Below are 57,671 nucleotides of genomic sequence, written 5' to 3'. Positions count from 1 at the left end.
TGGATATGGTCTGCCCATTCACCTGGACCGCCAAGCCGCGCCTGCTGCTGGAGATGATAGCGGCCCGTGGCAGCACGCTGGCGTTCCTCCCTAATTTCGCTTTCAACCATTTGGCCTTGACCGTGGAACCCCAGCCGTCTCTGGACCTTGGCCGTGTGAGGGCTCTGATCAACTGTTCCGAAGTGTGCCGCGCGGAATCCCATGACCGTTTCGTGACGCACTTCAAGGGCTGGGGGATTGGACATGAGCAACTCCTGACCTGCTATGCGATGGCGGAGGCGGTGTTCGCGGTGACGGTGTCGGGGCACGTTGTCCGGCGGATGTCGGTGGATGGCGACAGGCTGGCGACCGACGGTTCTGTCGTTGAGGCGGCATCGGGCGGACGACAGCAAGTTCTCCTCTCCGTGGGGCGTCCATTGCCGGGAGTGCGGATCAAGATTGCCGACGGCCAGGGGAAACCGTTGCCGGAGGATCGAGTTGGTCAGATCATGATCGCCGGTCCTTGCGTGTTCGATGGGTATCTGCAAAAGGCCGGCTCCGCGCCCGGAGCGCTGGACGACGGCTGGTTCGCGACCGGAGATTGCGGTTTTCTATCGGACGGCGAGCTGTTCGTCACCGGTCGGCTCAAGGACGTCATCATCGTCAATGGACGGAATGTCTACGCTCACGATATAGAGGCGATCGCCCTGCAGGTGCGCGGGATCAAACCGGGGCGGGCTGTCGCCCTTCCCCTGTACAACCGCACATCGGGATCGGAGGACATCCTGATTCTTGCGGAGCTTCTGGAACCGGATGATGCGGCCACGCGGTCTGACAGGCGTGAGGTCGCGCGCGAACTTCGCTCGGCGGTCGTGAAACGTACCGGCCTCAACCCCCGGGTGGATTTCGTTTCTCCCGGCTGGCTGGTCAAGACCAGCAGCGGGAAGCTGGCCCGTGACGAAAACCTGAAGCGTTACCAGGACCTGATGACGGTCCGAACGGAAGCGAGTACCCAGAATGCAGACAGATGACGACCGGATGGCCGTGATCCGGCAGGTGGAGGCCGCAATCCGCACGGCTCTGTTCGACCCCGACATCCTGGTCGATGAGCAGACGACGGCGGCCGACGTGGATGGCTGGGACTCCCTGTCCCATGTCCGCATCATCCTTGAGATCGAAAAACGCCTGGGAATATCCATTGATGGAAGCGAAGCATCGTATGTGAAGACCGTAGGCGAGCTGGTCGATCTCATCGGCCGGATTTTGTCGAGAAGCGGAAAGGTGATCCAACGATGACCTCGCGGTCGGATGACAGGCGAAAGCTGTTTGTGCTGATTGGAACCTGCATCAGCTTCGGCCTTCAGTATTTGCTTCTGCGGAATCCGGACTTCCGCCGGGCCTACCGGTTCAAGGCATATCGCACCGACCGCCATCAGCAGTTCATGGCCGATCTGTGCATCCCGGACGAGGAGTTGGCAGAGGCGGAAGTCGTCGCCTTCCACCCGCCCGGTTGGGCCGATTGGGGAAACGAGGAAGCCTACCGGTCGTTGCTGCGGTCGATTCCGAAGCATGTCCAGCGCATCTCCTATCCTTATCCGGTCTTTCCCGCCCTATGGCCATTTCATTGCTATGACACGCGCAACGAGTGCGCCACCAATGAGCCGACGCCGGAACTGATTCCTCCTCAATATCCATATGGCGATGCCTGGGTCTTGTCCAAAATACGCAAAGGAATTCCTGCCGGGAAAATTCTTGAGGAATACATGAATCTTGACATCCCATCGGTTACCGATGTGGATGGATTGTTGAGAAAAAGTATTGAAATTCAGAAAGATAAGGAGAGAGACACAAAAATAAAAGTTCTTGATTATGTTATGGATAATTTTCGTAAGGAAAAAACTTTCATAACAATGAATCATGTGGGAAATTACACGATTTTTCATATGGCAAATCAGATATTCGATATGCTAGGCATAAAAAAGCTCGACGAGAAAATACTACGCCAATTGGGAGAGCTTATAAGCTTCGAGATTCCAATCCACCCAAGCGTCATTCGCCACTTCGATCTGCAGCATGTGAATCGGGATACCCGGTACGCAATCGATCTCTTCAAGCGCCAGACCTTTGAAGAGTATATGGAGGATTATATTCATTTCCGATGACCGCAGGCGATGAGCTGCCTTGCGGAACACCGAAGTGCAGCTTTTGCCGTCCGGCCCCGTAAGCAAAGGTGGTGCCGTTCCCCTGTTATTTAGGTTCGACATATGGTTTAACGGAAAGTGGAAAAGGGCTTTGCGCCACCCCCCCGTTTCGTGGGTGTCTCTGGCGGAAATTGCCTGCCACCGTCGTACAGTCGAACCGGGATCGCAGTGATGAGCGAGGGCAGTGTCTATAGCGCCGCCAAGGTATTCCGCCACCCGGACCAGGTTGCATCCTGGTTGGCGGAGATGCCTTCGGCCCCTCTTCACATCCGCATCAAGCCGATCAACCGCTGCAACCATTCCTGCTGGTACTGCGCCTATCGTGCCGACGGGTTGCAGTTGGGCGACGAGATGGACGAGGAGGCTCGTCTGCCTGTCGGAACCCTGCGCCGCATCGCCACGGATCTGGTGAGCATGGGGGTCAAGGCCGTCACCTTTTCTGGGGGAGGGGAGCCGCTGCTCTACCGGGAACTGCCCGAGATCATCGGGATCCTGGGGGGCGGTGGGGTCAAGGTGGCGACCCTGACCAACGGCGCTAACCTGAAAGGCCGCATGGCCGACGCTTTCGCCGCCCACGGTGCCTGGGTGCGCGTCTCCGTCGACGCGGTGACCGACGATTCCTACGCCCGCGCCCGGGGCGTCCGTCCGGGAGCGTTCACCAAGCTTCTGGAGAACATGGCCGATTTCACCGCCCGCAAATCATCCTGCGTGCTGGGCGTCAATCTGGTGATCGGTGCGGAGAATGCCGGCAAAGTGGCGGAGGCCTGCGCTATCTTCAGGTCGGTCGGGGTTGCCCATGTGAAGCTGTCGGGTGTGGTCGTCGCCAACAGCGGGGCGGAGAACGCAGCCTATCATCTCGCCATTCAGGATACCGTCGCCGCCCAGATCGTCGAGGCGCGCCGGCTGGAAACCGACAGCTTCCGCATCGTCGATCATTACCACGCATTGCCGGAGCGTTTCACCAAACTCTATCAGTCCTGTTCGATGCTGCGGTTTCTTACCGTCATCGGCGCCGACGGCTGCGTCTATACCTGCCAGGACAAGGCTTATACCGACGCCGGGCGCATCGGTGAACTGGATGAGGGACGGTTCAGGGATTTCTGGTTCTCGGAGCGGGTCCAGGCGTTTCTGAGCGGCTTCAACCCCAGTGTTTCCTGTGCCCATCACTGCGTGTCTCATACCAAGAACATGCTGCTGGACGAAGTGGCGCGGCTGAATCCGGAGCATGCCGACTTCGTGTGACGGCATCCTCCGCCACGCGGTCTCGCCTCAATCGAAGGGCGGCGGCATCACCACGTCAAAATGGCCGTATGCCAGGAGGCGTTCGATCACCGTTTCGGCAAACACCGGGGTGTGGGCGATCAGGACGCGCGATCCCGGCGGAACCTGGGTCGGGTGGAAAACCGACCGGCCGTGATAAGTCGAACCGACGCGGGCATCGTCCTCATCGACAAAAAATGCCGTTTCCGCTGAAACCTCGCCAAACAGCCAGGAGGCTGCGATGGAGGTCCCGAAGAGGCCGATCGGCTGCGTCGAGGCAGCTTGGCGGGCTGTCTCCACCAGCCTGTCCAGCCAGTCCAGGTGGCTTTCCACCAATGCCAGCGTCATCGCGGAATCCGCGCCGGCTTCGGTTGCGCCGACCTCCGCGCGCCGCGCGACGACACTCAGTTCCCTGGGGGTCCAGTCGGCCGTCAGGGCCAGGGGCGCCAGCCCGGCTTTGGCCAGGCACTGGCGCATCACGGCCGGAGTGAAATGGGTGGCGTGGTCGGCGATGAGCAGGTCGAAGGGGTTGTTCAGCAAATCCGGGGTCTGGATCATCAGCAGCCCGCCCGCCGCCAGCTTGCCGGCCAGCATGGCGGCAATGGTTGCGGGCTGTTCGAAATGCTCTAGGACATGGACCGTGGTGACCAAGTCGAAGCGCGTCGGGATCGCCGCTATGTTTCCGGCATAGAATTCCCGCACCCCGTCGATCGCCTCGATCTCCGGCCGGCGCGATTCGTTGATTTCGGCGCCGGCCCGCCACCAGCCCGGCAGCACGGCGGCGGCATTGCGCAGCAGGCTACCGTCGCCGCAGCCGAAATCCAGATGCCATCCCGTCTCCGGCAGGCGATGTTCGTCGATCAGCCGCCGCAGGATGACCCGCGAACGGGCTTCGCCGGCCCCCGATGACGCAAACACCACCTGTTCGCTGCCGTCCCCCTGGGGATAGACGTCGTAGCTGGCGTATATGGCGTGGCAATCTTGGCGCCATGCCTCCGTCGCCATCTTCTGGGCCGCGCCGCAGGCCGAGCAGACCGCCAGCCGCCCGTCGGAGGGCCAGGGCCGGAAATCCGACGTGATGCGCCGAAATCGGCGGAACGCCTCGACCTCGATCAAGGCGTCCTGTCCGCAAAGGTGGCACGCAGCGACTTTCATATCCCGGCTCTCGATACAAGGCGCCGGTCACGGTGACGGCGGTTATCCAACATGTTTGCGACCGGAACCGCCAGGGACCCCATGGCAAACGCGATGAAACGATGGAATGTAGCAGGAATCCATTCTGGATCGGATCGCCTAAAATCGGGCGAGAGCGTCGTGTATTTCCTGTCAAACGCATGACTTTCTAAACCGAGCCGCCCGGATCGAAGCGGACGATCCTCAACGCCAAGCCCTCGCTGCTCCTGCCGTCGTCGGGCAGATAGGAGGCGTTCAATGCATCGCTGATGTTCAGGCTCCGGAGCACCCCCTCGATCTCCTCGACGAACTGCGAAGCGACGATGACGGCATCGTCCGCCTGGCGGCACTGCGCGTATTCGGCAACGGGCAACACCCGGTATCCGTCGAGATCGTCATGGCGGTTCTGGGAATCGAGAAATCCCGTCATCGTGATCCTTGCCGCGCGCAGCCGGGCAGACAGGCGGCGCCCTGCCTGCCCACAGCCGTAGATCCACACCTGTCCGGCCCCACGCAAAGATTCCAGGGTGCGCAGGGGCCGCAGATACGGAATGTAGCGGGCCGCCTCATCGGCCAGAGGGCCGACGATCCCCGCCGCCTCGGCGCACAAGTTTTCGACCTCCTCGTCCGTCGCTCGACCGTCACGGAAAACCAGCGGGTGGCGGACGAAATCGCAATGGATCGGCTGCAGTGCCGACATGGCCCACTGACGAAAACGGGAGGGATCGAACGGCGCGAGGTCCGACAGCAAGCCGGCGCCGTAATCACGGCGGCTGACTTCCAGAACGCAGATCTTGCGGGAATCGCCACAGACATGGCGGCGGCCGGCACCGTGACCGATGCCTTGCAGATAATCGCCATCGACCGTGGTCGCGAAATGCGCGCTTCGCGAGCCGGGCCGGGTCATCAGGGGGTGGAGATGCCAGCTATGGACCAGCATCAACCCGTCGCCGCCCCGCCAAAGAAACTGTGACGGCCAGCGGTTGTTGAAGCGCTCGCTCCCCCATTCCATGCTCGCGATCATCGGGTGCAGGTGGCGAATGCCCTGGCGCACCATGTCGTCGGACGACAAGGAGAAGGATTCCGCCGGCTTGGTTTCCAGCCAACCCAGCATCTCTTCCATCGTGGTCCGGAGGCCGGTGACCAGCACGGTGTCGGCACCATCCATCGCCTGCGCTTCGACTTCGGCCAACGTCCCGTCCGACATCAAGGCGTCCGGCGCCCAGATGATGAGATAGGCCCTGGCCGCCGCCGCCTGGACGACGGCATGGCGATGGAACGCCGCCAGCACATTGTGGACGTCCCCTCCGTACAAGTGATGGACGTCCTCCGGATCGACGACGAAATATTCAACCTCGATGTAGGTCGCCAGTCTCCGCACGGCTTCGGAGCGGCGCAGCCTGTCGATGTCGGCGAGTGTCGTGTAGATGATGTATTTGGAACTGCGGTTATGCCGCAGGCCGGCGATGTTCCCCGGAGAAAGCTGGCAGGGAAGCGCAAAACGCAGGAAGAAATCGATAAATGCGTCGCCCCAAACCACCATGACATGGTGAAAGCACAAGCTGGTTTCTTCTGCGTCAGGCACCTGCTTCATCGTAACTTTCCAATATCATCGTAGGAGGATGATGGGGTAGAAAAATCAGAAATTCGCCAGATCAATGTCGAAGCGAACGCGCGGATCGTGAACGGCAGGGTGCCGGAGGACGGCGCGAAAGTCGTCATGGTCGGGGTGGCCGGGGAGATGGACGGCTCTCTCAAGATAGTCCCGAATGGAAAATACAATATTCTCCAGCTTTTCGAAATTAACGTAATCGCAACCCAACGAAAAGCACCAGGATATGAAATCCGGAATTTCACGGAAATTATCGACTTGGTAGGTAAAGGACGTATCGAATTCCCTGATCTTGCCGTCACGGCGCAGTTTCGCGATGAAATCCATATTGGCTCGGAAAACATTCCACCGAGCGCCACGCCGCAGCTTCTCGAAGTTCTTTTGCGTTGCCGCGTCGGTCGAAACCCGGACATAGCCGATCATCGGCTGGACGTCCGGGAAAGAGGCCCACTGCCGCTCATCGAACAGCGTGCCGTTGGTGATGATGTTCACCTCAAGATGGGGGAAATCTTTCGGGTTCAGCCGGGACAACAGTCTGCGCGCGACCTTGCTGACGAACAGTTCCCCGGCGGTATCCAGTTGCAAGCGCGAGGCCTTGGACAGCAAAGGCAGAATGACCTCGTCGACGGCACGCAGCTTGCGCTCCCGCTCTTCCCGCCCTTCGACCTGAACCGTCGTTCGGCATGACGGGCAAGACAGATTGCAGCTCTGGTCAATGGCGAACACCATGCTGTGGACCCGGTCGACCGTGACGCGGCCGGTCGCCATCGCGGCCAGGACCTCGGGGTCGACCACCTCGTCGCGCTTCTCCAGGGTTCCCGAGGCGATCGCCCCGCATTTGACCGCATCACAGTATTTGAAGCTGCCATCCAGCATGGACCGGCGAATGTCCTGCACGACAGGGGAATTCAAGACGCTGTCGGCTTCCTGGGCCAACACATTGCCAATCGCGGTCGGCAGCCAATGACCGCAGCAGACCAGGACTGCGCCATCGGCCTGGATGTCGAAGCGTTGAAAAGGAAGCAGGCACATGCGGCGGGAGAAATAGCCGTTGTCGTCGCCGACCAAGCGGGCCAGCTGCGGCGGAACGGGTTCGCCCGCGCGGGCGAGCCCGATGGCGTGCTGCGTGTTGCGCAGCCAGTGATGCATGCCGGAAGGGCAGGAATGGGATACCCGCACGGCCTCCAGCCGGCGCTCCGCCAGATCGAAGCGGCCGGCTTTGGCATCGTGGCGCGCCAAGGCCAAAGCGGCGGCATAAGCCAGCAGATTGGCGTTGGCCGGAGCCGCGGCGACGAGGCCGGCCAGTTCCTCCGCCTTGCCGGCCGCCCCGGCCGCGGGGGCTGGCGATGCCGGGGCGTCCGTTACGTTCACCACCCATGGCGGGTCCGGATCGTCGAGCGCCAAATCTTCGAGTGAGGGTGGTGGCTCAGGCCGCAACCGCAGCGCTGCGCCGTCGTCTTCCAGCCACCGGTAGAAGGCGTCGGCGGCGTGGTACAGATCACCGTTCCGAGCCTGCCTCAGCCCATCCAGAAGCGGATGCCCGGCAGGGGGCTCCGGCGCGGAACAGTCTTGCCGAATGTCGATGGGAGCGCTCTCGCGCCGCCATCCCGCCTTGCGGCCCTGCAGATGCACAATGAGCGGATGGGCGTTATGGACCTTGGCGAAACGGAAGACCGGCAGGGATTCGGCGATGTCCGCCCAGAACTGGCTGGCTAGGACCAGATGCATGCCCGGCCGATCCGCCGTCGCCAGATGCCCGGGCGGAAACACCGGATAGCCGGCGACCGGCCCCCGTGGATTGCCGTCGATGAAGCCGAGGATGCGGACGGGAAGGTGGGCCAGTTCTCCGGCAACCAGCCGTCCACCTTCCCCGGCACCATAGATGAACAACTCGGCCCCGGCAGGCAGGGTGGCTGCATCGTAGGCGCCGAAATATCGGGCCACCTGTTCCTGCGCATGTCTCATGCGATCCGTCCAGTCAGCTTTGACCGCCGCATCATTGCCAGATACTGCTGTCCCCTGCCGAACAGGGTACGGAACGACCCGAAATCCGCATCGTCCTTCCCGGCCAGCATCGCCTGCATGCCGGCATGGTAATCGTCGAGCGACTGCCGCGTCGCCGTGCAAACGTCGGGCAGCATGTCACGCAAACCCCGAAGCTCGGTCAGGAAAGCGGGAATTCCCGCCAGCCCGTCCCCTTCCAGCAGATCGACGTGCAGTTCCCACAAGGACTGACAGCGTGCTTCGATGGCCCTGCCCAATGCCGGGGATGTCAGCACAGGGTCGCACCGGTAATCGAGGAAGCTGACGGCGAACCGGTCGATCTGATCGAGGGCGTACCGGTTCCGGCTCTGGGTCGATTCCGGTATCGATTTGTACCAACGCCAGTCGGTGAGGAAGGCCGGTGACGTTCCAAGGACGTCGAACTCGTCGTCCAGGGCCGCGATGGCGCTGGACAGGGAAAAGAAGCCGGTCTTCGTGCAGGGATGAATGATCTGGTCCAGAACCCAATCGGTGTGGAGCCGGCTCATTCCAGGCAGGGAATGCAGATCTGGCGCGAAGAACTCAGCCAGCCTGCGCACCAGATCGTCCAGGGCGGCGGCAGGTTTCCGGAACACCGGCAGCATGACGCGGCGGCAGGTTTCCGCAAGCAGGGATGTGCAATTCGTCGTGGTAACGACGACCACCCCGTCATCGTCGCAATGGGATGCGACCATGCGCAGAAAGCCTGTTTGATCGTTCTGGGCCGGCAACAGCCCTTCACACAGCACGACGTCGAAGCGCCGGGGATCGGTCCATTCCGTCAGGTCGGAGTGGATCACCTCCAGGTCGGGCGGCAACAGCCCCTCGGCCTGCTTGACCTTGAGCGCAGCGACCGATTGCGGGTGCCCGTCCATCAGAGCGTAGGATGACGGCCCAAGCGCGGCGGTATAAAGGGCGTTGTCGCCGGTCCCCGGGCCGATTTCCAGCACCCGCCGCCCACGGATCATGGCCGGCCACAATCCGATCTGCCGGTACAGCGCTTCGCGGCGCCGGTAATGGGCGTGCATGTCGCTGAGGTTCTGATGCACCGGGATGATGCCGTGCTTCCCATAGAAGTCGAGATAGGGGCGTGTGCTCATGACGGACTCCTGGGCGGCGGAAGCGGGGCTGGCATATCGGAAACCGGCAGGACCGCCAAGCCGTCGCCGACCATGATGGCCTGGCGGTCCTGCCCGGCATCATAGGGTCGCAGCAGCAGGCCGGTCAGCCGGTCGACGAGGGCCGCCGGCGCAAGGCCTTCGAAACCGGCGAGCCAGGAATCGGGCGGCAGCAGAAATGTCGCTGCCTTGGGAAGCATCGATCTCCGCAAGGCCGCCGCGTCGCGCAGCACCCGTCCCAGCAGCCGGGCGGCCACGACACGGCCGTCGTCGCGCAGCCAGCCGTGCAGGCCGTGCAGGCGCACCGTGGCATCGACCGCGGCATGCACGCGGGCCGTATGGCGCTCCATCCGTTTCCAGCGCCGCTCCGGAACGGGTTCGGCCTGGATACGGATGGCCCGGCCGAAGCAGGCCCGCTGATAGGCGCTGGTGTTGGCCGAGGCCCAGGTGGCGACGAGAGGCAGGGTGAGCGGATGGGGATTGGGATCGATGACGTGGAACTGGGTGCTGACCTCCAGCACGAAGAATTCATTGGTGTCCGTAATGAAATCGAGCGTGTCGGGGTCGGGAAAGGCGCGGTCGATATAGTGCATGTCCACCGAACGCTCCGCCTCCACGGAATCCTGCCCCGGTGCCACGGTGAAGGGCTGGTGGAAGAAGGCGCGCCGCAGCAAGGCCTGCGGGCCGACGCGCCAGCTGATGTGGTGAGGCCAGATCGTCGCCGTTTCCGGTCCCCACACCCGCGCCATGTCATGGACATGCATGTGTTCGAGAGCGATGCGGACCAGTGCCGGCGGCGACACCGTGATGCAGCCCTCCGCCACCCGCCGGAACGGCTCCAGCGCCGGCATGACCCGTTCCGCCACCGTCCGAATGGCCGGAAACACGCAGCAGCGCGCACCCGCCTCCGAGCGCCGGGCCAGATGGACCAGGGCGCCATCGGCCCAGACGTGATCAGGCTGGTCGAACAGCCATATCGCGCCATGGGTGCGGCAATCCCGCAGGATGCGGTTGTGGATGGTGTTCATGCGACGGATCACGGCGCCATAGCCGGTTGCTCCGCCATTGTCGATGTCTTCAAAGCGAGTGGGCACCACCCGGGCCAACCGGCCGTAGGCGGGATGCGCCGCGATGACGGCCGCGTCGGCGCGCGTGGTGTAGATCACATGTTCGATATCGTGGGCGGCGGCGACCGCCGGCAGATTGCCCTCCGCCAGCAGTGACGGCAGATTGTAATCCAGCATGGTGCGAACATAGGTCTCGCCCCACACGCATTTGGCCAGCATGAATTTCACGGTGTCCCTTCCCCCGCCAGCATTTCGGCCAGGACCCGCCGCCAAGCGTAGCTGAACACCGTTCCCCGTCGCCATTCGTTTGTGTCCACGGGCAGTTCGGCGCTCTTGGCCTTGAAGTGCTTCAGGCTGGGCGGCAGGTCCGACAGGAACAGCGTGTCGCGAAGATGGACGGTCAAATCTGCCCGGCGATCCTGCCGCAGTTGGATGACACCCAGGTTGATGGTGGCGTTGCGCTGCGTCGGGTCGATCGTCAGGGCACGGGAAAAGGCGGCGTCGGCGTCGGCAAGCTCATCGAGACTGGCGCACAGGTGCCCCATATCGTTCCAGGCTTCCGCCGTTCCGTCGCCGGCAATGACGGTCGCCAGATGATCGCGGGCCTGCGCAGCCAGGGAAGCCGCCGCTCCGGCCGGATCGAGGCCGTCCGGCGAGGCCGCCCGCCGACTTCCGCGCGCCATGAACCTTGCCAGCCGGCCGCGGATGGTGGCATCGCGTGCCATCATGGTCAGGGCATAGCCGGCGATGGAATGGGCCACGCCATGGGCGGCCGCCCACCGGCGATCGTCCAATTCCAGTACCGAGCGGGCCAGGTCCAATGCCTTCACGACTTTGTCGTCGTTCAACGCGATGGTCGCGGCGACTAGCCGCGACGGGGTGGGGTCGGCAAGCTCGTCGGGCAGCGCGGACCATACGGCGGCGATGTCGCCGACCCGCCCGGCACGCAGGCAGGCTCCGGCGAAGTCGTAAGCCGTCATGAGGTCGTCGGGTGCCGCCGCCGCCGCCCGGCGCAGGCAGGCACGGGCGGCGGCGGCGTATCCCCGCGCCGCCGTGACCCGCCAGCCCAGCCGCCAGTAAAGGCCGGGGGCCAAGCAGCCGGATGGTTGGGCGCCGGCCACGATGTCCTCCACGACGCTTTCCGCGCTTCCATCCAGAAGGGCCCGGATGAGCGGATCGGCCGCCGCAGGGGTCCCCGCCCATATCCTGTCCAGGGGGACATCGACCGGGTGCGTGGCCGCCAGTCCCAGCCAGGCGGCGCTGCAACCGGGATCGGCCGCCACGAAGGATTGGAACAGTTCGGCAGCGCGATCCGTTGCCCCCATCTCCAGCCACGTCGCCGCGAGCGGTAGAACGGCTTCCGCCGCCCCTCCGCCGGTGCGGCTGGCGATGGCATTCAGCAGGGCGGCGGCAGCCGCGGCCCATCCGTGCCGGGTCAGCGCGCATGCCGCGCGCAAGGCCGCCGGGACGTCCTGTACCGCCGGGCTTGCCCGCCATACCGCCAAAGCCTCATCGCAACGTCCTGCGTGGAACAGGACTTGCGCGCGCGGGGGCAAGCGGCCCGCAGGCATGTGCCCCGCATCTTCCCCGATGCTTTCAGCCATCAGCCAGTCTCACTGCAGGTCGTGCGCTTCGCCCACCGTTCCATGTCATGATCGACCGGAGCAGGACAGGGGCGGCAGCTTGATGGAGTGGCGCTGTCGCGCCCGGGTCAGGCGCCACTCCCATCGAAAGCCGTCCGTTTCGTACAGCCGATCGCGAGCAAGTAATGCGCCATCGGGAAGAATCCCGTATGGACGACTTCATCGTTCATCGAGAACATGAACACATTGTGAAAATGGCGCAGCATCGTCGTCCGCAGACCTTCCCCGGTCTTGCAGTTGACATGGCCCGCTTTGCTTTGAGGGGAGGCGTAGGCCTGCGATTCCAGGGACGGCATGCCGATGATCGCGACGCCATGCTCGGTCAGGGAGGCCGTGATGTTGGCAAGAACGCGGTCCTCCATGTCGGCCTCGATGTGCTCCAGAACGTCGAGCGCATAGGCGGCGTCGAACAGGCCGTCCAGGGGGCCGGCGATGATGTCGTGCTCCCGCGCTTCGAAGGCCCAGGGAGGCTCCATCCGCGCCTTGGCGTCGGCGATGAAGGCCGCGTCGAAATCGGTGACGGTCAGGTCGTCGACTTCCTGCCGGACAAGGCGTGAACAGAAGGCGTCACCGCAGCCGTATTCCACGACCTTGGAGCGTCCGGCGAGCATCTTGGCGACGAACTTGTAGCGCGCCAGCGTGAAAACCAGCCGCTTTGGGTCGTGATGCCAGACATGATTGTTCATGATCCCGAAGCGGGCCAAGCCGCTGCGGTCGGCAAGCTCGAACAATTCCTGGTTCACCGGGTCGCGGGCGACCGTCTTGTCCGAACCGGAAATCCTGTTCTGTCCGTTCGTCACGTCGTTACACTCCGCGTTCCAGCCCGCGTCCGATCACGGCAGCGATGTCGATCATGGCGGCAGCGTTCACTGCCAGAAGATGGGACCGCAGCCGTCGCGCGCCTGCGGCCAGAGCGGTATGGTCGGCGTTGCGGATCGTGTCAATCACCGTGCCGGATTCCAGCCGTTCGATGACCAGCCCCGCCCCATACTCCCGCGTCAGATCGCCCATGGCACCCCAGCTTGCGTCAAGGAGCACCGGCAGTCCCGCGCTCAGATACCCGGTCCATCGGTTGCAGATCCCGACCTGCCGGTCGGGATGCACGGTCCGTTGGTCGTTGCACAGCCAGCCGAAGCGATAGCTTCCCAGGATGTCCATCAGTTCGGAATAGCTCAGGCGACGGTGATAAGCCAGGGGCGGCTTTTCGTAATCGCGCAGATAATCGGCAAAAATGGCGTCACCTTCGGCGCCGTTGTGGGCGGCATTGAAGATATCGGCGGTCAAGCCTCCATCGCGGCAAACATCTTCCAGAAGCGGCATGAAATTGTAGCCGACGGGGAAGCTGCGCAGGAAGGAGCGGGACGGCAGAAAGCCGGCATAGACCAGATCAGCGCGCGGCGGCCCCGGACGGTCTGGCGGCCCCTCCACCATCTGTGGGAAGACCAGCCGGTAGGGCGCCCGGCAGCGGTCCTGAACACGGTGCCATTGCGCGCCGCCGCGCTTGGAAATCACGAGGTCGAGTGTCTGGCCGGCGATCAGTTCTGCCCGCCGCAGCCAATCCATGGACACGGCGTTCAGACCGAACAGGTTGGCCAGATCCGCGTCAGGCCACAGGGTCGCATAGTCGTAGAATTCCTGGACGACCGTCGTCCGAGGCAGCCACCGCTTGATCAGCATGCCCAGATAATTCTTGAACAGCATGCTGCGCACATAGACGACCCGCGGTCTCCTGCGCAGCAGGGCCGCCCGCAACGCGTCGAGCGATTCACGCAGATCGACGGTCTCATAAAGCCCGTTGCGGTCGAGTTCGTTTGCCGACCGTCCCATGAACAGCTGAATGGTTCGGTCTGGAGGCAGCCAGTCGGCCAGTTGCCGGTCATGGATGATCGGCGAGTTGCAGTTCACGATCGCCGCATCGCCGGAGTGGCGGCAGGCCTCTTCAACCAACCGTTCCACCGTCGGAGCGATAAAGGCGCGGTAGCGTGGGTCGGCGTGGAGCGCAACGATCCGGTCGGCCGCGAAACCGACTTTAACCAGGGTGGCGGCCATCTCCATTTCATAGGCGTTGTGGGCGAGCAGCACGTAATCATGCTGGCGGTCCAGCGCCTCGGCGGCCGACAGGACGGGAAACCCGCAGAAGGTCGCGATGTCGCCAGCCCGGCGGTCGATGATGCCGGCCACCCTGATGCCGTCGGGCAAATGGCCGAGCAACGCCTGCGTCAAGGTACCGGCTCCGTAGAGCAGCACTCGGCCGGCGGGGAGTTCGCGGCAGAACAGCCCCAGCAACTCCGGAATACGCGGCGCTCCATGCCAGCGGAGGAACTGGCCTGCCAGTTCCCCGGCCCCGGCCATGACCGCTTCGGTACTCGGCAGCCCCGCCGCCGTCCAGGCGTCCATGATCGGGTCGGAGGAGGCATTCGGATTCGGCATCGGAATTCTCAGGTCATCAGGGGAGCGAGGCAGGCATCGAGTGCCGCGAAGGGATCGACCGGCTTGATGCCCAACTCCCGAAACGCGCGGCTTCCGTCCAGGATCGTATGCGGCGGCGGCTGTTCCTTGAGAAAGCCGGCCGCCACGCTGTCGACCGCCCGCACCAGCCTGGCCGGAGCCCCGACCCGCCGGGCGACATGCAGGGCGGCGTCGACATAGGAGATCTCGCGGGCGGCAGCCAGCTGGACGATCCCAGGCAGCCGGTGCGCGGCCATCGCGCGCATGGCATCGACCACCTGGGCCACCGGCAGAGGAGCCAGCGCCATGTCCCGGGCGGCAGAGATCTCCTGCCCGGACCGCAGCCGGCCGACCCACGAGGCGAACAGCGCCATCCCCGGCTCGACCACCTTCGATAGCCTCAGAACGCCGGGGGCAACAGCTTGGGGGTCGTCGGCGAGCGCGAGGATGCGACGCTCCGCGGCCGCCTTGGTGACGCCATAGACGTTGGCCGGCGTGGTGGGATCATCGGGATGCGGCGCGGCCCGCCGGCCGTCGAACACCTGATTGGTCGACAGCAGCAGGACGTAGCAACCCCGCGCCGCCAGATCGGCCGCCAGCCTGGCGGTCTGGATGGCGTTGACGCGCATGGCGCGATCGGGATCGGCGTAGCAGTCGTCGAGCCGGGCCATCGCCGCGCACAGATAGGCCGACGCGAAGGGGCGGGTCGGCAGATCGCCCCATTCCCCGGCCTCCAGATCGGCGTAGAGCCGCCGCCCTTCCACATCGGCACGGCGGCGGGTGGTCGCGAAGGGCGTTTCCCCGGCGGCATCAAGCGCGGCGATCAGCGCGCGTCCGATCATGCTGTCGCCGCCCACCACCAGTGAGGGGGCGGCCCGTGAAGGATCGGCCGGCTGGACGAGGCGCGAGCCCGTCGCGTCACTCGAAGAAGATGAAGCCATGATCGCCCGTGTATCCCGCCTGACTGGCGATCCACGCCCAGCTTTCCGGTCCGTGGAACGACAGGCATGTCAATTGCCAGTACAGCAGATTGGCCTTTTCGCGTTCATCGCGGAAGCTCTCGACCATGAAGTATTTCCGGTCACCGGGACAGACCCGCTGCATCTCGCCGAGCGCTGCGAAGACTCCCTCGACCGGCAGGTTGTGGAGGGTGCCGAGGGAGATCACGACATCGAAGGCCCCGTCGCCATAGGGCAGATCACGGCAGTCCCCTGCCTGCAGGAAGGGGCGGACCTCCTCCTTGGCATGGTCGATGGCATATTCCGAGGTGTCCAGGCCGGCGACGATCAGGCCAGGCACCACCTGGGTGAGTTCGTACAGGAGATAGCCCTTGCCGCAGCCGACGTCGAGCAGCCGGTCGCCGGTCCGCAAGCCGTAGTGGGCGGCGATCTTTTCGGCGACGGGACGCCAGCGGCCGTCATAGCGGTACCCGCCATAGCCGTAGCGGCGATCGCCATCCCAGTAATCGGCGCCGAAACGCCGGGCGACCTCGGCGCATTCGGCCTTGTCGTTCTCGACGACCCGCTGGACATAGTTGCGTTTGGTGGAGGCGTGCAGCGATTGGATGAAGTCGATCCTGGCCATGGGTGCCGCCTTATGGATGGGACGCGCGGTGGATGATCGTCTGGACACCCCAGATTTCCTCCAACCGCCGGATGTCGGCTTCGCGGACCAGCGACAGGCCTTCGACGGCGAAATGGAGGCTTGCCTCGGCGTCGAGCACGCGGCGGTACACGGCGTGCCGGCGGTCGGCACGGCGCGGGAGCATGAACAGGCTGTAAGCGATGATCCCTTCCAGGACCGGCAACTCGTCCAGCACCTGCTCCAGCATCATGTGGCAGCCGGGCATCGCATATTCGGTCGCGCTGAGCTTGTAGTGGAGCCCGGCGCGCGCCGCATAGTCGCGGATGACCAGATTCTGCACATGCTGCGGCGCCCGGCTGCCGAAGATCGGGCGGGAGGCGACATAGCCGCGATGGCCTTCGCGCCTACTCATCGAAACCTCCGGGCAATTCATAGTCCATGCCGATCCGGCTCGCGGCGCGCAGGGTGATCGGTTCGAAGAACTCACCCAGCTTCTTATCGGCGTAAGGGGTGAAGACTCCCTTGAAGCGGCAGTTCATCGACCAGCGGGTTTCCGGCTCGGCGTTGTTGCGGTTCCCGTGCGGCAGGTTCTGGTTGAACAGCATGTACTGACCGTAATCGAGCTCCATCCAGAGCAGATCGGGTTCGGCCAGCCGGAAGATTTCCTCGGCGCTCTTGCCCGCGATGGCGTGGAAACGGTCATGCAGGGCCGCCGCGGGGCCGGGCGGCAGCAGGAACATGCTCTTGGTCCGGCGAACGTCGACCAGGGGAATCCAGAGGACCACTTCGAACGGGCTGTCCCCCGACCAGACGTCGGCATGGATCGGCAGGATCGAACTGGTGTCATTTGGCATCTGGATCGATAGGTTGATCCGCCGTTGCATACACAGTTCGTTGCCGACAATGGTTTCGATGGCACGGCGGGCGACGGCGAAATAGGCGGCACGCAGCCAGGGGGTGGCATTGACCCCGGCGATCACCGCCAACCGGAACTCGTTCAGCCGCTCCGACGCCACCCGATCCGCGATGCTTTCCAGGAACTCGCCCTCGTCGGTGGGGGACGGGCAGCCGAGCCAGGCGCAGGCCTGCTCGACCACCAGCCTCCGGATGGCGTCCAGCGCGGCGCGGCTTTCGGCGACGTTGATGACATATCCATCATCGACGAAGCGGTCGGAAAGCCGGCGTTCCTCGGCTGTCAGGAAATCACCGTCGAAGACGTCGAAAGCCGCCGGTCCCCGTCCGTCCATTGTGTCCGGCGCAGTCATGGCGTCGTCTCGCCGAGCCGGCCAAGCACCCGCGCCGCGATCTGGGCAGGCTGCAGGCCGGCCACTTCCAGAAGGTGGTCTTGGCTGCCGTAGCCTTCGGGGAAGGTATCCGGCAGGGCCAGCCGCAGCAGCGGCGGATGCCGGTCCCGCTCGGCCAGCAGTTCGGCGACGGCCGAGCCAAGGCCGCCGATCCGGGAGTGTTCCTCCACCGTCACCACCAGCCGGGCTCCGTCGACGGCAGCCAGCACAGCCGCCTCGTCGAGCGGCTTGACCGTGTGGCAGTGCAAGACCCCGGCGCCGACGCCGGCGGCGGCCAACCGATCGGCCGCCGCCAGGGCGCGGCCGCTCATCGCTCCGGTGGAGATCAGGGCGACTTCCCCGGCCGGCCGCATCACGATGGCGCGGCCGATGGCGAAATCCGCATCGGGGCGCGAGACGACGGGATCGCCACCCTTCGCCATCCGGATGTAGAGCGGTCCCGGCCAATCGAGCGAGGCGTTCATCACCCGCCGCATCTCCTCGGCGTCGCAGGGGGCGACGATCGCCATGTTGGGCAGGGCGCGCAGGAGCGCCATATCCTCGAACGCCAGATGGGTTGGGCCGAGCGGGGCGTAGACCAGCCCACCGCCGTTGGCCAGAAGCCGAACCGGCAGGTTTTCCATGCAGACGTCGATGGCGATCTGGTCGAAACAGCGCCGCGTCAGGAAGGTGGCGATGGTGTTCACATAAGGGACATAGCCCTCCATCGCCAGACCGGCGGCCATACCGATCACATGCTGTTCGCTGACCCCCTCCATGAAGAAGCGCTCGGGCATGTCCGCCTGCATCGACTTCAGCAGGCCGGGGGAAAGGTCGGAACCGATGAACACCACGCGCTCGTCGCGCCGGGCGAGTTCATCGACCATGTTGATGGCGGTCTGACGCATTAGGCACGCTCCAGCGCTTCGCGCATATTGGCCACGTCGGCGGGGCCGATCTTGGCTTTGTGATGCCAGGATGGGTTATGCTCGGCGAAGTCCAGGCCCTTGCCCTTGACCGTGTGGCAGATGAGGATCCCGGGTTGACCGGCAGCGAAGGGCAGGGCCGATAGGGAGGTGCGGAGGGCGCCGACGTCGTGCCCGTCGACCTCGCGCACCGCCCAGCCGAAGGCCCGCCACTTGTCGGCCAGCGGTTCGAGGTCGAGCACCTCGCGCACCGGACCGGAAGACTGCAGCTTGTTGTAGTCGACCAGAACATACAGGTTGTCGAGCCGGTGCTTGGCGGCGCTCATTGCCGCTTCCCAGTTCGATCCCTCGTCCAATTCGCCGTCTCCGGTTATGACGAAGACACGGCTCGGCCGGCGTTTCATCCGGGCCGCCAGGGCCAGACCGACACCGATCGACAGGCCATGCCCCAGCGATCCGGTCGACGCCTCGACGCCCGGGATGTGCGCGCGTTCGGGATGGCCGCCGAGCATTGCCCCCGGCGTGCATTGCCGGCGCAACTCCTCGATGGGGAAGAACCCCTTGTCGGCGAGAACGGCGTACAGCGTCAGGCAGCCATGGCCCTTGCTGAGGATGCAGCGGTCGCGGTCGGACCAGTCCGGCCGTCCGGGGTCGACCCGCAGGACATCGTCGTACAAGACGCGGAGAAGCTCGACAAGGGACATGGAGGAGCCGATATGGCCCCGTCCGCCGCCTTCCAGCGCGTCGATCACCAACTGTCTGAGGTGGCGGGACCGGTCGTCCATAAAGGGCTCCATGAGGGTGACTGGAAGGAGGAAAGTGACGGAGGATCGTCTATGGCCGCAAGCTTGGACACGCGTGCCAGAATGCCGCGCGCTTTGGCCAGCTGGGTCGCCTTGGCCTGCTGCCAGTCGAGATCGCTGCCGCCGGCGGCCAGGCGGCGGAGCCAGCGTTCGGGCAGGAATTCGTTGAGGACGATCAGGCACCAGCGCAGGCCGAACAGCGGGATCTGCGCCGACAGGCGAACGGCGAAGGAGGGATCCTGGCCGAACAACGCCACCGTTCCGGCCAGCCAGGCGCACACCTGATCGGGGGACAGCGTCATGCCCGGATGCCAGGGAAGGTCGGCGGTCAGCTTGACCGGATCGTCCCAGCCGAAATACTCGAAGTCCACGAAGACCAGCCGGCCGTCCGGACGCCGCACGGCATTGTGAAACCCGAAATCCGACGGAGAAAGGACACGGCCGGCCATCGGGATGTCCGCCGACGTATCAAGGCCGGCGTCGGCATACAGCTTGGCCATCCTCATGCCTGCCAGCGTCCGCAGGGGCGCGACCCCCTCCGACAGGAAACCGGTGAGGTCGGGCGCCAAGCTGAGCGCGGCCAGGCGGCTGTCGATTTGCCGCAGCAATTCGGCTCCGGACAGGCAGGCTTCGGTGGCGGTTCCCACCCATCCCGCTGCGCGGGTATCGCCCGCGTGCCGGAGGGCAGCCACGAAGGCAAGGGCCTGGGCGATGCCGTCGGCAGGGGCCGGGTTCGCCGGGCCGCCGTCGATCCATTCGTAAAGCGCCATCCGGCGGCCGCGATCGGTTGCGATGGGCGCCGGCGCGGCGACCGCGCCACCGGCCGCGAGAAAGCGCAACCCATCGAATTCGTTGCCCAGCCGGTCGCCGCGTGCCTCAAGGGGGCCGTAGCATTTCAGCGCAAAGCGGCCCGCCGCGGTGTCCACCCGGTACAGGCGGTTGTTGCCGCCGCCAAGGATCGGCGCCACCGCAAGGACGGTGCCGCCGCACAGACCCGCGGCGATGGCGTAAAGGTCGTCGTCCGCAAACATGCCGGGGTCGGGCGCGGGGAGGGGAGGCATCGCGTCAGGTCTGGGCGAAGAAGGCGTTCGTGATTTCCGCCCAGGATCGGAAGGCCCGGTAGGGTCCGACCGGCAGCGTTCCGGCATCGTGCAGCAGCAGGCAGCGGTCCACCCCGGCGGGGAACAGCGGTTCCAGGAAGACCTCTTCCAGGTCGTCGATGAAATGGGTGCTGCCGGTCGTCACGATCCGCCCGATCTTGGCGGCACGGGTGTCTTCGAAGAAGACGGCGTCGGGGTCGACGCCGCCGCGCAGCGGATCGGTCAGCCCATGCCTGTCGATCCAGGCGCGCGCCGCGGCGCGCAGGTTGACGCCGCCGGGATCGGCCACCGCGAATTCGGTCTTGTGGCTGATGATGGCGGTCGGCATGCCGGAACGGCGGCAGGCGGCCAGGAAGGCGAGCGCCCCTTCAGCCGGCTCGGCCCGCTCCACGCCCGGCCCATACACCCTGCCCTGCAAAGCGGTCCATAGGTCCGCCCCGCCGGGCAGGCTTCGAACATGGGCGCGAATTTCGGGCTTGCCGCCTTGGAAATCGGCGGGAAGCAGCCCGCATTCGCGCCCGACCTCAAGGAAGACCCGATCGTAACGGATTAGGGTGTTGTCGAAGTCGATGCCGATGCGCGGGGCGGAAGGCGTCATCGCAGGTCGACCTGCTGCATCAATTTGATGTTGTAATAGCGCGGATCTGTCATCGGGTCGGGGATCAGCCCGGCGGCGAAGGCGGCCTTCAGGCTTTCGGCGGCGTCGGCGATGGTGTGCTTGGCGCGGAACCCCAACTCGCGCGCCGCCTTCTCGGACGAGATGTGGTAGGAGCGCAGATCGTCGGTCGGCGTCACCTCGATTTTGGTGCCGGCGCCGACCACCGAGCGGACGATCTCCGCAATTTCCATGATCGAATGGTTTTCATACCCGGCATTGTAGATCTTGCCGTCGATCAAGGCGTCGTCATGCTGAAGCGCTTCCAGATAGAAGGCCACCATGTCGTTGATGTGGATGTTCGGCCGCTTCTGGCTGCCGCCGAAGACCTTGATCGTTCCGGCGTTCAGGGCGTGGTTGGTCAGGATGTTGACCGACAGGTCCAGGCGCAGGCGCGGGGCATAGCCGCACACCGTCGCGGGGCGAACCGTCAGCGTGACGAATCCCGGCTCCCGCTCTTCGGCAAGAACCTCCTCGCACATGGCCTTGTACTTGGAATAGTCGGTCAGCGGCAGGAGCGGCAGATCCTCCGTGACGTTCTCTTCCTCCTTGATCCCGTAGACACTGGAGGAGGAGGCGTAGATGAACCGCTTGACCCCGGCGCGCTTGGCGGCCTGCACCAGTGGCCGGAAGGCATCGTAGTTGATCGACCGTCCGAGGTCGGGGTTGAGGTCGAAGCTGGGGTCGTTGGAAATGCAGGCCAGATGGATGACCGCATCGCAGCCCTTGAGCGCCGTCTCGACGGTGGCCGGGTTGCGCAGGTCGCCTTTGATCTCGGTCAGACGCGAACGGTCGGTCAGCCCGGCGAACGGCTCGCCATAAAGGTAGAGATCCAGGACGGTGACGGAATGTCCGGCGTCCAGCAGCGCCGGCACGAGCTTGCTTCCGACGTAACCGGCGCCGCCGGTGACGAGAATGTGCCAAGTGCGCATGGTTCAAGGCTCCGTTCGTTGAATGGCCGGCTCGGCCGCCTCGAGTGCCGGAACGCCCCAGCCCATCGACAGGTCGAGAGCGGCGTGGCACAGGGTCAGATGGAGGATTTCGACGAACCCGTATTGATCGCTCGGCGCATACAGGTTGCCGTCGCCCGTCGCCCGCAGCGGGTTGTCGGGGGTAAAGCCGCTCAGCGTCAGAATGAAGGCGGCACCGATCCGCCGGGCAGCCTCCACGGCGCTCAGGATGTTGGGTGAACGGCCGCTGCTGGAAATGGCGATCAGCACGTCGCCGGGACGTCCGTGCATCTCGATCTGCCGGGCGAAGACGTTCTCATAGCCGAGATCATTTCCCAGGCAGGTCAGAGCCGCGCCGTCGTTGAAGGCGAGTGAGCGCATGCCCCCGTTCTTCGAATAGTCGATGGCCATGTGGCTGGCGATTCCGGCGCTGCCGCCGTTGCCGACGAACATCAGCTTGGCGCCGTCGTCGTGGGCGGCGCGCGCAGAGGCGATGAACCGGCCCAGCACGGTGGCAACGGAAACGACATCCCCTGAACGGTCGGTGGCCTCGACCGCCGCGGCGAGATTGCGCAAGGTGGAATGATAATGGTCGATCCGGTCGTGCATCGTGGTGTCGCTCACTTCAGCATCGCGGTGATGAATTTGACCAGCGGCACCTTCTCGATCGAGCTGCGATGACCGACAATTCCCACCTTCATGGCGCCGACGGCATTGCCGATGAAGCCGATCAGGTCCATGTCGCCCCCGGCGGCGGCCAGCGGCGAGGTCACGGCCAGAAAGGCGTCGCCCGCCCCCACCGTGTCGACGACGGTGTTGGTGAAGGCGGGGATTCGATGGGTGCCGATGGCCGCGTCATAGGAAATGCAACCGTGCTTTCCATGGGTGATGATCAGCCGCGGGCATTGGACCCGGTCGGGCAGGGTCCGGCTGGCGATGATGGCGATGTCGCTGAATTTGTCGGCGACGGCCAGCCGCGCCTCCGGCGCGTCGATGCACACATAGTCGGCCCGCGGGTAGCGGGTGATCAGGTTGTAGCCGAGATTGGCGCTGTTGGTCTGGGTATTGACCGCCAGGAAGCGGGCCCTGGCGCACAGAGTCTCCACCACCGCGTCCGTGATCATCCCGTGGCCGAAGTCGGTGACGATCACCAGGTCATAGTCCCCGGCCACCCGGTCGAGCAGAGCCACCAGCTCGCCTTCCTCGCCAGCGTCGAGCGGCGCATCATCCATGTCGTAGACCTCGAACAGCTTGCGCATATAGCCGGGATCGACGAAACGGGTCTTGCGGGTGGTCGGCTTTCCGCGACGGGTCAGGCCGTGCATGGCGACATTCGGCTTCAGGCTGGCGCGGATCAGCGCCTCCTCGCTGTCGCGCTCGCCAAGACAGGTGATGAAATCGACCTTGGCGCAGAAGGCGGCCAGATGGTTCGCCGCGGCGACGATGCCGCCGGCGAAGACCTCATGGTCACGATACAGCGTGGCGATGATGTTTTCCTTGGGCGCCTTGGCCATCGGCGCGACATAGCGGTATTCGTCGATGATGGCGTCGCCCACCAGAAGAACGCGGTAGCCGTTGATCTTTTCCAGAAGCTGCAGCAGGCGGGGCAGGATATTCCGTTCCCGGGCGTCCTCCAGATAGGCGTGCAGCTCCGAATCATAGACGCCGAGATAGCGGTTGATCAGCTGCGATGAACTGAAGGTGATGTCGTCGGTAAAGACCAGTTGCCCGCCATGGCGTTCGACCGCACGGCGTTCGGCGATGATGCCGCCGGTCACGTCGTCGTCGGCTTTGGCGTAATCCGATCCCTTGACGTAGATGGAGGGACGGATCGCCTCGAGAACGGCGATCGCCGTCGGCTCTTCGCTGACGGCGACGTAATCGACCTGTTCAAGTGCCGCCAGCATCTGCGCGCGCAGATGTTCGGAGAAGACCGGACGCCCCGGGCCCTTGTTGACGAAACGGTCGGCGGTGACGGTGACGATCAGGATGTCGCCGTGGTTCCTGGCTTCCTCCAGATGGCGGACATGGCCCAGATGCAGAAGATCGAACACTCCGTGCGCGAGAACGACCCTGCGCCCGTCCAGGCGGCCGGCCTCGGCGACGCGGGCGACCTCGGCGACCGACCGGATCTTGCCGCGGGATGTCCGACGCGTTGCCAAAGCCTTCTCCAGGTCGACGTTTTCCATGTTCGCTTCCTGGGCCTCGGTCATCGGATCACGCCTTTATGTATTTGAACCAATCGGACGTCGCCTCGGCGATCTGGTCGCTTGTCCATACCGGAGCGTCACGCCAATAGTCCAGATTTTCCAAAAGATTGGCGACGCCGCTCTCGATCGGTACCTTGGCCTGCCAATCCAAATCCTGCCGGATCCTGGTGACGTCGGCGCAGGTGCAGTCGGGCTCCCCGGGGCGCTTGGGAATGTGCTCGACCTGCGAGGCGCCGATCAGTTCCACCAGGCGATTCACGGTGACGGGACTGCCGGTGCCGACATTGTAAACCTCACCGGAACGGTCCGACTCGGCGGCCGCCAGGAAGGCCGCCACCACGTCGGTGACATAGGTGAAGTCGCGCGACTGCTCGCCGTTGCCAACCACCGTCAGAGGCCTTCCGGCCAGCATTTGCGCAAGGAAGACGCCGAACACCGCGCCGTAAGAACCACTAGTGCGCGCGCGCGGGCCGTAGACGTTGAACAACCGCAACGCAACCACAGGCAGGCCGTAGACTTGCGACCAGTGCAGAAGAATTTGTTCTCCGAGATTTTTTGTCAGAGCATAAGGATAGCGCGGGTCGATGGCCGAGCTCTCAGGGGTTGGATAGCGGTCCGGCACCCCGTAGCAGGACGAGGAAGCAGCATAGAGCACCCGGCGGATACCGTTGATCCGCGCGGCTTCGGCAACGGCGTAACAGCCGTTCACGTTGGCGTCGAAGTAGCGTTCGGGATTCTGCACCGACGGGACGATGTCAGCCAGAGCCGCCAGATGGAACACCCGGTCGGCACCCGCCAGAACATCCCGCATCAGAGCGCGGTCGGCCACGTCGCCCTGGACGAAACGAATCTTCGGATTGGCCTTGTGGCGCTCCAGGTTGCTCAGCCGCCCGACCGACAGGTTGTCGACGACCACGACCTCACGACCCGCCTCGATCAAGGCATCGACCAGATGGCTGCCAATGAATCCAGCGCCGCCCGTCACCACATCCAACTGATTCATAGCTCCAATCCGTTCGGTCATTAGAGGTCGCGCTCATATGAATGGCTACCTCTTCAGCTGGAAATAAAAAGTTAATTTTGACTAAGGACGCATATCGGGATTCTTGCCAAGCGTGCGGAATCGACCACGCTTCTTCTCTCGGCCGGTGTCGACACATGGAAGGGGGCGCAAGGCAGGTTTGCGCTCTTCCAGCCGGGGGACGACGCAATCCGGTCGGTCGTCCGTTCCGGGGGAGAGGAGCGTCACTCCGCTACACCACCCCCGCGGGCCACCAGCGCCGATGCCGATGCCCGTATCCACCCTCTATCCCGGATACGGCCACCAGGAAGAGGCGATGTCATCACACCGCTTCGGTGACGTCCTGTGCCGTGAACGGTCTGTCGGAGCCGGTCGCAACGCGGCCGGATCGGGCAGTCAGCGCGGACGCCACCGGCTCGCGCAGGCGATCGAAGTAGATTTCATGGCTAACGGCGTTGGGATGGATGTCCAGCCTCGATACTCGGTAATGGGGATCGGCATCCTGCAGCGGCAAGACTCCATTGATCATTTTCACGCCATGCGCATCGCGCAGATAGGACGGCAGCGTATCCCGATCCGCCGGCAGCAGGTTGATGAAAATCGGCGTGAAACCGTGGGTCTTCGCCAATTCCATGATCACATCGACCAGTCCGCGGGTCACCAGATGAGTGTACGCCGTATCGACTGCAATGTGCGCGGGGTTGACGCCCTGCAACGCACGAACATCCATCGGTACATAGCTGAGCGAAATGCCACCGCCGACCTTGAGATGAGCGCGCGGATAGGACATCCGGGTCAGATATTCGGAGAACTCCACCTGGGTGGTGATCGCCATGATGTTCAGTGGGTTGGCGACGTTGCGGTCCGGATGGCCGAACGGCTGCTCCATGGTGGGCAGATAGGCGAAGATGCAGGCGTCGGGGATATTCCCCTGTTCGATCTGCTCCATCAACTGCACGACGGCGTGGGTTGTCCCGAATCCGGGCTGGGCGAAATTGGTCACCTGAGTCTGGGGGAACGCGGCCTGCAGACGCCATGCATAGGTGTCCTCGTCCGAGATCATCCAGCCGTAGGAAAAGGAACAGCCGAAAACGAAAATGCGGGATCCATCGGCCGCCGGTCCCCGGCGCGTCGCCCGCAACCCCTGGGAATCGCTGGTGACCCGGTAATCCAGTGCCGTCCCGCAAATCGTCACGCCATGGACGACCCTGTCCGTGTCGGGGCTGGTCGTCCATCCCCAAGTCGGGTGGGGATAGGCGGCGACGCCGGCATTCTGCAAAGTCATGGCAATCCCTTTTCAATGCTCTGCCCGGCGGTCAGCACCCCCCGAACGGAATCCTGGAACTCGGCGACCGGCACGATCCGATGGCCGGTGCACCGCGAGCATTCGGGATCGAGGTTCTCGCCGGTCAGCAGGCTGTGCCGCAAACGGCGGTAGGGCGCGTCGTTGCGCACTGCATCGATCCCGGTTTCGCCCGACAATTTCGCCATGGCAATGCCGCGGAAACAGCAGGAGTAAACCTCTCCTTTGGGATCGAAATAGATTTCCGTCCATGGAGACAGACATTGCCGCGTATAGCCGGCCGGCACGTCGTCACTGGCATCGTCGGCGCAGACATATTGCCCTTGAATGCCCTGGCGCCAGGTCTTGGCCTTCGCGGCCTCTGCATCCGTCGCCGCCGGAACGACGGAGGGTAGGGGGTTCGCAAGCGTCATCATGGCAACCCGATGGGCACGCAGCCCGGTATCGATGCCGGCCCTCGACAAAGCCTTCTCGATCTCCTCCTCGTACATCGAGGCGATGAGAATCTGATCGTCCGGCCCGGCTTGGCGCCGATAGGTCTCCAACGACGATATGGGAACCCCGTCCCACTCCCCGTCCCGGGCGCTGTCGATGAAGCCGGCGACTGCGATCGTGGCGGCGGCCAACACCCGGTAAAGACGCCTTCCCGCCTCTCCGGCCCCATAGATGAAGACCGGCCGGTTCGGATCGACGTCGTCGACATGCTCCAGCGAACCGACGGCACGGCCATACTCCGCGCGCTTGAGAACCGCGCGTGCGCGCCTTTCCAGCCGGTCCATGCCGGTGATGGTCAGGTTCACTCCATGGCGCCGGGCCATGCGGCGGGCCTTCTGCACGGCAAGGAACGCAGCCGGGAACAAGGCGTCGGACATATCGGCCACATGCCCGGTGTCGCCGATCCCCGTGCCCTTGAAATAAGCTAGGTCATTGACGTTCACCGTGACGATCCCGCTTGAAATCGCCATGGCCACGAGATCGGGAAGGCCGTTCACGACCCGATCCGTCAGCACCGCAGTCCATATCAGCCGCGGCATCGGCAGATCATGGGCAATGATATGGGCGCGGATGAGATGGGTGTTGTACAGGATGGTCCGAACATCCACCGCCTTGCGGACGCTGCGCAGGATGTCCGCATCGACGCTGTCGATGCTGATTTCGATTTCGCCGAAGCGGCTGACCACCGCAACTTCGTCCGGCGTCATCACCCGGGAAAAGCTGGAAACGAAAACGATGTCGATCCCCTTGCCGAGCAATGGCAGACAATAGCGTTCCCACCCCGGTACCAGCATGGTCTCGCCATAATAACCGATGCTGACTTTGCGGATATCGTGACGATCGATATAATCAAGAATCAGTTTTATCTGGAGATCCGGCGTGTCCGCATGAAACTCATCTGGATGAGTCCCCTGTGGGCAGTAAATACAGCGCAGATTGCAACGGTTGGTAAAGGAGAATGCCAAATGTTGCAAGCTAATAGGATCGCAGAGATCGTCGATATCGACGATTTTCCCAATCTTGCTCTGTGTCAGATAATCCTGATTGGCATTATTCATTGTCATGACGCAGGAAGCTCCGGTCTAAGATAAGCGCAAAGCGGGGAGTGCTCATGGAATTCCCCCAGTAAAATCATGGAGTTAGCTGTGTTCAGATAATGGACCGAAGCTCCCGGTGACAATTTGAACTATTATCCAGCAATGCCGAGACAGCGTCAACTCACTGCGCAGGTACCGGCGGCGCGGCGTCGAAAATCCGGGCATGGGAAAGGAAGCGGTCAGACCATTGCCGACCTGCGGCCACGCCGACGCACGAGACCGGCGTTCCCGTAGTCCCGCCATCTTCCCCCGTCATTTCCAAGAAATGACGGTTCCCAAGAACAGGATGGGGACGGTCGCATTCACGGAATGCATGCCCGGCTATTCTTCGTCATCGCAGAAACGATGCTCGAACGGAAAGCCGACCGATCCGGAGAACGCTGTCTTGTCGCGGGTTGTGCAGTCGCGGGAAAGCCGGGAAGCAGCGATCAATTATTGACGCTTCTATATGATTCAGCGATATTTTCCGGCTCTGTGCTGGGCCGGAACGAGATATCATGAACGATAACGGCGCCCTCTGCGCCCTTCCCTGGGTGCATTTGAACTGTAATCCCGACGGCTCCGTCACGCTATGCTGCCAGTCGGGCTACCACCTGTTGGATGATCGAGGGCTGCCACTCAATATTCAAACCCATTCACTACAGGAAATCTGGTCATCCCAGGCTTATCGCAACATCCGACGCGACATGCTGGCCGGGAAAAAACTTCCCCATTGCGAAGGGTGCTACCGGAACGAAAGCCATGGCTGGGGCAGCGCCAGGTTAGGCATGAACAGCTTGTGGCTGGACACGGCCGAGGCTGCGGCGCGTCCGGACGCCCGGGTGCTCGACCCCGCAGCCCTGAGCGAAGATGCCGGCCCCCCACGCTATTTCGATCTGCGGATCGGCAACATCTGCAATCTGAAATGCGTGAACTGTCGAAGCATTTACAGCTCGCAGATAGAGCGCGACCCTGTGCATTCCCAATGGTCGGACATGCCCTTCGTCCGCCTGCCCCACCGGTTCAGCACTGCGGTGGAGTGGTACGCCTCGGACGACCTCCTGGCCGAAATCATTGAGTTCGGCGCGAATGCGCAGGAAATACAGCTGGCCGGCGGTGAACCGACCGTCAACAAGGTCCTGATCGCCTGGATCGAGCATCTGTGCGCAACCGGCAAGGCACGGGACATCGACATATCGCTGGTCACCAATCTGACCAACGTATCGCCGCATCTGCATGGCATGCTGGCCCAATTCCGCCGGGTCACGCTGAAAATCAGCCTTGATGGCTACGGCGACTGTTACGAATACGTGCGGTTTCCGGGAAAATGGAGGACAATTGAAAAGAACATAGAGAAATTTCTGAATCTTCAAAATATACAAGAAGTCATTATCTTCCCTGTTCTAAACGTCTACAATATGCTCAGGATGACTGAGCTGTTCGCGTGGGCTGAGGATCGCGGTCTTCCCGTAGTGGCGGCACTGGTGCGATCCGTCGACTATGTCGATTGCCGTTTGCTGCCGCCGCAGGCCCGGAAGGAAGCGAAGCGCCGTTTCGACGCCTTTTTCGGAGCCCGGGCCATCGACGGCGTTCTGCCCCCCCGGCTGGTCAATCTCGCCCATGAGATCGATCTGGCCTTCGAGGAGTTGGATGCAACCGACTTCGACGCATCCACCCGGTACCGGTATCTCGCCCGGTTCATGCAGTTTACCAATGATATGGACGCTTCACGCGGCACCGATTTCGCGGTGACCTTTCCCGAAACGCTGGCATTCATGACCGACGCCTACGGCCCCTGGATATCGACGCGGCGCTTTGCGCTTCCTTCGAAACAGGAGGCCGACCAAGCAACGATTCCAAGCATTTCCTGGAAAGATTGGGCGCAGAACTGGAGTCGCCACTCGCGTGTTCCCATAGCGGCCGGCTTTGCCGAAGCCATTCTCGGTGTCGGTCAGGCGATCATCGACCGGAACGCGGCAACGATCGTCACCAACTGGCGCAACGAACGGCCGGACCGAGCCGTCGCCCAACTCGCGGGCCTGTTCGAAACCTTCACCCCGGCGGGAACCGCATGGCTGCGTGAAAACAGCATCGATCTACAATCGTCGGACGGTACCCTGCGCGTGCGCTACTTCGTGCTGCGCCTGCTGATCGAACGAATCCAGTCTTGTGGCCTCGGTCTGGATGAAGCCGCAAGGCTAATCGACGCTTATCTCGACAGCGTCCCGCAATCGCGGGGCGCGCGCTTGGTTCTGGCCGAATTGCTGTTCGACGCAGGGCACGTCGAACCGGCGCTTGCCGCCGTCAAACTCGTGCTGGCGGAGCACTCCATTTTGCTGCTGCCGCAGCAGATCCTGGTTGCCATACTGGCGGCCTCCCGTTCCGACATCTCCGGTCCTGAGGTCGACAGCGCCTTCACCGGCGATCTCAGTGACCGCTTCTGCCCGATTCCCTTCGACGAGATGATGACGGACAGCGAGGGGTATGCCTGGACCTGCTGCCCAAGTTTTCTGCCGGTCCCTATCGGCAAGATCCACGAAGCGTCATGGGACGACATCTGGTCGTCGAACGTGGCGCGCACCTTGCGGGAATCGGTGCTGGACGGATCGTTCAAATATTGCAGCCGGACTCAGTGCCCCCACATCCTGAGTGGTTCTCTGCCGCGCCGGGACGAGGTGACCGATCCCCGGCACCGCCGCATCATCGATACCGGGGATTTCGCCGATGCGATGCCCCGCAAATTCTATTTCTGCCACGATGCCACATGCAATCTGGCCTGTCCGCAGTGCCGGACGGAAATGTACAAGATCAAGCCGGAAAAGGCTGCACAGCTTGAAAGGCTGCTGACGACCCTGGTGGATCCTATCTTGGACCATGCCGGGACCAATTCCTGCACGATTCTTTTGTCTGGAAATGGCGACCCCTTTTCCAGCGAACATTACCTGGAGATTTTGCGGCGCCTTGATCCGGACAAGCACAAGGGGGTGACGCTGCATCTGGTCACCAACGGATTGCTCTTCCGGCACTACTGGAATGAATTGCCCAATATCCATCCTTTTCTGATCAACGGCTATGTCGGTGTCTCCCTGGATGGGGCATCGCCAGACGTCTACGAACAGACCCGGGGGGCAAAATGGTACAAGGCTCTGGAGAACCTGGAATTCCTATCTGAACTTCGCCGCAGCGGGAAAATCGGCGGCGTCGGCATCAATTACGCGGTTCAGGAATGCAACTTCCGCGACATGAGTGTCGTGGTCGAACTGGCGACACGCCTGGGGATCGATACCGTCGGCTTCAACCAACTGCGCAATGAGGGAACCTATTCTTCCGAAGATTACAGGCGCCGTGCGGTTTTCGAGACCGACCATCCACGTTACGAGGAGTTTCTCGACGAGCTGCGGCACCCGATTCTGGCGAATGGCGTGGCGACCTTCGGCAGCCTGACCATCCACGTCGAGCGCGCCCGGTCGCAAGGCCGATGCGATGGCGCATCCCTCCCATCCCCCGCTCTCTAGATCATGGCGCGCAGACGATGACCGCAGAGACAATCATACCGCCGTTTGGCCGCCATGACGCCGCCACGCTGCCGGCCGCCGCCCGGATCTTCGTTTACGGGGCGGGCATGGCCGGAAGTCGCCTGCGTACCATCCTGGAAATGCGTTACTGCCGCCGGATCGCCGGTTTCCTCGACAGCAACCGAGAGGGCGAATATGACGGGCTTCCGGTCATGCAGCCCGAAAGCCTGCTGCCTGCGGACAATCCCGACCTCGTGATCGTCATCGCCAGCCAATATTGGCCGGAGATTTCGGCAAGACTGGAAAAATTCACCAAGGCCAAGCTGTTCAACGGCTATTACATGGCCACCGACGCCGAAGAGTTGGCCCCCGTCCCGACACCCGACAGGCATCTGGCCGGAGTGCTGCCGTTGCGCGTCGAAGATGCGGATGGACGGGGCAGCGTGCTGCCGGACGCCGGGGCACTGGAAGGGTGGCTTGGCCGGACACCGATTGCCGCCGAGCCGGATGCCGGCATTCCGGAAGACGGCGCGGCGGCATTGCATGCGGCACTGCGCCACCTGCTGGGTGGCGATCTGTTCTTCACCATCTCGGCCCTGTACCGCTGGCTCCGTGCCGACAGGGCCGAGATCGGGTTGGACCGAACCGGTGCGGACGGGGCGACCTTGCGGATGGGAATTTCCCTCACGCCCGAGGCCCGCTATGCCGGGCTGGAGCGGACAGCCGCAGGGGCCGCTCCCGCGTCCACCTCCACCGGCCTGTTCAGCGAGGCCGCCACCCTGGCATTGGCCCGGTTCGATGCCCATGCCGGGCGCCTGGATGCCGCCCGCCGGCGGCTCCAGGCGTTGGAGACCGGACTGCCGCCCGATCCCCGCTGGGCGCATTTGCGGGAGAATGCCGGTGTCGCTCTGGAGTTCCTGGAGCGGGGTGAGGCGGTTCCCCCGGCCTTGGCTCATCTGGCCGGCGACGATCCGGGTTATCTGGCGAAACGCATCTGCGCCCAGCCGTTCAAGCGGTTCGACGTGCAGCCCAACGGCGATGTCCTGGTGTGCTGCCACCATTGGCTGCCGACCCGCATCGGGAACATCTATCTGGACAAGACCGACGCCATCCTCAACTCGCCGACCGCCCACGACATGCGGCGCTCGATGCTGGATGGATCATTCAAATATTGCAATCTATCCCACTGCCCCATCGCCATGACGGAGGCACTGGACATCAAGCATCAATCCCCCGACCCCTGGGCACAGCAGGCGGCGGCCACACAGGACCTTCACGTCGAGGCACCGCACACCGTGGTGTTGGCGATGGACCAGACGTGCAACCTGTCCTGCCCGTCCTGCCGCCGCGGAATGATCGTTGAAAAGGGGATGGAACGCGACGCCAAGGTTGCCGCCTTGGAAAACGCGGTCCTGCCGATCTTGCCGAACGCGGAGCGGCTTTACCTCAACACGGCCGGCGAAGTGTTCGCCAGCAAGGCGTCCCGTCGGATTCTCGAGCAGATCAATCGCCGGGACTATCCGAAGCTTCTGGTCGACATCATCTCCAATGGGATTCTGTTCAGCCCGGCAGAATGGGCAAAATTCCCGAACATCCATGACATGATCGGCTTCGTGCGGATTTCGATCGATGCCGCACAGAAGGAGACATTCGAAAGACTGCGCCGCGGCGGTGATTACAAGATCCTGTGCCAGAATATGGAGTTTCTGGCCGGATTGCGGCGCAGCGGCGTCATCCCTTATTTCGCGACCTCCTTCACCTATCAGGCCGGCAACTTCCGTGAGATTCCGGCGTTCGTCGACTGGTGCCGGAACCATGCCGTCGATTACGTCAGCTTCGAAAAGCTCGAACCGCTGGCCCTGACGCCGGAGGAATTCGCCGCCAAGGCCGTTCATCTGCCCGAGCATCCGAGCCACCGGGAGTTTGCGGCGCTGCTGCACCACCCATGCCTGCGCGATCCCATCGTGCGCATCGACCTGCCTCTTCCTGAACCGTCGTCGGACGCGGGGAGGCTCAAGGCCGAGGCGGTGGCCGATGGCGATGCGGCGACGCTCCTCCCCGAACTGCGCGCCTTGCTCGAGGAGTCGTTCGTAGAGCCCGGCGGGCACCGCTTGGCCCAAACGCTGCTGACCTGTCTGCAGGACGAAAAGCATCTGGCGTCCTTCGTCAGCTTCGTCATCACGCGCTTGCTTCCCCGTGATCACCAAAGCGTGTTCTGGGGAGATCGTCTGCTGACGATCGACAAATCGGCAGGCTTCCTCGAAGAGCCCCGCTTCGCCGAGGCGTTGGCGGCGATCAGCGGGTCCCATCGATACGACCAGTTTTCCGCTCCCCATGGCGTCGCGTGGCGGATCAACACCCTGGTCTGGGCGGCACGCGCCGCCCTTCGATTGCCGGAAGGCGATCTGGTCGAATGCGGCGTCTTCAAGGGGGATTTTGCGTGGTGTGTCGCCCGCATTTGCGACATTTCCCCCAGCGGTCGCCGCTTCTTCCTCTACGACTCATTCGCAGGCTTGCATCCGACCCTGTCCAATGCCGACGACTATCCCGAAGCGCCTTGGCATCTTGATTTCGCCAACGCGGAATACCGCATCGACGGCCTTTACGAGCAGGTGGCGGCACGTTTCGCCGACATGAACAATGTGGTGGTTCGTAAAGGATACCTGCCCGAAGCGCTCGATCAAGGCGAAGTCCCGGAGAAGATCGCGTTCCTGCACATCGACCTCAATAGTCCAACGGCCGAAGTCATGTGTTTGGAGAAGCTCTTTCCAAAGGTCGTACCAGGCGGCATCGTCATTCTCGACGACTATGGCTGGAAGCTCTATCATCGGCAGAAAGAAGCCGAAGATGCATTCTTCACCAGCTTGGGCTATCAGGTTCTTGAACTGCCGACCGGGCAGGGAATGGTGGTGAAGCGATGACGCCTTTGGTTGCCGGCATTTCCTGTTTCTTTCATGACGCCGCTGCCGCACTGGTCCACGGCGATGCGATCCTGGCTGCCGCCGAAGAGGAGCGGTTTTCCCGCCACAAGCACGATGCCGGCTTTCCGGCAGATGCCTTGGCCTATTGCCTGACCCAGGCGCCCGACGGCCGACGGCCGGACATGGTCGTTTTCTACGAGGATCCGGCTCTCAAGGCAGACCGGCTGCTGTCATGCTATGCCGACACCTATCCTGGTGGCATGGCCGACTTCGCCGCATCGTGGCGCAGCTTCGCTCCGAAATGGAAACAACTGCCGGGACTGGTCGCCCAGGCCGTCGGCGCCGACGTCCCCCTGCGGATGATTCCGCATCATCTGTCCCACGCCGCGTCGGCATTCTATCCGTCCCCCTTCGAGGAGGCGGCGATCCTGGTCGTGGATGGGGTGGGGGAATGGGCGACGACCACTATCGGCGTCGGTCGGGGAGCGTCGATCAGCCTGATCGACGAAGTGTCCTATCCTCATTCACTTGGAATGATCTACAGCGTCTTTACCCAGTATTGCGGGTTCAAGATCAATTCGGGCGAATACAAGCTGATGGGACTGGCTCCGTTCGGCACGCCACGATATGCCGGGCTGATCCGCGACCATGTCATCTCCCTGCATCCCGACGGATCGTTTCACGTCAATCCGGAGTATGTCTCCTTCCACATAGGCGACCGGATGTACAGTCCGGCCTTGACCGCGCTGCTCGGACGTCCGGCACGTGAAGAGGAAACCCGGATCGACGCCTTCTATGCCGATATCGCTGCCAGCATCCAGGCCGTCACGGAAGACGCCATGCTCGGATTGGCTGCCGCCGCGAAGCGGGCGACGGGCGCGCGTCATCTGACGATGGCGGGCGGTGTGGCGCTCAATTGCGTCGCCAACGGCCGCCTGCTCCGCTCCGGCCTGTTCGACGGCATCTGGGTGCAGCCGGCCGCCGGCGATGCGGGGGGAGCCCTGGGCGCCGCTTTGGCGGGCGCGATGGACATGGGGGCGGGGCGGGAACGCGGCAGCGCGGCGGCAGCGCCGCGGTCGTCGCCGTCCCGCCGGACGGCGGCAGGCTCCAGCCAAGGCAACAGCCTCCTGGGTCCGGCCTTCGACGACGACGCGATCACGCAAGCCCTGCACGCCTTCAAGCTCGTCGCCAGCGGCCCCCTGGACACGGACGCCCGGTGCCGGCGGGTTGCCGACCTTCTGGCCGAAGGCGCCATTGTCGCCCGTTTCCAAGGACGCATGGAATTCGGACCGCGGGCGTTGGGCAACCGTTCGATTCTCGGCGATCCCCGCCGCCCGGATATCCAGTCCCGGATCAACATGGCGGTGAAGTTCCGTGAGTCCTGGCGGCCGTTCGCACCGGCGGTCATGGCAGAGTTCGTGTCCGACTGGTTCGATCCTCCGGTGGACGATCCCTATATGCTGTTCGTCTCGTTCCTGCGCCCCGAACTCCGGCGCAACGAGGAGACGGCGGGGGAATGGGACGACGACATCATCCGCCGTGTCCAGGCGGTCCGCTCGCCCTTGCCCGCGATCACCCACATCGATTTCAGCGCCCGCGTCCAGGCGGTGGAGCAGGCGGTGAACCCCGGCTTCTGGAAGCTGCTCGACACGTTCCGCACGCGAACCGGTTGCCCTGTCCTGGTCAACACATCCTTCAATGTGCGCGGGGAACCGATCGTGTGCACCCCGGGCGAGGCCTTGCGATGCTTCCTTGCCTCGGGCATCGACGCTTTGGAGATCGGTTCATATCTGCTGCTGAAGAGCGATAACATGGATATTGCTGCAACGGTGCGACCCGGAGGTGGCTTTGCTCTCGATTAACGGCGATGGCCTCTCCCGGCTGTTTCGGCGGGTGGTCGCCGGCTATCCCAAAACCGGCGACCATGCGTCAAAGGGCGGCGGCTTCACGCCTGTTCGCGACGCCGCAAGCCGGATCGCCGATTATCCCGCCGATGATCTGATCGCCCGGTTGGATCAGGTCGCCAAGGTTCCCCTCGATGCATCGGCCAAGGACCTCATCGCCCAGGCCCTGGCAGAATGCGGGAGCCTGCCGCTGGATACCCGCATTTCACCTTTCCGCTATACCATCGCCTGAGGCATAAGCCCTATAGGTACGCTACCCTCTTCTCACCCAATGGTCCCGGTCATGAGCCAAGCAGTTGAAGCGCCAGCACCCGCGGTCATCGATTACGATGTCTGGCGACGGCGTGTCCGGCAAGACACCTTCGCTCGTTACCACCTGGGCATGGCGGATGCCCTGCGGACCGCGGGAACCCCGGAGGAGGCCATCGCCGCCTATCGCCGTGCGATTGCCGAAATGCCGGATCTGAAAGAGGCTTATTTCAACCTGGTCGATTTCCTGCGTGAAAATGGTCGGGATCGGGAAGCCGAGGAAACCCATCAGGCCGCCCTGGCTGCCTGTCCCGGCTATGATGTCGATACTCTGCTCGAGCTTTGCAAAGCGGAAATTCTCCAGCGGGGAAAAGACAACGAGTGGCCGAGACTGGCCAAGACCGCCAGTCGCCTGGTCGACTTGGCGGTGAACGATTCGGTGGCGGCGGCATATGGTGCACTGTCTCTGCTGTATGTCGGCGACCTTGAAAAGGGTTTGACGGCATTCGCCGCAGCCCGTGAGCGTCTGGGCGAGGCCCCCGAGAATCTGGTGGCCGACTACACTGAAGTAGCCCGACGCCGGCTTTGGGAAACGGAATGGCATGGCCGCATCACCTGGCGGGATGACACCTTGTCCACCGGCCTGGCAATGCTGGACTGTGCACGGAAGCTGGCGCCTCGGAACGACGCATTGCTGTCGACCCACCTGTCGGTGCTGCTCTTCCAATACCGGCCTAAAGAATTGCTGAAGGCTGCCGCCGAGACTTACAACGGACCGGCATGGTCGCCGACATCCGCGCTCTTTACCGCCCAGGCCTATCTGCAACTTGGATGCTGGGATGATGCGGGTGCCGAACTGCAGGCGGCACTGCCATCGACAACCGATGCCGTCATGCAGGATTTCATGTTGAGCGGCATTGCCTACGCCCGTCTCGGGAAAGGCGACATCGCCGGGGCGCTGGAGGCAGTGACCACTCCGGCCAACTCCTTTGCCGCCCATACCACCCGCCTTCAGGGATTGATCCTCTTGGGACAAGGGCGGCCGGCCGAAGCCTTGTCCATGATTGCCGCGGCGCAGGCAAAACTTCCCATGCTGGAGGGCTGGACCGCCGATATCGCCTTGTGCCATCAGGCTCAAGGGGATTGTCAGAAGGCGGAAAGCCTTTGCCGGCAGGCTTTGGCCGCCGCCGGAGTGAAAACCCGTTATCTCAGCGTCGACGACCCATGGATTCATTTGTCATTGGCACTGGCGCTCGATGGACAGGGAAGAACCCGGGAGGCAGACGAGATCTTCCGGAACAAGCTTGGAACCCGGTCAGACCTGATACCCGGCCTGTTGCCTTTGCTGCCGGCGTGGGGCCACGGCTTTATCAACCGCAACCTGCAGCAGGACTGAGAGTTTATGAGTTTTTGCAGCTCCTGCCGAGAGACGCTTCAAGTTTGAACCGCTTCGCATCGGCTCTCATCATGTGCGTCTCTCGGCCGTCCTTTCCGCGAAGGCGGGGATGAGGGCCGACGATAGCTTCCGAAAACTCACAGACTCCGACCGCCAGGGAATCGGGACATGGGGCAAGATGGTGGTCCTCATTGCCCGCAGGATCGGAAGACCGCCACCTCCATCGGGTATGGTCACAACCAGTTCCGATCATGTCGGCGAGCGTTTGAACAGACCGTTTCAACCACTCGCCGACCGCCGCGACGGCCGCGCCTCCATGGGCGCGGTAAAGACTGCATGGAGTTCAAACGTAATACTGCAAGCCAAAATATTGGCTTGCACCGCCATTAAAGACCGGCTTTGCACCATGGTTCACGGATCGACGTAACCCAACCGTATCCATGTTCTCTCAACAGACTACGGATTTCGGTATCGTAGAGAGAGGCGATCAGAATGCGATCGTCTGGACGACGGTCGACGACGTAATCCTCGAACTTATGGACAGGGCGCTCTTCGAACATTCCCGATTTGAATGTGTCGATGAACGCGTCGATCTCAAGGCCAAGTTTCCGGAACTCCGCGGCAACGAGAGCCCCCAGACCTCCGGCGCCATAGATAAAGATCCTGCCGGTCTGCCATTTGTTGATGAGATCAACGGTCTGTCGCGGCCAGGAAGGACCGGTGGGAGTGTCGACGGGAACCACAAAAGGTATGTCGCGGCGCTTCTGGGCAACGATGAAGATTATCCCCTCCATCGGTTTGACATCCGGCATGCCATATTCGTACAGATATTCCGGAATGTTCCAATGCGTCGCCGGACAGTGGGCACCCATTCCCCACTCTATGATTTTGTAATCGTTGTACTGGCAAATGGCAATAAAGAATGCAGGATCATACTTAAAAAAAATCCATGTCCAAAATAGTCTGACAATGGAAGTATATGCCACATCAGACCTCCGACTTTAGTAATACCATGAACGAAGCGGAAGCAGTTCAATTGGCTTAGAATATGCTCGGTCGTACCAAAATTCGTTGTTAGATCGGAACTGGCCATATACTGAGGAGGAACAGAATCTGTGTTCAAGTCGATAGGAATTCTATGCGGAGCCTCTGCCAGATCGAAACTGATGGATGAGAATCCGAGAGCTTCGTAAAAAGAATGAGCATATTGCTCGTTGGAAAGTTGGTTGAAGTCGGCCTCCTGATAGGCATGATCAGGTCGGCTTCTTTTGACGAGGGCAGCAACCAAATCTGGATCCGGTTTGCTCGAAAGCTCCTACGCTCCAAGCTCAACAAAAAATCCGCTTTGTGGGATCAGTCCTTTTTCCTTGAAGGAGACGATTTTCTCAAAGTCCTGAAATGACATTCCCACGTTTTCTCTCCATTCGTTCACAAGAAGCTTAATTTTATCAGCAAACCAACGCTTTGATCATCTTGATCTTACAGTTGCGAGAAGCATTGCAACTCAGATATCAGGTATCGGTCGAATGGGAAATGGCGATCTCCGCAACCAGCGGCGGAAGCTGTTCGCCGGCCTGACCTTGAAGGGTCGCATGACCTCGAACAGGACGAAGCATGTTTCGATGACGCTCTCCAGGTGTCGAGGAGGGACATGTCACGCGGACTCACGAACTCGGCAGGAATGACGGCACCAGACCTGCGCGCTCACACCGCCAGCACCGGATAGCCCTCCGGCAGATCGACCACCTGCGGCTCCGGCATCGGCCCCAGTTCCGCCACCATCGCGCCCCAGGACCAGCCCACCCCAAAGCCGGCCATCAGCGTCTTCACCGGCCCGGCCGCCAGCAGCCCCCCCATGCTGTGGCAGATCGCCAGCGGGATGGAGGCGGAGCTGGTGTTGCCGAAGCCCTGCATGTCGATGACGAAACGGTCGGCCGGCGCCTTGATGCGCTTGCGCAGATGCTCCAGCATGAAGGCGTTGGCCTGATGCAGGACGAAGCGGTCGATGCCGTCGACATCGGTGCCGGCATGCTCCATCACCTCGCGCAAGAGCGGCGGCACGGCGCGCAGCGTGAAGGAGAACACCTCCGCCCCGTTCAGCGTCAGGCGGGAGTCGCGTTCCAGCTGGGCGGCCTCTTCCTCGTCGGCGATCCGGCCGGCGGTGCCGACCGGCGGGATCAGGCAATGGCGCTTGCCACCAGCCTTGACGAAGATGTGCGGGGCGCCGGCGCCGTCGGTGCCGATCACCACCGGGATGGACGGAGCGGATGCGTCGACTTCCAGCGCGGTGGCCGATCCGGCGTCACCGAACAGCGGCAGGGTGGCGCGGTCCTCCGGGTGCAGGTGGCGGGTCGGGTTGTCGCCGCACAGCACCAGCGCCCGCTTGGCCGATGATCCGCCCAGCAGCTTCGCCGCGATCCACAGGCCGTAGACATAGCCCGAGCAGCCCAGCGGCACGTCGAAGGCCGCCGCACTGGTCGGCAGCCCCAGCCGGTGCTGCATGATGCAGGCGGTCGCCGGCAGCACGTAATCGGCGTCCTGCGAGACGAAGACCAGCACCTCCACCGTCGCCGGGTCCCAGTCCAGCTGCTGCATCAGCCCTTCCGCCGCGGCGATACAGAGGTCCGACGCGCAATAGGGCGGCGGCAGGACACGGCGCTCCTGGACGCCGATGGTGGCGGCCAGCTTCTTCGCCTCCTCCACCGTGAACATGCCCGGATCCGCGACGAAGGAATGGCGCTGGGGCGGCACCACCGCGCGCAGGCCGGCGATCCGGATGCCGTCGATGATGGCTTTCATGGCTGTCCTGTCCTTCGCGTGTTCGCGGCCCGGCGGGGCCTCTTCGGGAATCGGTGGCCGGCACCATAGCGCAGAGTGGTCGCGAACTGGTTTCCAGATCCTTGATTTCGGGCAATTACCGCGCACGACACTCCGGGCCGGGCACCATCCACCGCTCATCGAAAAAGCCGCAGCGGGGGGCGGAGGGCGCCTGTGCTATGGTCCCTGACCTCCACGCCACCGCAAGGACCCGCACCGCCATGACAGCCGCCTACAACCCCATGGACCTGACCGGCCGCCGCATCCTGGTGACCGGGGCGTCGGCCGGGATCGGCCGGGCGACGGCGGTGGTGCTGGCGAAGCTGGGAGCGCGGCTGGTGCTGAACGGCCGCGACGAGGAACGGCTGGCCGAGACAGCAGACCGGCTGGAGGGCGATGAAGAGGGTGGGGGGCACGCCATCGCCCCCTTCGACCTGTCGGATCTCGAATCCGTGCCGGGCTGGGTGAAGGGACTGTGCGCCGACGACGCCCCCTTCGATGGCATCGCGCATTGCGCCGGCATCCAGACGCTGCGGCCGATCCGCATCTTCTCCGCCGCCTTCTTCGACGAGGTGATGCGGGCCAATCTGGGCAGCGCGTTGGCACTCGCCCGCGGGCTGCGGCAGAAGGGTTGCCATGCAGACCGGGCGGCGATGGCGCTCATCTCCTCCACCGCGGCGACGGCGGCCTCGCCGGGCAACGTCGTCTATGCCGCCAGCAAGGGCGGCATCATCGCCGCCACCAAGGGGCTGGCGGTGGAGCTGCTGAGCGACGGCATCCGCGTCAACTGCGTCGTTCCCTCCATCGTCGAGACCGAGCTGATCGAGCGCGGCAAGCAGAAGCTGACCGCCGAACAGTACGAGCATCTGCGCACGCTGCAGCCGCTGGGCTTCGGCCATCCCGACGACATCGCCCACATGATCGCCTATCTGCTCGCCGACACCAGCCGCTGGATGACCGGGTCCATCGTCACGGTGGACGGCGGCCGCACCGCCTGAGGTCCGCGATGCCCGCCCCCGTTCCCGAAACCCGCTGGTTCCATCTCTGCATGGAAGACGACCTCGCCAGCCCCAACGCCTTCGTCACCACGCGGGTGGGGGCGGTGCCGCTGGTGGCGCAGAACATCAAGGGGCGGGTGGTCGCCTTCCGCAACGTCTGCACCCACCGCTTCGCCGTGATCCATGGCGAGCCGTCGGGCTGCGGCCCCTTGCGCTGCCCCTATCACGGCTGGAGCTTCGACGCCGACGGCGTGCCGGTAGGGCTGCCCTTCAACCCGACCGACTTCCAGCTGGAGGCCGAGGGCCGCCGCCGGCTGGCCCTGCACCCGGCCTCTCTGGCCCGCTGCGGCCGGCTGGTCTTCGTCCGGGTGGCCAGCGACGGCCCGTCGCTGGAGGAGGAGCTGGGAAGCGGCCTCTTCGCCCGTCTGGCCGCCCTGTCCGACGCCTTCCCCCGCCGCAGCGATGCGGTGGAGCCGGAGGACGATTGGGAGCGCATCGAGGCCGCCAACCTGCGCATCGCTTTGGCACCCGGACGGGCACTGGTGCTACACAGCGCCGCCCCGATCGGCGCCGACCGGCGCTTTTCCCGCACCATGACCTTCCATCCCGCCACCGCCCCCATTACGACTGACGCGGAGCTGCCGGCATGAGCGCGCATCCCGTCCACAGCATCGTCCCCGAGGCCGGCGCCTTCCTTCCCCACAGCCATTTCTGGACCGGGGAGGCCTTCGCCCGGGAGCGCGAGCGGGTCTTCGGCCGCTGCTGGCTCTATATGGGCGTGTTCGACGACACGAATGTCCTGACCGCCGAGATGGCCGGCCTGCGCTTCGAACTGCGGCGCCAAGGCGAGGCCATGGACGGCGTCTGCCGCGACGGGGAGCGGGTGCGGCCCCTGCAGATCGACCGCTGCGGCGTGCTGGTCTTCGCCCGCATGGCGCCAGGGGAAGATGGGAATGGCGGTCCGACCTTGGCCGAGCATCTGGCGCCCTACGGTGAGCGGCTGGCCATGATGTCGGTCAACTGCTTGAACCCGCAGGTCCCGGTCGGCATCGCGTTCCAGGCCAACTGGAAGGCGTTGGTCGAGAACACGATGGACGATTTCCACGGCTCCACCGTCCATCCCGACACCATCCACCCCGCGGTGCATCCCGACTGGCAGAGCCACCTCGTCACCGAACGCCACGGCGCCAACAGCGATTCCCGCTGGCTGCTGGCCGACGGCACCGCCGGCTGGTGGGCGAAGCTGGACGCCAAGCTGCGCATGCGCCGCTTCGCCGACGAGTCCTTCTACCGCCACACCTTCATCTTCCCGAACTTCTATCTGGCGACCTTCTATGGCGCGACGGTGATCCCGCACCGGGTCGATCCCGTCGCCCCCGACGCCTCGGTCCTGCGGTGGCAGCTGTTCCTGCCCACCACCCGGCTGGAGACGGCGCGCGAGCAGGCCTTCCACCGCTCCACCGCCGCCTACCTGATCGAATCCGCCGGCACGGTGATCGCCGAGGACCGCCCGGTCTGCGAGGCGGTGCAGCAAGGCCGTCCCGGCATCGCCGACCTTCCCCACATCACCGGCATCTACGGCCGGCGCGAACGCCGCATCCTCGACTTCCATCAGGCGATGCTGAGGCAGTTGGGAGAGACAGCGCAATGAGCGAAAGTCATGGAAGCGGCGCCCTGACCTTCATCGAGCCGACGGAGGAGCACGCCCAACTGCTGCTCGACTGGCGCACCCGTCCCGACATCGCCGGCCAGATGCTGAGCGTCGTCCCCTACGACGTGGAGCGGCAGAAGGCGTGGCTGCGGCGCAGTAAAGAGCGCGACGACTATGTCCACCGCATCCTCTGCGTCGACGGGGAGCCGGCCGGCCATGTCTCCATCACCGTGACCGAACCGGAGTGGCGGATCGCCACCATCGGTGTGCTGATGGGCGAGCGGGCAGGGCGGATGGGGGCGGCCCCGCTGAACTTCGCCTACATGCTGAACCACGTCTTCTTCACCATGGGCTTGCGCAAGGTGGTGAACCACATCCTGGGCACCAACAGCCCCCGCCTGCTGAAAGGCCAGCCGATGATCGGCTACCGCCCGGTCGGCGTGCTGAAGCGCCAGGTGGTGAAGGATGGCCAGGAGATCGACCTGCACATCTTCGAAATGCTGGCCGAGGACTGGCTGGCGGTGCGCGAGCGCTTCCGCATCTACCAGGACATGGACGGGCGGGAGTGGCGGTAGAGAGGGGCGGGGTGCCATCATTGAAATCGATGCAATCGCTGCCTGACCTTTTCCTTCCGACATGCTCAGGAGCGACCGATGGCCAGCATCACGATCCGGAACCTCGAGGATCCGTTGAAGGCCCGGCTGCGAATCCGCGCCGCCCATCACGGCCGCTCGATGGAGGATGAGGCCCGCCACATTCTGCGCGCGGCACTCGCGGAAGAGAACCAGCCGGTGACGGATCTTGGGGAAGCCATCCACCAGCGGTTCGCGCGGCTCGGCGGTGTCGAGGTGGCGGAGGTGAAGCGCGAAGCCCTGCGGACGCCGCCGTCGCAGCATCCCGTGGCGCTGCCTTGGCAACCAGGAACGTGGCGGATTTCCTGGATTGCGGGGTTCCCATCATCAACCCGTGGGAAAGCTGAGGCTGCCGTCCTGAAAGGAGCCGACCGGCAGACTTGATGCACTCCGCGCAAGATGCCAAATTCAAAGCGGCAATTTGCGCAAGGGAGGTTGACATGCAGATTCCCGTTTCGCCTGCGGCCCTGGCCGAGCGCCAGCGGGTGCTTGCCGCCGACCTTCTGGGGTTGGACCATCCGCCTGCCGACGATCTCGACGTCCTGCGAATGGTGCGGGGCCGGCTGTCTCCCCAAGCCGTCGGCGCCTTGCAGGCGGCCGGGCTCGACGCCCGCACCCTGGGCCGGATCATCCCCCGGCGCACGCTGGAACACCGCCGGCAGAAGGGGGAGGCGTTGTCGCTGGAGGAGAGCGAGCGCGCCTACCGCGCCGCCAGCATCGTCGCCCTGGCGCAGGCGGTGTTCGGCAACCGGGACAAGGCGCTGTCTTGGCTCCATGCCCCCCGCAGCCGTTTCGACGGCGAGGCGGCCATCGCCCTGATCGATACCGACATCGGCGCCCGGCTGGTGGAAGAAGCCCTGATCCAGATCGACGAGGGCTATTTCGCGTGAGGCTCTGGCGGATCAGCAACCATGCCGATCTGCAGGGAGTCGGAGGTCTGCGCGCCGGCGCCCGCTGGCACAATCGCGGGCGGCCCATCGTCTATCTCGCCGAATCGCCGCCCGGCGCCCTGATCGAGATCCTGGTCCATCAGGAGATCATCTCGCCCGCCGCCCTGCCGGACCGCTACCGCCTGCTGACCGTCGCGGTGGAGGACGGGGTGGTTCCCCTGGATGCGCCGCCGCTTCCCCCCGACTGGCTGGAGCGGACGGAGGTGACGCGCGCCGTCGGCGATGCGTGGCTGGCGAACGGCCGGTCGGCCCTGCTGCGGGTGCCGAGCGCCATCATGCCCGACGTCCACAATGTCCTGCTCAACCCGCTGCACCCGGATGCCGGAAAGCTGCGGATCGCCGACGTCCAGGACGTCCCCTTCGACCCGCGGCTGTTCAAGACCGTCCCGCCGGCGGGAAAACAGCCGTAACCGCCCCTACACCCCCATCATCCCCCGCCACACCGCGTGGAACTGCTGGATGCGCTCCTCGTTCAGGCCGAGCACGGCAGGGCGCTCGGTCTGGCGGCAGCCGCGGAAGGCCAGTTCCGACGCCTCCTGGTCCTCGTGCAACAGGGCGACGTTGAGATCCCGCGCCCCCTCCTCGATCAGGCGGCGGGCGGCGGGGCCGCCCTTTCCGGCATCGCCGTCCGGATCGGCCAGGAACAGGCGGAGATTCAGCGCGCAGCGGTCGGGGCCGAGCGGGTCGTAGGTCTGGACGCTCATCACCGCGCCGCGGGTGAAACCGATCTCCAGGTTGGGGAAGACGTGCAGGTGGTCGTACTCGCGCAAGGCATGGCTGGGGCGGAAGCCCAGCCGCTCCGACACGCCGTCCCACCAGCGGGCACTCTTGTCCGACATGCCGGTCACGCCGCGGGAATGGGCGCCGTCATAGTCGCAGCGCCAGTCGCCCTTCACCAGCTTGCGGAAGGTCGTGGGGTGGGTGAGGTCGGCGTGGTAGACCTCCAGCACGCTCTCCACCCCCATCTTCCAGTTGGCGGCCCATTCCATCGACCGCTCGTCGAAGGGACGGACGAAGATCTCCGAGGCATGGCGCAGCACGTCGGCATAGACACCCAGCCAGTCGCCGAGGTCCGGCCCCTCCGCCGCCACCCGCAGGAAGACGAAGCGGCCGCACACCCCGACCGCCACCGGCGTCAGGGCACGGCCGCAGCGGCCGGCGGAATCCAGGCCGAAATTCGCCTCGTTGCCGGGAATGCCGTAGGGCACGCCGTCGCGGTCGAAGGTCCAGCCGTGATAGCCGCAGCGCAGCATGCCGTTGCCGCGGGGCGCCCGGTGGATCATGGCGAAGCGGTGGGTGCAGACGTTGCGGAATCCCCGCAGCTCCCCGTCGAAATTCTGCACCAGCACGTCCAGCCCGCCGATCCGCCGGGTCAGATAGTCGTTGGGCCGGGCAAGCTCGTCGGTGAAGCCGGCGAAGACCCAGGCATGGCGGAAGACCCGCTCCTCCTCCATCCGGAAGATCTCCGGGTCGTGGTAGGCGGCGGGGTCGATGCCGGGGACGGCCTTGGCGGCGACGAAGGGGAGGGGGCTTTCCATGGGGCCGAAGGGTAGCCCGCGCCCCGCCGGCCGGTCCAGGGTACAGCGGGTCGCAGGTGTCGGGTCGCAGGTCTCCCCTGTCCCGTCACGGCCGGAACAGCGTCGCCTCGATCCCGCGCAGCCCCGTGGCGTCGCAGATGTAATAGGCGACCATGGCGCGCCCGTCCGGCAGCACCGCCGCCCAGGGATAGCCCAGGTCCGGCGCCGGCCCGTCGTCGCGCAGCACCAGCTCCGGCACCTCACCGGGCTGCTGGCGGCGCGGGTCGTAGAGGCGGGCGCGCACACCGTAGGGCGTATGGCGATAGCCGCCGACCAGCAGCAGCCGGCCGTCCGGCAGCGGGCAGGCGTCATAGGGATGGCCGACCACCGTCTGGCGCCGCCACGGTTCCCAGCTGTGGCCCAGATCGGTGGAGCGCGAGGTCGCCAGATGGTCGTCCAGCCCGGTGGTTCGGTGGAAGGCGTGCAGCACCCCGTCGGCGTCCAGATGCAGCGCCGTCTCGCAGAAGCCGGCCTTGGCCTCGGGGTCGATGGCGATGATCGCCCGATGGACCCAGCTCTCCCCCCGGTCGGTCGAGGCGAAGAGATGGCTGGCATAGGTGCCGGTGGAGGGGTGATGGGTGTAGCCGGTCTGCAGGATGGTGCCGTCCGGCGCCTCCACCGCCCGGCCGCGCACCGCCCCGCCGAAAAAGGGCCGCTGTCCCGGCACGATGTCGGGATGGCCGGGCAGGGGGGGCAGGTCGCGGTGCGGCGTCCAGCTCCGACCGCCATCGTCGCTGTGCCGGCTGTAGCCGCCCCAGAAGATGTAGAGGTCGCCGGTCTTCTGCGGATTGCCGGTCAGCCCGATCCCCAACGCACGCAGCGCCTCCCCTTGCGACGACGGCACCGGATACCAGCAAAATCCGGTCAGCAGGATGCGGCCGTCACGCAAGCTCAGCAGGCTGGCGTCCTGGTCGGCCGCCTGCGGATCGGGAGGCAGGGGCATCTCCTCGCCCAGCGGTTCCGCATCGGGGCCGAGCCGCAACAGCACGGTCTGCGAACGGGAATCGAGATGGTCGACATGGTTGAAGCCGGTCTCCCCCGTACGGAACGTAGCCCCGCGCAGCCAGCGATGGTCGCGCGCCCGCCTGAAGGCCAGCAGCACCGATCCGTCTCCCATCGGGGTAAGCGACGGGAAGGACGCATAGAACCGCGGGTCGCGGTACAGCACGCGATGTTCGGCACCGGTCATGGCCATCGGGTTCCCTACTCCCTCTTTGAAAAGCAGCAACGAGCCTGCACAAGGACGAATCTGTTCAGGCCACCCCGATCCAGAGGAGGAACGCCCGGTTGACCGCCAGCATGCTTTCATCCTCCAACCGTCCGAACGCCGCGCCGATCTTGTCGCGGGCGATCGTCTGGACCTTGTCGACCATCACCTGCGAGCGTTTGCGCAGACCGTTGCCCGGAGTCGGATCAACCGACAGGCGGAACAGCGGCGCGTCCACCAGGGCGCTCGTGATCGGCAGAATGGTGACGCTGGGATGCCCGTCGAACAGGTCGGACTGGATGACCAGTGCCGGACGCGGCTTGCCGTAGTCACCCTGCAAGGCGACCGTCACCAGATCGCCGCGCCTCACTCCCAGCCCTCGGTATCGCGGACCGTATCCAGCCAGTCCATCGTCTCCTGCTCCTGCGGCGTGTCCCGGACCAGCAGAGACTGGCGCCGGCATTCGGCGGCGAAGCCGGGCCGGCGGGTGTCCGGCACCCAGATCTGCAACGGCCGCAGCCCGGCGGCGCGCAGGCCGTTGCGGTGGCGCTGAACACGGAACGAAAGCGGCATGGGCATGGGCAGGCACTCCCTTATGTTACATGTAACATTGATCGTCCGCCGATCCTGTGCAAGCCCAACCCCAATAAACCCGCCCCTCTATAGACCCGCGACGTCGTGCCTCAGCAGCAGTGCGGGACGGCGATGCGGATGCGCCTTGAAAGACCACTGCCCTTATGGAGAGTCTTCGCCACAGAGAATTCTCCTTCCGCGCGGTGTCGCATCCCATGGCGTCCTCCTTCGTCCCCACCTCCGCCCCCGTCGGCAGCTTTCTGGACAATCTGCGCACGCGCATCGCCTCGCCGCGGGCCTATTGGCGCAAGGCGAAGGCCGATCCGCGCTACGCCATCTACGACATCCTGCCCATCGTCACCGATCCGGTCCTGCGCGACCGGCTGGCGGCGCTGATCGCGGCCCGGCGGCCGCGCACGCCGGGCTTCTACCCGTCGCTGGAGGCGCGGGACTGGTGCCGGACGCTGGAGACGGACGGCATCACCCCGCTGCTGCCGCCGATCGATCCGGCCATCGTCGCGAGCTTGCGCAGCTATTTCGAAAACACCCCCTGCCAGGATCCCTTCCGCCCGCATCTGGGCTGGTTCCGGCCCGACAGCCCGCCCAGCCCGGAGTCCAACATGGGCTATCACGGCGTCGACCAGATCCTGCGCGCCCCCCATGTGCTGGCTCTCTTCAACGACCCGCAGGTGCTGGAGACGGCGGAGCTGCATCTCGGCTGCAAGCCGATCCTCGACAACATCGGCTGCTGGTGGTCCTGGGGCGGGGAGAGCTTCGGCGGACGGGAGGCGGCCAAGGGCACCCAGCGCCACCACCGCGACCTGGACAGCCTGCGTGGCTTCAAGCTCTTCTTCTACCTGACCGACGTGGACGAGGACGGCGGCCCGCACATCTTCGTCAAGGGCAGCCACCGCAGCCGCCTGCTCTCCACCAGCCGCGCCCTGAGCGACGCGCAGGTGGAGGCCGCCTTCGGCACCGCCGGCACGGTGACGATGACCGGCCCGGCCGGCAGCCGCTTCCTGGGCGACACCTACGGCGTCCACAAGGGCGCCCTGCCGCGGCGCGGCCGGCGCCTGCTGCTGACGGCCCAGTACAACATCAACCGCAGCCCCCACGGCCCGACCGTGCCGCCGCTCGACCGCCGCTCTCCGGACGTGCCGGACGGGCTGGACCCCTTCGTGAACCAGATCTACGTGGCGCCGTAAGGGAGGGACGGGGACAGCCTTCCGGCGGCTTCACCCCATGGCGAGAGCCGAGGCATAGCCGATCTCGTAATAGAGCCGGATCATCGCCCACAGGCTCTCGCCCTCAAGGCTGTCGATGTCGATGGCGGTCAGATCGGCCAGATTGACGTTGAAGTTGCAGCCCTGTTCCGCCTGCCCGTTCCGCCGTTGCATCAGACGGTTGGAGACCCCCTGGTAGAACATCCGCCGCATCAGCCAGCGTCGGTTCAGCCGGTCGGGGTGGATGAAATGGGACACCGTGGCAGCCGGCACATAGTAGGTTGCGGCTCCCGCACGGCGCATCTCCGTGAAGATGATGCCTTCGTTCGCCAGCAGCCCGTCCCCCCTGCGGCCAAGGTCGGTCGGGAAGGCGCGGCCGGCCATCAGCCGCTTGCGGAAGGCGCAGTTCCCTTCGCCGAACCATTCCGCATCACGCAGGAAGCGGGGTTCGCTGTCCCAGCCCCAGCGGCACGAGAAGAAATGCAGCATGTCGTCGGCCAGCCAGTCCGGCCTGGACAGCGCGCCGAAATCCGGCTCGACCTCGCCCGCGACGATGTCGACGGCATCGCCCAGCCGGTGGAAAGGCTCCAGCAAGCGCTCCAGCCAGCCTTCGCAGGCCCGCTCGTCGTCGTCGATGAAGGCGATCAGCGCTCCCGCCGCCTCGGCCACGCCGCGGTTGCGGGCGAAGCTGACGCCCGGACGCTCCTCCAGGATGTGGCGCAGCGGCACGCCCCGCAAAGCGAAGGCGGCCTGCCGGCGCTCGACGACCGGGCGCCCTTCCGCCAGCGGGGAATTGTCGATCACGAGGATTTCATGCGCAGCACCCGGAGAGCCGCCCACCCGCTGCCCGATCAGACTGTCCAGGCAGGCACCGAGCAGTTCAGGACGCCGATGGGTGCAGATGACGATGCTGGCGGCAATTTCCGGGCTGTCAGCGCCGGGGATTCCGGTGGTCGGCATGGTGGTTCGCCCGTCAGTGGTCGCCGTCATTGGTCTGCATGGACGATGCGCAGGTCCGGCAGGCCCCAGGCGGTGACGCCCATGTCACGGGCCATCATCGCCAGCCCCTCCGTCTCGATGTAGCCGCGATGGCTGTAGGGAGGAAAACACAGACCCTCGCGGTGAAGGTCCGCCCGCACCAGCAGCGCCGTGCCGCCGACCCCGTCCAGCGGCACGATGCCCTCGCCGGCGAAAGCGTCCAGATAGAGCCGGCCGACGCCGCGCGGCGGCTGGAAGACGCCGTCGGCCAGATGGCGCGGATCCTCCCCGCCCGTCTCCGGGGCCGTCAGCCGGAAGCTGTTGAGGTCGAAGGTCCGCCCGTCGGGCAGGACGCAATGGGGAACGACGATGTCGCGCCCGGCGGCGAGCAGGCGGGCCAGCAGGTCCGGAGGATAGTCGACCAGATCGGCGTCGAGCCACAGCACCCAGTCCTCGTCCCCCAGCGTGCCGGACAGCAGCCGGTTGCGCGAGCGTGCCAGCAGTTCCCGCCGCCGTCGCTGGATGTCCGGCGCCCAGCGCGGCCCCTCGGGCCGGAACCCGTAATCGTGACGCAGCAGCGTCACCCGGCGGTAGCGTTGCCGCAGTTCCGGCAGCCGGCCGCCCAGCCAGTCATGGGTACCGTCGGCGCTGTCCCCCTCCAGAAAGCCCAGCGACAGGCGGGACGGGTCGTGGTCGAGCCGGCCGAGCAGCTCCAGGTAGCGCGGCAGATGGGCGACGGCGTCCTTCACCGGGGTCAGCACCAGCACCTTTTCCTGCCGCGCCGCAACGATCGCCGGGACAGACATCGCCGGGACAGGCGTGACGGCACGCCGATAGGCTTCCACCGGCAGGCGCTTGCCCATCTCCTCCAGCATGGCCCGGCAGCGGTCGCCGCCGAAGCGGGCGGTGGCGATCTGCCAGTGGACCTCGAAATGAGAAGCGCCGAAGGTGTTTGTGCCATGGACGACGTAGGTGTAGAGCCGCGGCAGGTCCATCCGGACGACCCGGGCCGTGCGACGCAGCTGCTCGACCACCGGCGTGTCCTCGCCGCGACGAAGCGCCGGATAGCGGGGCATCGCCGCCTTCTCGCACAGAAGCGAGCCTTCCCAGTCCCGTTCGCAGGACACCGCCAGCCGATCCTCGGCCGGCCACCAGATCATCCAGCGGCCGAGCAGGCAGGCCTGCGCGCCGGCGGCGGCCAGCACCCGCTGCTGCATCTCCAGCCGGCAGGGGTCGTACAGGTCGTCGTCGTCCCACTGGCAGACATAGCGGCCGGCCGCATGGTCGACGGCGATGTTGCGCAGTTCGCCCAGCGTTGCGCCGCCCTGCCGGCCGGCCGCATCGACCCGGATCAGACGGATGTTCGGGCAATGGGCGGCGCGGATGGCGCGCTCCAGCGGGTCGTCCTGCGGCAAGGCCGGGCTGTCGCAGACGATGACCAGTTCCCGGTTGGGATAGGTCTGGCGCGCGAAGCCGTCGATGGCGAACTCCAGCAATGCCCTCCGCCCTCTGGTGACCATCAGGCAGGAGATGAGCGGCAACCCTTCCGCCTTCGCCCCCTCCGCATTCGCAAGCGGGGAGCGGGCGCTCTCCGGCCGCCCGTTGGTCACCACCGCCGCGACCTGCCGCGGCAATGCGGCCTCAAATCCGGCGCCGCGCCCGGCGACGCCGCGGAACCAGGTGCCCTCCCAGTAATGGACGGCATAGGCCCGGCGGGTCGCCTGTTCCCAGAAGGCGAGGTCGAACAGGCGGCCGCTCCAGCAGTCCTCCTTGGTCACGGGATAGAGCAGGTCCGGCGGCAGCACCGTCACCGCGGCAGCACCATCCTCATGCCGGCCCCCTTCATAGGAAGCATGGGCGCGGGTCAGCAGGAAGGGGCCGGTGGCGTCCAGCACGTCGGCGCTGGACCGCGCCTCGACCAGCCGCTCCAGCAGATGGTCCCAGAAGGGATGGCCGGGCACCGTCGCCAGGAAGGACGGGCACAGGATGCGGGGAAGCCCGCGCTCCACCGCCTTCGCCAGCCTGCCATGCTCCTCCGGCTCCAGCCCGACGACGAAGCTCCGGCCCTCCAGCAGCCCGTCGATCGGACGCAGGCATTCGAAATCGAGGTCGGCATAGACCCCGCCGAAACGGCGCAGGATCAGGTAGCGCGCCAGATCGATCCGCGCGATGGGATCGGCATAGCCGTGGAAGACCGGCAGCAGCGCCGGATGCTCCTCCGCGATGAAGCGCCCGATGTCCTCGTCGGTCCAGAACCGGTACTCGAATCCGGGATTGCGCTCGATCCAGCTGCGCTGCAGCGCCTGGAATTCCGGCGGAACGTCACGTGTCTTCCAGGTCTGGTGGATCAGGCGCGGGATCGGGGAACAGGGGGCGATGCGCATGGACTTTGACTGCAATTGTGCATAAATCGATAAGCACTTTGCCGAAGAGGCTCAATGGAAATGGATAGTCTGCGGAAATCGGTCACAACTCGTTTCATTTAGCGCGCGCATTAGGAGCATCTTTCGTTGGAATATTTTCCAATGCGCAAGTCGATCAACCCCAACGTTGCACAAATATTTCCACAGTAACTCTGGATTTGTCATTTTATATCGAATTATCCTCATTAAGTTGCAGATGCGATAAAGTCCGCCTGTCTGGCGGCCCTGTACATCCCTCTTGCGGATGACTGGACGCGGACGGACACCTGCTGGTAGGCCATCGCCCGATGCCGTCCCTCGCAGCAGAGATGCGGCAATATTCTCAAAGAACAGGCTCTCCCATGCCCGGACACCGACCCTACCGCCTGCATCGCCCCTGGACCGTGCTGGGCAGCCGCGAGCTGCTCGACGCCGATCCCTTCCTGAAGGTGCGGGTGGAGACGGTGGAACTGCCGGACGGACGGCGGATCGACGATTACTACCAGTTCGACCAGCCCTCCTTCGCCTGCATCTTCGCCGAGACGGCGGACGGGCGGATCGTCACCTACCGCCAATATCGCCACGGCCCGCGCAAGGTCGGGCTGGTCTTCCCCGGCGGCCACCTGTCCCCCGGCGAGGAGCCGCTGGCCGCGGCCAGGCGCGAGCTGATGGAGGAGACCGGGATGGAGGCGGAGCGCTGGACCGACCTCGGCGCCTACATCGTCAACGCCAACCAGGGCGGGGCCTGGTCGCACATGTTCCACGCCACCGGCTGCCGCCGGGTCGCCGACCCGATCGCCGACGACCTGGAGGACACCGAGATCCTGCACCTGACAAGGGCGGAGCTGCTGGAGGCCATCGGCCGCGGCGAAATGCACCTGCTGACCCAGATCGCGCTGGTCAGCATGGTCTGGCAGGCCGACATCGCGCGGGTGCTGTCCCGCCCCCATTCACCAGACACAGCCCCCAGAAACGCCAGTTGAGGAAAAGCCCGATGACCCGCTTCGCCCTGTCCACTTCGATGGCCGCCCTTCTGTTGACCGGCGCCCTTGCACTCTCCGCCGCATCCCCGGCCGCCGCCGAGCCGATGAAGGGCCGCTACGAGCTGCGTTGCCAGGATCCGCAGACCCGGCAATGGACCGTCACCGGGCAGGTGACCAACCCGGAGATCGTCGATCTGCCGGCATCCGGCGGGCGCCCCAGCGGTCGCGAGGTGCGCGGCACCGGGGCTGACGGCAAGCCGGTGACCCTGCCCATGCCCTCCGACCGCACATGCATGCTCAGCGCGCGCTGAGCAGGGCTCACTGACCGGGGATGGTCGCGCCCTATCGAACGGGGAGGCGACCGTCAAACTGTAACATCCCCGCTGTAGCTTCCCGACGCTCGCCAAGAACAAGGTGGCGCCGAACGGGCTCCAATGGCCCGACGGTGCCGCTCATGCCAGCCGCTTGCCCTGATGAGGGTTCGGGAGACACCAGCCATGACCGATTTGCCTGTTCAGCTGTTTGAGGCCCATCTGCCTGAAACGTCGCGCCGTTCGGTGCTCCGCGCCCTTGCCGGCCTGCCGCTGCTGCCGGTCGCCGGCATCGGCGCCGGCGAGCTGCTGTTCGCCTCGGGCGCCGATGCCGCTGCCGCCAAGGGCGCGCCGGTCGCCGTCGAGTTCGTCGGCATGGCCGCCCCCACCGCCGCCGCGGCGCAGGCCAAGACCACGGTCGAATCCAGCATGGTCGTGACCTGGGCCGACGGCTCCAAGCAGAGCTTCGCGCTGGGCTACCAGCCGCTGTTCATCACCGGCGACATGGTGCCGGACGGCAAGAGCGGCACGATCCTGGCCGGCGGCTATACCGACATCAACGGCAAGCCGATCCTCGATCAGTCGATGGCGACCCCGGCGCCGTTCTTCTCCGACTGCCCGGACGGCTGCAACCTGCTGGCCCCGATCCCCGGCGCCAAGGTGGCGGGCGTCACCGGCAACACCCTGTTCGCCGTCGTCCAGTTCGAATACGCCACCCGCGATTCCAAGGACGCCTCGATGTACGGCAAGCTGCCGTCGCCGATCGCCGTCCTGACGCTGGACCAGAACAAGGAAACCGGCGCGCTGAAGCTGGTGCAGTACCACAACGTCGACACCAGCCCGGCGCACGGCCTGTGGATCACCTGCGGCGCCAGCCTGTCGCCCTGGAACACCCACCTGTCGAGCGAGGAGTACGAGCCGGACGCGGCGGCACTGGACGACCAGTTCCGCGCCTACAGCAAGAACCTGTTCGGCGACGAGACCAAGGCCAACCCCTACCACTACGGCCACCTGCCGGAAGTGACGGTGAACGCCGACGGCACCGGCACCATCAAGAAGCACTATTGCCTGGGCCGCATCTCGCACGAGCTGGTGCAGGTGATGCCGGACGAGCGCACCGTGCTGATGGGTGACGACGCCACCAACGGCGGCCTGTTCATGTTCATCGCCGACAAGGCCAAGGACCTGTCCGCCGGCACCCTCTATGCCGCGAAGATGGAGCAGGAGGCCGGCAAGGACATCGACAAGGGCGGCGCCTTCGCCCTGAAGTGGGTCAAGCTGGGCCACGCCACCAGCGCCGAGATCGAGAAGCTCGCCGATAGCCTGAAGGCCGCCGACATCGTCGAGGTGAAGAAGGAGGATCCGAAGGACCCGTCCTTCACCGCCATCCCCTTCAGCGGCAAGACCCAGTGGGTCAAGTTCAAGCCGGGCATGGAGAAGGCCGCCGCCTTCCTGGAAACCCACCGCTACGCCCCCACCGTCGGCGCCACGCTGGCCCTGACCAAGCTGGAAGGCGTCACCGTCAACGCCAAGGACAAGACAGCCTACATGGCCGTGTCCTACATCTACAAGACGATGAGCGACGGCAAGAGCGGCATCAAGGTCGACAAGATCAACGCCGGCGCCGTCTATCAGCTGCCGATGAAGGGCGGCCAGACCGACATGGCGGGATCCGCCATCGCCAGCGACTGGGTGCCGGTGCATTTCAGCGCCGTCCCGGCCCTGGTCGGCCGCGACCTGACCACGCCGGACGCGCTGGGCAACACCGCTGACGCCGACCTGATCGCCAACCCCGACAACCTGAAATTCTCCGAGAAGCTGCGCACGCTGTTCATCGGCGAGGACAGCGGCAACCACGTCAACAACTTCCTGTGGGCCTACAACGTCGAGACCAAGACGCTGGCCCGCATCCTGTCCTGCCCGGCCGGTGCGGAATCGACCGGCCTGCAGGCGGTCGACGACGTCAACGGCTTCTCCTACGTCATGAGCAACTTCCAGCATCCCGGCGACTGGGAGAAGGGGCTGCACGACAAGGTGAAGGACAGCCTCGCCGGGCTGATCGACGACGCCTACCGCAACCGCCGCAGCGGCGGCGTCGGCTACATCCACGGGCTGCCCCAGGCTGTCTGATGGGAGCGGTCTGACGGGAGCGGTCTGACGGGAGCGGTCTGACGGGAGCCTGATCGGACCGATCATGGAACGGTGGAGAACGCGGCCGGGCAACCGGCCGCGTTTTTTCATGCGCGACCGAAAGAAGTAACACTACCGCAAAATCGCATAGCGGCGTTTTTCTTGGAAGTGGTAATCACCAATCGACCTAGGACCAATTGGTGATCTTAACACCTCGTTAACTGGCCGGATGGCTCAATAAGCTCATCAGAACGGGCAGAAGCCTCCACCACGAATACAGGGATCGCCACCATGTCCAAGACCGATTGCGCCGCCAACGTCTTCGCCTCTGCTTCCCTGCACCTGGATGTGGTCGACGAATTCATCGCCATCACCCAGTCGAAGCTGAACGGCGCCACCAGCGAATTCACCCGCGACAGCCTGACCGACCTGCTCTCCGGCTTGGCCGAGCAGCGCGAGACCTACCGCACCGTGCTCGCGGCCGTTCAGCCCGCCAACGCGCTCGCCGCCTGATCCTACCGCTCCAGTCCGCTCCCTCTGCGCCGCCCCCTCCTCCGCGAAAGACCCCCATCATGACCGCCCCCATCGCCGCCCCGATCGCCAAGGACGTACTCGCCTCCGCCACCCTGCATCTGGACGTGCTGGAGGAATTCATCGCCGTCGTCCGCCGCCGGATGGCGTCGACCACCGACACCTTCGCCCGCGACAGCCTGAACGACCTGCTGCTGAGCCTCACCGAACAGCGCGACAGCTACCAAGCCTTCCTGCCACTGGCCGCCGCCGAGCCGGTGTGAGGGTGGAGCGTTACCGGGGAGCGGGACGCGGTCAGGCGCTTATGCGTTCCCGTTCCCGTATGTAGGCGATGACCGGCAGCAGGCTTTTGGTCTGAGGATTGCCCCGGGGGCCAAACATGCGCATCAGGCTCTTCTCCGGCGTCCCGACAGCCTGCGCCAGGGTATCGAAACCAATGGTCGCATTGATGTAATCCCGGATGAGCGACTTGGCTGTTTCGAAATCGTTGTTGAGCAGACAGTCGCAAGCCTCCTCAACGAGCGCTTTACGGAATTCCGGATCACGTTCGGCACGCGCCTTGATTGTATCCTTGAAGTCGCGGGTCAGCGCCATCCGTCACCTCTTCTTCGCTTGCCTGCGCGCCTCTTCGGCCGCTTTCCGCGCGGCACCAGCTTTCCGGCGCTTGTACTCGGCCCATAACCGCTTGGCATCCTTGATATCGCCATCCTGCGAGGTCTTAGAGTCGGACTCGGAATCGGCATGGCTGTGGCTATGTCCGGGCCACCCGTCTTGAGAGCAGTTTGACGCTGGCG

Annotated in this window: 54 protein-coding genes (1 of these 54 running past the window's edge); 22 read left to right on the top strand and 32 right to left on the bottom strand. The window is 64.6% G+C overall.

Annotation, left to right across the window (positions count from 1 at the left end):
* The 4 genes from TSO5_RS05370 to TSO5_RS05355 form a co-directional block, all read left to right on the top strand.
* Positions 1-1,010: the 3' portion of an AMP-binding protein gene (locus tag TSO5_RS05370; protein WP_109150610.1), read on the top strand. The gene continues 691 nt to the left of window position 1, outside the view; the window shows 1,010 of its 1,701 coding nt (coding positions 692-1,701); its start codon lies beyond the left edge, outside the window; the stop codon is at positions 1,008-1,010.
* The gene (locus tag TSO5_RS05365) at positions 997-1,275 is read left to right on the top strand and encodes an acyl carrier protein (RefSeq protein WP_109150609.1); all 279 of its coding nucleotides are present in this window, start codon (positions 997-999) and stop codon (positions 1,273-1,275) included. The genes TSO5_RS05370 and TSO5_RS05365 overlap by 14 nt, the downstream gene beginning before the upstream one ends.
* On the top strand, positions 1,272-2,141 hold the full coding sequence (locus tag TSO5_RS05360) for a WcbI family polysaccharide biosynthesis putative acetyltransferase (RefSeq protein ID WP_109150608.1): 870 nt from the start codon (positions 1,272-1,274) through the stop codon (positions 2,139-2,141). The genes TSO5_RS05365 and TSO5_RS05360 overlap by 4 nt, the downstream gene beginning before the upstream one ends.
* Before the next feature lie 210 nt (positions 2,142-2,351).
* Positions 2,352-3,422, top strand: coding sequence for a radical SAM protein (locus TSO5_RS05355; RefSeq protein WP_109150607.1), 1,071 nt, complete (start codon positions 2,352-2,354; stop codon positions 3,420-3,422).
* Positions 3,423-3,449: 27 nt separating this feature from the next.
* On the opposite strand, the gene TSO5_RS05350 is transcribed toward TSO5_RS05355, so the two are convergent.
* The 22 genes from TSO5_RS05350 to TSO5_RS05245 form a co-directional block, all read right to left on the bottom strand.
* Positions 3,450-4,595 (bottom strand): class I SAM-dependent methyltransferase, encoded by a 1,146-nt coding sequence (locus TSO5_RS05350; RefSeq protein ID WP_109150606.1) that lies wholly within the window; start codon positions 4,593-4,595, stop codon positions 3,450-3,452.
* Between the two features lie 187 nt (positions 4,596-4,782).
* The gene (locus TSO5_RS05345; RefSeq protein WP_109150605.1) at positions 4,783-6,207 is read right to left on the bottom strand and encodes a hypothetical protein; all 1,425 of its coding nucleotides are present in this window, start codon (positions 6,205-6,207) and stop codon (positions 4,783-4,785) included.
* Positions 6,208-6,252: 45 nt separating this feature from the next.
* Complete coding sequence (locus tag TSO5_RS05340) at positions 6,253-8,190, bottom strand: SPASM domain-containing protein (protein ID WP_109150604.1); 1,938 nt, start codon at positions 8,188-8,190, stop codon at positions 6,253-6,255.
* Positions 8,187-9,347, bottom strand: a complete 1,161-nt coding sequence (locus TSO5_RS05335; protein WP_109150603.1) for a class I SAM-dependent methyltransferase — start codon at positions 9,345-9,347, stop codon at positions 8,187-8,189. The genes TSO5_RS05340 and TSO5_RS05335 overlap by 4 nt, the downstream gene beginning before the upstream one ends.
* Complete coding sequence (locus TSO5_RS05330; RefSeq protein WP_109150602.1) at positions 9,344-10,660, bottom strand: hypothetical protein; 1,317 nt, start codon at positions 10,658-10,660, stop codon at positions 9,344-9,346. Before TSO5_RS05330 ends, TSO5_RS05335 begins: the two co-directional genes overlap by 4 nt.
* On the bottom strand, positions 10,657-11,889 hold the full coding sequence (locus tag TSO5_RS05325; RefSeq protein ID WP_109150601.1) for a tetratricopeptide repeat protein: 1,233 nt from the start codon (positions 11,887-11,889) through the stop codon (positions 10,657-10,659). The genes TSO5_RS05330 and TSO5_RS05325 overlap by 4 nt, the downstream gene beginning before the upstream one ends.
* A gap of 254 nt (positions 11,890-12,143) precedes the next feature.
* Positions 12,144-12,875, bottom strand: coding sequence for a class I SAM-dependent methyltransferase (locus tag TSO5_RS05320; protein ID WP_199230807.1), 732 nt, complete (start codon positions 12,873-12,875; stop codon positions 12,144-12,146).
* A gap of 4 nt (positions 12,876-12,879) precedes the next feature.
* Positions 12,880-14,472, bottom strand: a complete 1,593-nt coding sequence (locus TSO5_RS05315) for a hypothetical protein (RefSeq protein WP_146203685.1) — start codon at positions 14,470-14,472, stop codon at positions 12,880-12,882.
* A gap of 41 nt (positions 14,473-14,513) precedes the next feature.
* Complete coding sequence (locus TSO5_RS05310) at positions 14,514-15,464, bottom strand: sugar nucleotide-binding protein (RefSeq protein WP_109150599.1); 951 nt, start codon at positions 15,462-15,464, stop codon at positions 14,514-14,516.
* Positions 15,442-16,107, bottom strand: a complete 666-nt coding sequence (locus TSO5_RS05305) for a class I SAM-dependent methyltransferase (protein ID WP_109150598.1) — start codon at positions 16,105-16,107, stop codon at positions 15,442-15,444. The genes TSO5_RS05310 and TSO5_RS05305 overlap by 23 nt, the downstream gene beginning before the upstream one ends.
* 10 nt (positions 16,108-16,117) lie before the next feature.
* Complete coding sequence (locus TSO5_RS05300) at positions 16,118-16,519, bottom strand: LIC12192 family sporadic carbohydrate cluster protein (RefSeq protein ID WP_109150597.1); 402 nt, start codon at positions 16,517-16,519, stop codon at positions 16,118-16,120.
* The gene (locus tag TSO5_RS05295) at positions 16,512-17,372 is read right to left on the bottom strand and encodes a sporadic carbohydrate cluster 2OG-Fe(II) oxygenase (RefSeq protein WP_247870600.1); all 861 of its coding nucleotides are present in this window, start codon (positions 17,370-17,372) and stop codon (positions 16,512-16,514) included. The genes TSO5_RS05300 and TSO5_RS05295 overlap by 8 nt, the downstream gene beginning before the upstream one ends.
* On the bottom strand, positions 17,369-18,298 hold the full coding sequence (locus TSO5_RS05290) for a transketolase C-terminal domain-containing protein (protein WP_109150595.1): 930 nt from the start codon (positions 18,296-18,298) through the stop codon (positions 17,369-17,371). The genes TSO5_RS05295 and TSO5_RS05290 overlap by 4 nt, the downstream gene beginning before the upstream one ends.
* Complete coding sequence (locus TSO5_RS05285; protein WP_109150594.1) at positions 18,298-19,101, bottom strand: transketolase; 804 nt, start codon at positions 19,099-19,101, stop codon at positions 18,298-18,300. The genes TSO5_RS05290 and TSO5_RS05285 overlap by 1 nt, the downstream gene beginning before the upstream one ends.
* Positions 19,065-20,087: a phosphotransferase gene (locus tag TSO5_RS05280; RefSeq protein WP_158282360.1), complete on the bottom strand. Its 1,023-nt coding sequence runs from the start codon at positions 20,085-20,087 to the stop codon at positions 19,065-19,067. Before TSO5_RS05280 ends, TSO5_RS05285 begins: the two co-directional genes overlap by 37 nt.
* 97 nt (positions 20,088-20,184) lie before the next feature.
* Complete coding sequence (locus TSO5_RS05275; protein WP_109150592.1) at positions 20,185-20,817, bottom strand: hypothetical protein; 633 nt, start codon at positions 20,815-20,817, stop codon at positions 20,185-20,187.
* Positions 20,814-21,806 (bottom strand): NAD-dependent epimerase/dehydratase family protein, encoded by a 993-nt coding sequence (locus TSO5_RS05270; RefSeq protein ID WP_109150591.1) that lies wholly within the window; start codon positions 21,804-21,806, stop codon positions 20,814-20,816. Before TSO5_RS05270 ends, TSO5_RS05275 begins: the two co-directional genes overlap by 4 nt.
* A 3-nt stretch (positions 21,807-21,809) precedes the next feature.
* Positions 21,810-22,448 (bottom strand): SIS domain-containing protein, encoded by a 639-nt coding sequence (locus TSO5_RS05265; RefSeq protein WP_247870599.1) that lies wholly within the window; start codon positions 22,446-22,448, stop codon positions 21,810-21,812.
* A complete protein-coding gene (locus TSO5_RS05260; RefSeq protein WP_109150655.1) occupies positions 22,445-24,013 on the bottom strand; it encodes a PfkB family carbohydrate kinase in 1,569 nt (522 codons plus the stop codon). The genes TSO5_RS05265 and TSO5_RS05260 overlap by 4 nt, the downstream gene beginning before the upstream one ends.
* Positions 24,014-24,041: 28 nt before the next feature.
* On the bottom strand, positions 24,042-25,037 hold the full coding sequence (locus TSO5_RS05255) for an SDR family oxidoreductase (RefSeq protein ID WP_109150590.1): 996 nt from the start codon (positions 25,035-25,037) through the stop codon (positions 24,042-24,044).
* Between the two features lie 340 nt (positions 25,038-25,377).
* Positions 25,378-26,340 carry a hypothetical protein gene (locus TSO5_RS05250; RefSeq protein ID WP_109150589.1) on the bottom strand — a complete coding sequence of 321 codons (963 nt, stop codon included), beginning with the start codon at positions 26,338-26,340 and terminating at the stop codon, positions 25,378-25,380.
* A complete protein-coding gene (locus TSO5_RS05245) occupies positions 26,337-27,917 on the bottom strand; it encodes a radical SAM protein (protein ID WP_109150588.1) in 1,581 nt (526 codons plus the stop codon). Before TSO5_RS05245 ends, TSO5_RS05250 begins: the two co-directional genes overlap by 4 nt.
* A gap of 530 nt (positions 27,918-28,447) precedes the next feature.
* On the opposite strand from TSO5_RS05245, the gene TSO5_RS05240 reads away from it, so the two are divergent.
* The 5 genes from TSO5_RS05240 to TSO5_RS05220 are packed head-to-tail and all read left to right on the top strand — an operon-like array spanning position 28,448 to position 37,914.
* Entirely contained in the window at positions 28,448-31,444 is a 2,997-nt protein-coding gene (locus TSO5_RS05240; protein WP_109150587.1) for a twitch domain-containing radical SAM protein, read from the top strand.
* Positions 31,445-31,461: 17 nt separating this feature from the next.
* Entirely contained in the window at positions 31,462-34,365 is a 2,904-nt protein-coding gene (locus tag TSO5_RS05235; RefSeq protein ID WP_158282359.1) for a TylF/MycF/NovP-related O-methyltransferase, read from the top strand.
* Positions 34,362-36,227 (top strand): carbamoyltransferase N-terminal domain-containing protein, encoded by a 1,866-nt coding sequence (locus TSO5_RS05230; RefSeq protein WP_109150585.1) that lies wholly within the window; start codon positions 34,362-34,364, stop codon positions 36,225-36,227. The genes TSO5_RS05235 and TSO5_RS05230 overlap by 4 nt, the downstream gene beginning before the upstream one ends.
* Positions 36,214-36,501, top strand: coding sequence for a hypothetical protein (locus TSO5_RS05225; protein WP_146203684.1), 288 nt, complete (start codon positions 36,214-36,216; stop codon positions 36,499-36,501). Before TSO5_RS05230 ends, TSO5_RS05225 begins: the two co-directional genes overlap by 14 nt.
* Positions 36,502-36,552: 51 nt before the next feature.
* Positions 36,553-37,914 (top strand): tetratricopeptide repeat protein, encoded by a 1,362-nt coding sequence (locus TSO5_RS05220; RefSeq protein ID WP_158282358.1) that lies wholly within the window; start codon positions 36,553-36,555, stop codon positions 37,912-37,914.
* Between the two features lie 386 nt (positions 37,915-38,300).
* Here the strand turns inward: TSO5_RS05220 and TSO5_RS05215 are convergent, their stop codons facing one another.
* The gene (locus TSO5_RS05215) at positions 38,301-38,900 is read right to left on the bottom strand and encodes a hypothetical protein (protein WP_146203683.1); all 600 of its coding nucleotides are present in this window, start codon (positions 38,898-38,900) and stop codon (positions 38,301-38,303) included.
* 718 nt (positions 38,901-39,618) lie between these two features.
* Complete coding sequence (locus tag TSO5_RS05205; RefSeq protein WP_109150580.1) at positions 39,619-40,713, bottom strand: ketoacyl-ACP synthase III; 1,095 nt, start codon at positions 40,711-40,713, stop codon at positions 39,619-39,621.
* Between the two features lie 239 nt (positions 40,714-40,952).
* Between TSO5_RS05205 and TSO5_RS05200 the strand changes: the two genes are divergently transcribed.
* From TSO5_RS05200 to TSO5_RS05165, 7 genes are all read left to right on the top strand, one after another.
* Positions 40,953-41,729 (top strand): SDR family NAD(P)-dependent oxidoreductase, encoded by a 777-nt coding sequence (locus TSO5_RS05200; protein WP_109150654.1) that lies wholly within the window; start codon positions 40,953-40,955, stop codon positions 41,727-41,729.
* An 8-nt stretch (positions 41,730-41,737) separates the two neighbouring features.
* A complete protein-coding gene (locus TSO5_RS05195) occupies positions 41,738-42,379 on the top strand; it encodes a Rieske 2Fe-2S domain-containing protein (RefSeq protein ID WP_109150579.1) in 642 nt (213 codons plus the stop codon).
* Positions 42,376-43,380: an RHO alpha subunit C-terminal catalytic domain-containing protein gene (locus TSO5_RS05190; RefSeq protein WP_109150578.1), complete on the top strand. Its 1,005-nt coding sequence runs from the start codon at positions 42,376-42,378 to the stop codon at positions 43,378-43,380. The genes TSO5_RS05195 and TSO5_RS05190 overlap by 4 nt, the downstream gene beginning before the upstream one ends.
* On the top strand, positions 43,377-43,955 hold the full coding sequence (locus TSO5_RS05185) for a GNAT family protein (RefSeq protein ID WP_109150577.1): 579 nt from the start codon (positions 43,377-43,379) through the stop codon (positions 43,953-43,955). The genes TSO5_RS05190 and TSO5_RS05185 overlap by 4 nt, the downstream gene beginning before the upstream one ends.
* Before the next feature lie 78 nt (positions 43,956-44,033).
* Positions 44,034-44,396 carry a hypothetical protein gene (locus TSO5_RS33770; RefSeq protein WP_348981048.1) on the top strand — a complete coding sequence of 121 codons (363 nt, stop codon included), beginning with the start codon at positions 44,034-44,036 and terminating at the stop codon, positions 44,394-44,396.
* Between the two features lie 56 nt (positions 44,397-44,452).
* A complete protein-coding gene (locus TSO5_RS05170; protein ID WP_109150576.1) occupies positions 44,453-44,902 on the top strand; it encodes an antitoxin Xre/MbcA/ParS toxin-binding domain-containing protein in 450 nt (149 codons plus the stop codon).
* Complete coding sequence (locus TSO5_RS05165; protein WP_109150575.1) at positions 44,899-45,372, top strand: RES family NAD+ phosphorylase; 474 nt, start codon at positions 44,899-44,901, stop codon at positions 45,370-45,372. The genes TSO5_RS05170 and TSO5_RS05165 overlap by 4 nt, the downstream gene beginning before the upstream one ends.
* A gap of 6 nt (positions 45,373-45,378) precedes the next feature.
* Here the strand turns inward: TSO5_RS05165 and TSO5_RS05160 are convergent, their stop codons facing one another.
* The 4 genes from TSO5_RS05160 to TSO5_RS05145 form a co-directional block, all read right to left on the bottom strand.
* On the bottom strand, positions 45,379-46,500 hold the full coding sequence (locus TSO5_RS05160; RefSeq protein ID WP_109150574.1) for an SRPBCC family protein: 1,122 nt from the start codon (positions 46,498-46,500) through the stop codon (positions 45,379-45,381).
* A gap of 85 nt (positions 46,501-46,585) precedes the next feature.
* Positions 46,586-47,734, bottom strand: a complete 1,149-nt coding sequence (locus TSO5_RS05155) for a sialidase family protein (RefSeq protein ID WP_109150573.1) — start codon at positions 47,732-47,734, stop codon at positions 46,586-46,588.
* Positions 47,735-47,792: 58 nt separating this feature from the next.
* Entirely contained in the window at positions 47,793-48,116 is a 324-nt protein-coding gene (locus tag TSO5_RS05150; protein WP_109150572.1) for a type II toxin-antitoxin system PemK/MazF family toxin, read from the bottom strand.
* Positions 48,113-48,325, bottom strand: coding sequence for an antitoxin MazE family protein (locus tag TSO5_RS05145; RefSeq protein ID WP_109150571.1), 213 nt, complete (start codon positions 48,323-48,325; stop codon positions 48,113-48,115). The genes TSO5_RS05150 and TSO5_RS05145 overlap by 4 nt, the downstream gene beginning before the upstream one ends.
* Before the next feature lie 209 nt (positions 48,326-48,534).
* Here TSO5_RS05145 and TSO5_RS05140 point away from each other — a divergent pair, with 209 nt between their 5' ends.
* Positions 48,535-49,524, top strand: a complete 990-nt coding sequence (locus TSO5_RS05140; protein ID WP_247870598.1) for a hypothetical protein — start codon at positions 48,535-48,537, stop codon at positions 49,522-49,524.
* A gap of 30 nt (positions 49,525-49,554) precedes the next feature.
* Here the strand turns inward: TSO5_RS05140 and TSO5_RS05135 are convergent, their stop codons facing one another.
* Complete coding sequence (locus tag TSO5_RS05135) at positions 49,555-50,502, bottom strand: glycosyltransferase family A protein (RefSeq protein ID WP_109150569.1); 948 nt, start codon at positions 50,500-50,502, stop codon at positions 49,555-49,557.
* Between the two features lie 26 nt (positions 50,503-50,528).
* The gene (locus TSO5_RS05130; RefSeq protein ID WP_109150568.1) at positions 50,529-52,904 is read right to left on the bottom strand and encodes a glycosyltransferase; all 2,376 of its coding nucleotides are present in this window, start codon (positions 52,902-52,904) and stop codon (positions 50,529-50,531) included.
* A 380-nt stretch (positions 52,905-53,284) separates the two neighbouring features.
* Here TSO5_RS05130 and TSO5_RS05125 point away from each other — a divergent pair, with 380 nt between their 5' ends.
* From TSO5_RS05125 to TSO5_RS05105, 5 genes are all read left to right on the top strand, one after another.
* Positions 53,285-53,905 (top strand): NUDIX hydrolase, encoded by a 621-nt coding sequence (locus TSO5_RS05125; RefSeq protein WP_109150567.1) that lies wholly within the window; start codon positions 53,285-53,287, stop codon positions 53,903-53,905.
* An 11-nt stretch (positions 53,906-53,916) separates the two neighbouring features.
* On the top strand, positions 53,917-54,216 hold the full coding sequence (locus TSO5_RS05120) for a hypothetical protein (RefSeq protein ID WP_109150566.1): 300 nt from the start codon (positions 53,917-53,919) through the stop codon (positions 54,214-54,216).
* 186 nt (positions 54,217-54,402) lie between these two features.
* On the top strand, positions 54,403-56,346 hold the full coding sequence (locus TSO5_RS05115; protein WP_109150565.1) for an alkaline phosphatase PhoX: 1,944 nt from the start codon (positions 54,403-54,405) through the stop codon (positions 56,344-56,346).
* 291 nt (positions 56,347-56,637) lie between these two features.
* Entirely contained in the window at positions 56,638-56,859 is a 222-nt protein-coding gene (locus tag TSO5_RS05110) for a hypothetical protein (protein WP_109150564.1), read from the top strand.
* Positions 56,860-56,918: 59 nt separating this feature from the next.
* Complete coding sequence (locus tag TSO5_RS05105; protein ID WP_109150563.1) at positions 56,919-57,140, top strand: hypothetical protein; 222 nt, start codon at positions 56,919-56,921, stop codon at positions 57,138-57,140.
* Between the two features lie 31 nt (positions 57,141-57,171).
* Here TSO5_RS05105 and TSO5_RS05100 read toward each other — a convergent pair whose 3' ends face one another.
* Together TSO5_RS05100 and TSO5_RS33125 are read right to left on the bottom strand one after the other, a co-directional pair.
* Positions 57,172-57,471 (bottom strand): transcriptional regulator, encoded by a 300-nt coding sequence (locus tag TSO5_RS05100; protein WP_109150562.1) that lies wholly within the window; start codon positions 57,469-57,471, stop codon positions 57,172-57,174.
* 3 nt (positions 57,472-57,474) lie between these two features.
* On the bottom strand, positions 57,475-57,671 hold a 197-nt coding region (locus TSO5_RS33125; RefSeq protein ID WP_211099781.1), incomplete at its 5' end, for a hypothetical protein.

The sequence above is a fragment of the Azospirillum sp. TSO5 genome (assembly GCF_003116065.1).
Taxonomy (GTDB): Bacteria; Pseudomonadota; Alphaproteobacteria; order Azospirillales; family Azospirillaceae; genus Azospirillum.
The sequence above is the reverse complement of the archived record's forward strand: the minus strand, read 5'-3'. Positions and strand labels throughout refer to the sequence as shown.

Coding starts and splice junctions, on each gene's coding strand:
- TSO5_RS05105 (WP_109150563.1), top strand. CDS start 56,919: ATGACCGCCCCCATCGCCGCCCCGATCGCCAAGGACGTACTCGCCTCC.
- TSO5_RS05110 (WP_109150564.1), top strand. CDS start 56,638: ATGTCCAAGACCGATTGCGCCGCCAACGTCTTCGCCTCTGCTTCCCTG.
- TSO5_RS05305 (WP_109150598.1), bottom strand. CDS start 16,107: ATGGCCAGGATCGACTTCATCCAATCGCTGCACGCCTCCACCAAACGC.
- TSO5_RS05340 (WP_109150604.1), bottom strand. CDS start 8,190: ATGAGACATGCGCAGGAACAGGTGGCCCGATATTTCGGCGCCTACGAT.
- TSO5_RS05275 (WP_109150592.1), bottom strand. CDS start 20,817: ATGACGCCTTCCGCCCCGCGCATCGGCATCGACTTCGACAACACCCTA.
- TSO5_RS05185 (WP_109150577.1), top strand. CDS start 43,377: ATGAGCGAAAGTCATGGAAGCGGCGCCCTGACCTTCATCGAGCCGACG.
- TSO5_RS05260 (WP_109150655.1), bottom strand. CDS start 24,013: ATGGAAAACGTCGACCTGGAGAAGGCTTTGGCAACGCGTCGGACATCC.
- TSO5_RS05240 (WP_109150587.1), top strand. CDS start 28,448: ATGAACGATAACGGCGCCCTCTGCGCCCTTCCCTGGGTGCATTTGAAC.
- TSO5_RS05255 (WP_109150590.1), bottom strand. CDS start 25,037: ATGAATCAGTTGGATGTGGTGACGGGCGGCGCTGGATTCATTGGCAGC.
- TSO5_RS05335 (WP_109150603.1), bottom strand. CDS start 9,347: ATGAGCACACGCCCCTATCTCGACTTCTATGGGAAGCACGGCATCATC.
- TSO5_RS05295 (WP_247870600.1), bottom strand. CDS start 17,372: ATGACTGCGCCGGACACAATGGACGGACGGGGACCGGCGGCTTTCGAC.
- TSO5_RS05235 (WP_158282359.1), top strand. CDS start 31,462: ATGACCGCAGAGACAATCATACCGCCGTTTGGCCGCCATGACGCCGCC.
- TSO5_RS05315 (WP_146203685.1), bottom strand. CDS start 14,472: ATGGACGCCTGGACGGCGGCGGGGCTGCCGAGTACCGAAGCGGTCATG.
- TSO5_RS05100 (WP_109150562.1), bottom strand. CDS start 57,471: ATGGCGCTGACCCGCGACTTCAAGGATACAATCAAGGCGCGTGCCGAA.
- TSO5_RS05270 (WP_109150591.1), bottom strand. CDS start 21,806: ATGCGCACTTGGCACATTCTCGTCACCGGCGGCGCCGGTTACGTCGGA.
- TSO5_RS05310 (WP_109150599.1), bottom strand. CDS start 15,464: ATGGCTTCATCTTCTTCGAGTGACGCGACGGGCTCGCGCCTCGTCCAG.
- TSO5_RS05360 (WP_109150608.1), top strand. CDS start 1,272: ATGACCTCGCGGTCGGATGACAGGCGAAAGCTGTTTGTGCTGATTGGA.
- TSO5_RS05365 (WP_109150609.1), top strand. CDS start 997: ATGCAGACAGATGACGACCGGATGGCCGTGATCCGGCAGGTGGAGGCC.
- TSO5_RS05120 (WP_109150566.1), top strand. CDS start 53,917: ATGACCCGCTTCGCCCTGTCCACTTCGATGGCCGCCCTTCTGTTGACC.
- TSO5_RS05345 (WP_109150605.1), bottom strand. CDS start 6,207: ATGAAGCAGGTGCCTGACGCAGAAGAAACCAGCTTGTGCTTTCACCAT.
- TSO5_RS05350 (WP_109150606.1), bottom strand. CDS start 4,595: ATGAAAGTCGCTGCGTGCCACCTTTGCGGACAGGACGCCTTGATCGAG.
- TSO5_RS05230 (WP_109150585.1), top strand. CDS start 34,362: ATGACGCCTTTGGTTGCCGGCATTTCCTGTTTCTTTCATGACGCCGCT.
- TSO5_RS05140 (WP_247870598.1), top strand. CDS start 48,535: ATGGCGTCCTCCTTCGTCCCCACCTCCGCCCCCGTCGGCAGCTTTCTG.
- TSO5_RS05200 (WP_109150654.1), top strand. CDS start 40,953: ATGACAGCCGCCTACAACCCCATGGACCTGACCGGCCGCCGCATCCTG.
- TSO5_RS05135 (WP_109150569.1), bottom strand. CDS start 50,502: ATGCCGACCACCGGAATCCCCGGCGCTGACAGCCCGGAAATTGCCGCC.
- TSO5_RS05290 (WP_109150595.1), bottom strand. CDS start 18,298: ATGCGTCAGACCGCCATCAACATGGTCGATGAACTCGCCCGGCGCGAC.
- TSO5_RS05145 (WP_109150571.1), bottom strand. CDS start 48,325: ATGCCCATGCCGCTTTCGTTCCGTGTTCAGCGCCACCGCAACGGCCTG.
- TSO5_RS05205 (WP_109150580.1), bottom strand. CDS start 40,713: ATGAAAGCCATCATCGACGGCATCCGGATCGCCGGCCTGCGCGCGGTG.
- TSO5_RS05220 (WP_158282358.1), top strand. CDS start 36,553: ATGAGCCAAGCAGTTGAAGCGCCAGCACCCGCGGTCATCGATTACGAT.
- TSO5_RS05170 (WP_109150576.1), top strand. CDS start 44,453: ATGCAGATTCCCGTTTCGCCTGCGGCCCTGGCCGAGCGCCAGCGGGTG.
- TSO5_RS05300 (WP_109150597.1), bottom strand. CDS start 16,519: ATGAGTAGGCGCGAAGGCCATCGCGGCTATGTCGCCTCCCGCCCGATC.
- TSO5_RS05130 (WP_109150568.1), bottom strand. CDS start 52,904: ATGCGCATCGCCCCCTGTTCCCCGATCCCGCGCCTGATCCACCAGACC.
- TSO5_RS05245 (WP_109150588.1), bottom strand. CDS start 27,917: ATGACAATGAATAATGCCAATCAGGATTATCTGACACAGAGCAAGATT.
- TSO5_RS05250 (WP_109150589.1), bottom strand. CDS start 26,340: ATGACTTTGCAGAATGCCGGCGTCGCCGCCTATCCCCACCCGACTTGG.
- TSO5_RS33770 (WP_348981048.1), top strand. CDS start 44,034: ATGGCCAGCATCACGATCCGGAACCTCGAGGATCCGTTGAAGGCCCGG.
- TSO5_RS05195 (WP_109150579.1), top strand. CDS start 41,738: ATGCCCGCCCCCGTTCCCGAAACCCGCTGGTTCCATCTCTGCATGGAA.
- TSO5_RS05155 (WP_109150573.1), bottom strand. CDS start 47,734: ATGGCCATGACCGGTGCCGAACATCGCGTGCTGTACCGCGACCCGCGG.
- TSO5_RS05190 (WP_109150578.1), top strand. CDS start 42,376: ATGAGCGCGCATCCCGTCCACAGCATCGTCCCCGAGGCCGGCGCCTTC.
- TSO5_RS05355 (WP_109150607.1), top strand. CDS start 2,352: ATGAGCGAGGGCAGTGTCTATAGCGCCGCCAAGGTATTCCGCCACCCG.
- TSO5_RS05115 (WP_109150565.1), top strand. CDS start 54,403: ATGACCGATTTGCCTGTTCAGCTGTTTGAGGCCCATCTGCCTGAAACG.
- TSO5_RS05125 (WP_109150567.1), top strand. CDS start 53,285: ATGCCCGGACACCGACCCTACCGCCTGCATCGCCCCTGGACCGTGCTG.
- TSO5_RS05160 (WP_109150574.1), bottom strand. CDS start 46,500: ATGGAAAGCCCCCTCCCCTTCGTCGCCGCCAAGGCCGTCCCCGGCATC.
- TSO5_RS05285 (WP_109150594.1), bottom strand. CDS start 19,101: ATGGACGACCGGTCCCGCCACCTCAGACAGTTGGTGATCGACGCGCTG.